General features: G+C 63.3%; 54 protein-coding genes and 1 pseudogene (1 of these 55 running past the window's edge). 30 read left to right on the top strand and 25 right to left on the bottom strand.

The features are described 5' to 3' along the window. Together JQ628_RS19515 and JQ628_RS19510 are read right to left on the bottom strand one after the other, a co-directional pair. Positions 1 to 996 carry the 5' portion of a flavin-containing monooxygenase gene (locus JQ628_RS19515; protein WP_212224606.1) on the bottom strand. 825 nt of this gene lie to the left of the window's left edge, so the window shows 996 of its 1,821 coding nt (coding positions 1-996); its start codon is at positions 994 to 996; its stop codon lies beyond the left edge, outside the window. 138 nt (positions 997 to 1,134) lie between these two features. Continuing rightward, on the bottom strand, positions 1,135 to 2,139 hold the full coding sequence (locus tag JQ628_RS19510; RefSeq protein ID WP_212224605.1) for an ABC transporter substrate-binding protein: 1,005 nt from the start codon (positions 2,137 to 2,139) through the stop codon (positions 1,135 to 1,137). Positions 2,140 to 2,222: 83 nt separating this feature from the next. Here JQ628_RS19510 and JQ628_RS19505 point away from each other — a divergent pair, with 83 nt between their 5' ends. The 6 genes from JQ628_RS19505 to JQ628_RS19480 all read left to right on the top strand — a co-directional run bounded on the left by JQ628_RS19505 (position 2,223) and on the right by JQ628_RS19480 (position 7,441). Continuing rightward, positions 2,223 to 2,870 (top strand): TetR/AcrR family transcriptional regulator, encoded by a 648-nt coding sequence (locus JQ628_RS19505; RefSeq protein ID WP_212224604.1) that lies wholly within the window; start codon positions 2,223 to 2,225, stop codon positions 2,868 to 2,870. Positions 2,871 to 2,955: 85 nt separating this feature from the next. Further along, positions 2,956 to 3,726 carry an ABC transporter permease gene (locus tag JQ628_RS19500; protein ID WP_212224603.1) on the top strand — a complete coding sequence of 257 codons (771 nt, stop codon included), beginning with the start codon at positions 2,956 to 2,958 and terminating at the stop codon, positions 3,724 to 3,726. 17 nt (positions 3,727 to 3,743) lie between these two features. Continuing rightward, positions 3,744 to 4,781, top strand: a complete 1,038-nt coding sequence (locus JQ628_RS19495; RefSeq protein WP_212224601.1) for an NAD-dependent epimerase/dehydratase family protein — start codon at positions 3,744 to 3,746, stop codon at positions 4,779 to 4,781. Then, positions 4,768 to 5,598: a GNAT family N-acetyltransferase gene (locus tag JQ628_RS19490; protein ID WP_212224599.1), complete on the top strand. Its 831-nt coding sequence runs from the start codon at positions 4,768 to 4,770 to the stop codon at positions 5,596 to 5,598. The genes JQ628_RS19495 and JQ628_RS19490 overlap by 14 nt, the downstream gene beginning before the upstream one ends. 11 nt (positions 5,599 to 5,609) lie before the next feature. Next, positions 5,610 to 6,665 (top strand): dihydrodipicolinate synthase family protein, encoded by a 1,056-nt coding sequence (locus tag JQ628_RS19485; protein ID WP_212224597.1) that lies wholly within the window; start codon positions 5,610 to 5,612, stop codon positions 6,663 to 6,665. Beyond that, positions 6,653 to 7,441 carry an ABC transporter ATP-binding protein gene (locus tag JQ628_RS19480; RefSeq protein WP_212224596.1) on the top strand — a complete coding sequence of 263 codons (789 nt, stop codon included), beginning with the start codon at positions 6,653 to 6,655 and terminating at the stop codon, positions 7,439 to 7,441. Before JQ628_RS19485 ends, JQ628_RS19480 begins: the two co-directional genes overlap by 13 nt. 119 nt (positions 7,442 to 7,560) lie before the next feature. On the opposite strand, the gene JQ628_RS19475 is transcribed toward JQ628_RS19480, so the two are convergent. Then, positions 7,561 to 8,529 (bottom strand): ABC transporter substrate-binding protein, encoded by a 969-nt coding sequence (locus tag JQ628_RS19475; protein WP_212224827.1) that lies wholly within the window; start codon positions 8,527 to 8,529, stop codon positions 7,561 to 7,563. Positions 8,530 to 8,804: 275 nt separating this feature from the next. Here JQ628_RS19475 and JQ628_RS19470 point away from each other — a divergent pair, with 275 nt between their 5' ends. From JQ628_RS19470 to JQ628_RS19430, 9 genes are all read left to right on the top strand, one after another. After that, positions 8,805 to 9,257: a (2Fe-2S)-binding protein gene (locus JQ628_RS19470; RefSeq protein WP_212224595.1), complete on the top strand. Its 453-nt coding sequence runs from the start codon at positions 8,805 to 8,807 to the stop codon at positions 9,255 to 9,257. 11 nt (positions 9,258 to 9,268) lie between these two features. Then, positions 9,269 to 11,455, top strand: a complete 2,187-nt coding sequence (locus JQ628_RS19465; RefSeq protein ID WP_212224594.1) for a xanthine dehydrogenase family protein molybdopterin-binding subunit — start codon at positions 9,269 to 9,271, stop codon at positions 11,453 to 11,455. Positions 11,456 to 11,509: 54 nt separating this feature from the next. Next, entirely contained in the window at positions 11,510 to 11,806 is a 297-nt protein-coding gene (locus JQ628_RS19460; protein WP_212224593.1) for a c-type cytochrome, read from the top strand. Between the two features lie 9 nt (positions 11,807 to 11,815). Then, on the top strand, positions 11,816 to 13,096 hold the full coding sequence (locus JQ628_RS19455; RefSeq protein WP_249128139.1) for an NAD(P)/FAD-dependent oxidoreductase: 1,281 nt from the start codon (positions 11,816 to 11,818) through the stop codon (positions 13,094 to 13,096). 25 nt (positions 13,097 to 13,121) lie between these two features. Continuing rightward, positions 13,122 to 13,547, top strand: coding sequence for a sulfur oxidation c-type cytochrome SoxX (gene soxX, locus JQ628_RS19450; protein WP_249128137.1), 426 nt, complete (start codon positions 13,122 to 13,124; stop codon positions 13,545 to 13,547). Between the two features lie 9 nt (positions 13,548 to 13,556). Further along, entirely contained in the window at positions 13,557 to 14,018 is a 462-nt protein-coding gene (locus JQ628_RS19445; RefSeq protein WP_212224591.1) for a SoxY-related AACIE arm protein, read from the top strand. Continuing rightward, entirely contained in the window at positions 14,018 to 14,338 is a 321-nt protein-coding gene (gene soxZ / locus JQ628_RS19440) for a thiosulfate oxidation carrier complex protein SoxZ (RefSeq protein ID WP_212224589.1), read from the top strand. Before JQ628_RS19445 ends, soxZ begins: the two co-directional genes overlap by 1 nt. Then, positions 14,335 to 15,105, top strand: coding sequence for a sulfur oxidation c-type cytochrome SoxA (gene soxA / locus JQ628_RS19435; protein ID WP_212224587.1), 771 nt, complete (start codon positions 14,335 to 14,337; stop codon positions 15,103 to 15,105). The genes soxZ and soxA overlap by 4 nt, the downstream gene beginning before the upstream one ends. Before the next feature lie 117 nt (positions 15,106 to 15,222). After that, positions 15,223 to 16,017 carry a class II aldolase/adducin family protein gene (locus JQ628_RS19430; RefSeq protein WP_212224585.1) on the top strand — a complete coding sequence of 265 codons (795 nt, stop codon included), beginning with the start codon at positions 15,223 to 15,225 and terminating at the stop codon, positions 16,015 to 16,017. A 287-nt stretch (positions 16,018 to 16,304) separates the two neighbouring features. Here the strand turns inward: JQ628_RS19430 and JQ628_RS19425 are convergent, their stop codons facing one another. Then, the gene (locus JQ628_RS19425; protein ID WP_212224584.1) at positions 16,305 to 17,345 is read right to left on the bottom strand and encodes a S1C family serine protease; all 1,041 of its coding nucleotides are present in this window, start codon (positions 17,343 to 17,345) and stop codon (positions 16,305 to 16,307) included. A gap of 189 nt (positions 17,346 to 17,534) precedes the next feature. On the opposite strand from JQ628_RS19425, the gene JQ628_RS19420 reads away from it, so the two are divergent. The 3 genes from JQ628_RS19420 (at position 17,535) to JQ628_RS19410 (ending at position 21,134) form a co-directional block, all read left to right on the top strand. Then, positions 17,535 to 19,253, top strand: coding sequence for an FAD-dependent oxidoreductase (locus JQ628_RS19420; RefSeq protein ID WP_212224583.1), 1,719 nt, complete (start codon positions 17,535 to 17,537; stop codon positions 19,251 to 19,253). A 157-nt stretch (positions 19,254 to 19,410) separates the two neighbouring features. Continuing rightward, positions 19,411 to 19,704 carry a hypothetical protein gene (locus JQ628_RS19415; protein WP_212224582.1) on the top strand — a complete coding sequence of 98 codons (294 nt, stop codon included), beginning with the start codon at positions 19,411 to 19,413 and terminating at the stop codon, positions 19,702 to 19,704. Positions 19,705 to 20,003: 299 nt separating this feature from the next. Continuing rightward, positions 20,004 to 21,134: a pentapeptide repeat-containing protein gene (locus JQ628_RS19410; protein ID WP_212224581.1), complete on the top strand. Its 1,131-nt coding sequence runs from the start codon at positions 20,004 to 20,006 to the stop codon at positions 21,132 to 21,134. 86 nt (positions 21,135 to 21,220) lie between these two features. Here JQ628_RS19410 and JQ628_RS19405 read toward each other — a convergent pair whose 3' ends face one another. The 12 genes from JQ628_RS19405 to JQ628_RS19350 form a co-directional block, all read right to left on the bottom strand. Then, on the bottom strand, positions 21,221 to 21,658 hold the full coding sequence (locus JQ628_RS19405) for a hypothetical protein (protein WP_212224580.1): 438 nt from the start codon (positions 21,656 to 21,658) through the stop codon (positions 21,221 to 21,223). 7 nt (positions 21,659 to 21,665) lie between these two features. Continuing rightward, the gene (locus JQ628_RS19400; RefSeq protein ID WP_212224578.1) at positions 21,666 to 23,264 is read right to left on the bottom strand and encodes a GMC family oxidoreductase; all 1,599 of its coding nucleotides are present in this window, start codon (positions 23,262 to 23,264) and stop codon (positions 21,666 to 21,668) included. Between the two features lie 132 nt (positions 23,265 to 23,396). Further along, positions 23,397 to 24,629 (bottom strand): cytochrome P450, encoded by a 1,233-nt coding sequence (locus tag JQ628_RS19395; RefSeq protein WP_249128136.1) that lies wholly within the window; start codon positions 24,627 to 24,629, stop codon positions 23,397 to 23,399. Between the two features lie 157 nt (positions 24,630 to 24,786). Next, entirely contained in the window at positions 24,787 to 25,641 is an 855-nt protein-coding gene (locus JQ628_RS19390; protein ID WP_212224576.1) for an HpcH/HpaI aldolase/citrate lyase family protein, read from the bottom strand. A gap of 4 nt (positions 25,642 to 25,645) precedes the next feature. Beyond that, the gene (locus JQ628_RS19385) at positions 25,646 to 26,101 is read right to left on the bottom strand and encodes a MaoC family dehydratase (protein ID WP_212224574.1); all 456 of its coding nucleotides are present in this window, start codon (positions 26,099 to 26,101) and stop codon (positions 25,646 to 25,648) included. Continuing rightward, entirely contained in the window at positions 26,102 to 26,878 is a 777-nt protein-coding gene (locus tag JQ628_RS19380; protein ID WP_212224572.1) for an enoyl-CoA hydratase/isomerase family protein, read from the bottom strand. Continuing rightward, positions 26,875 to 28,095: a CaiB/BaiF CoA transferase family protein gene (locus tag JQ628_RS19375; RefSeq protein WP_212224570.1), complete on the bottom strand. Its 1,221-nt coding sequence runs from the start codon at positions 28,093 to 28,095 to the stop codon at positions 26,875 to 26,877. Before JQ628_RS19375 ends, JQ628_RS19380 begins: the two co-directional genes overlap by 4 nt. A gap of 21 nt (positions 28,096 to 28,116) precedes the next feature. Continuing rightward, entirely contained in the window at positions 28,117 to 28,833 is a 717-nt protein-coding gene (locus JQ628_RS19370; RefSeq protein WP_212224568.1) for an ABC transporter ATP-binding protein, read from the bottom strand. After that, positions 28,830 to 29,585, bottom strand: coding sequence for an ABC transporter ATP-binding protein (locus JQ628_RS19365; protein ID WP_212224566.1), 756 nt, complete (start codon positions 29,583 to 29,585; stop codon positions 28,830 to 28,832). The genes JQ628_RS19370 and JQ628_RS19365 overlap by 4 nt, the downstream gene beginning before the upstream one ends. A gap of 2 nt (positions 29,586 to 29,587) precedes the next feature. Then, positions 29,588 to 30,607: a branched-chain amino acid ABC transporter permease gene (locus JQ628_RS19360; RefSeq protein WP_212224564.1), complete on the bottom strand. Its 1,020-nt coding sequence runs from the start codon at positions 30,605 to 30,607 to the stop codon at positions 29,588 to 29,590. Next, positions 30,604 to 31,506: a branched-chain amino acid ABC transporter permease gene (locus JQ628_RS19355; RefSeq protein ID WP_212224563.1), complete on the bottom strand. Its 903-nt coding sequence runs from the start codon at positions 31,504 to 31,506 to the stop codon at positions 30,604 to 30,606. Before JQ628_RS19355 ends, JQ628_RS19360 begins: the two co-directional genes overlap by 4 nt. 95 nt (positions 31,507 to 31,601) lie before the next feature. Continuing rightward, positions 31,602 to 32,861, bottom strand: a complete 1,260-nt coding sequence (locus JQ628_RS19350; RefSeq protein WP_212224562.1) for an ABC transporter substrate-binding protein — start codon at positions 32,859 to 32,861, stop codon at positions 31,602 to 31,604. 168 nt (positions 32,862 to 33,029) lie between these two features. Here JQ628_RS19350 and JQ628_RS19345 point away from each other — a divergent pair, with 168 nt between their 5' ends. From JQ628_RS19345 to JQ628_RS19320, 6 genes are all read left to right on the top strand, one after another. Then, positions 33,030 to 34,526: an AMP-binding protein gene (locus tag JQ628_RS19345; protein ID WP_212224561.1), complete on the top strand. Its 1,497-nt coding sequence runs from the start codon at positions 33,030 to 33,032 to the stop codon at positions 34,524 to 34,526. Next, positions 34,523 to 35,164 (top strand): TetR/AcrR family transcriptional regulator, encoded by a 642-nt coding sequence (locus tag JQ628_RS19340; protein WP_212224560.1) that lies wholly within the window; start codon positions 34,523 to 34,525, stop codon positions 35,162 to 35,164. Before JQ628_RS19345 ends, JQ628_RS19340 begins: the two co-directional genes overlap by 4 nt. Beyond that, positions 35,161 to 35,928, top strand: a complete 768-nt coding sequence (locus JQ628_RS19335) for an SDR family NAD(P)-dependent oxidoreductase (RefSeq protein ID WP_212224559.1) — start codon at positions 35,161 to 35,163, stop codon at positions 35,926 to 35,928. Before JQ628_RS19340 ends, JQ628_RS19335 begins: the two co-directional genes overlap by 4 nt. A gap of 11 nt (positions 35,929 to 35,939) precedes the next feature. Beyond that, on the top strand, positions 35,940 to 37,850 hold the full coding sequence (locus JQ628_RS19330; protein ID WP_212224558.1) for a flavin-containing monooxygenase: 1,911 nt from the start codon (positions 35,940 to 35,942) through the stop codon (positions 37,848 to 37,850). Positions 37,851 to 38,357: 507 nt separating this feature from the next. After that, a complete protein-coding gene (locus JQ628_RS19325; protein ID WP_212224556.1) occupies positions 38,358 to 38,987 on the top strand; it encodes a 2-hydroxychromene-2-carboxylate isomerase in 630 nt (209 codons plus the stop codon). 9 nt (positions 38,988 to 38,996) lie between these two features. Next, positions 38,997 to 39,344 (top strand): hypothetical protein, encoded by a 348-nt coding sequence (locus JQ628_RS19320; protein ID WP_249128134.1) that lies wholly within the window; start codon positions 38,997 to 38,999, stop codon positions 39,342 to 39,344. 6 nt (positions 39,345 to 39,350) lie between these two features. Here JQ628_RS19320 and JQ628_RS19315 read toward each other — a convergent pair whose 3' ends face one another. Further along, entirely contained in the window at positions 39,351 to 40,490 is a 1,140-nt protein-coding gene (locus JQ628_RS19315) for a mechanosensitive ion channel family protein (protein WP_212224554.1), read from the bottom strand. A 228-nt stretch (positions 40,491 to 40,718) separates the two neighbouring features. Here JQ628_RS19315 and JQ628_RS19310 point away from each other — a divergent pair, with 228 nt between their 5' ends. Both JQ628_RS19310 and JQ628_RS19305 read left to right on the top strand, forming a co-directional pair. After that, complete coding sequence (locus JQ628_RS19310) at positions 40,719 to 40,922, top strand: hypothetical protein (protein ID WP_212224553.1); 204 nt, start codon at positions 40,719 to 40,721, stop codon at positions 40,920 to 40,922. Then, positions 40,923 to 41,177 carry a hypothetical protein gene (locus tag JQ628_RS19305; RefSeq protein ID WP_212224550.1) on the top strand — a complete coding sequence of 85 codons (255 nt, stop codon included), beginning with the start codon at positions 40,923 to 40,925 and terminating at the stop codon, positions 41,175 to 41,177. It abuts the gene before it with no gap. Between the two features lie 3 nt (positions 41,178 to 41,180). Here the strand turns inward: JQ628_RS19305 and JQ628_RS19300 are convergent, their stop codons facing one another. Then, complete coding sequence (locus JQ628_RS19300) at positions 41,181 to 42,191, bottom strand: glutathione S-transferase N-terminal domain-containing protein (protein ID WP_212224549.1); 1,011 nt, start codon at positions 42,189 to 42,191, stop codon at positions 41,181 to 41,183. Positions 42,192 to 42,325: 134 nt separating this feature from the next. Between JQ628_RS19300 and JQ628_RS19295 the strand changes: the two genes are divergently transcribed. Further along, on the top strand, positions 42,326 to 43,942 hold the full coding sequence (locus tag JQ628_RS19295; RefSeq protein WP_349628091.1) for a flavin-containing monooxygenase: 1,617 nt from the start codon (positions 42,326 to 42,328) through the stop codon (positions 43,940 to 43,942). 104 nt (positions 43,943 to 44,046) lie between these two features. Here the strand turns inward: JQ628_RS19295 and JQ628_RS34740 are convergent. From JQ628_RS34740 to JQ628_RS19270, 6 genes and pseudogenes are all read right to left on the bottom strand, one after another. Next, a pseudogene (locus JQ628_RS34740) lies at positions 44,047 to 44,235 on the bottom strand (hypothetical protein); the annotation flags it as partial. A gap of 83 nt (positions 44,236 to 44,318) precedes the next feature. Then, entirely contained in the window at positions 44,319 to 47,618 is a 3,300-nt protein-coding gene (locus JQ628_RS19290) for a carboxyl transferase domain-containing protein (protein ID WP_212224548.1), read from the bottom strand. 194 nt (positions 47,619 to 47,812) lie between these two features. Then, the gene (locus JQ628_RS19285; RefSeq protein WP_212224547.1) at positions 47,813 to 49,255 is read right to left on the bottom strand and encodes an amidohydrolase family protein; all 1,443 of its coding nucleotides are present in this window, start codon (positions 49,253 to 49,255) and stop codon (positions 47,813 to 47,815) included. 21 nt (positions 49,256 to 49,276) lie between these two features. Continuing rightward, positions 49,277 to 50,302, bottom strand: a complete 1,026-nt coding sequence (locus JQ628_RS19280) for an ABC transporter substrate-binding protein (RefSeq protein WP_212224546.1) — start codon at positions 50,300 to 50,302, stop codon at positions 49,277 to 49,279. A gap of 24 nt (positions 50,303 to 50,326) precedes the next feature. After that, positions 50,327 to 51,103: an ABC transporter permease gene (locus JQ628_RS19275; protein ID WP_212224545.1), complete on the bottom strand. Its 777-nt coding sequence runs from the start codon at positions 51,101 to 51,103 to the stop codon at positions 50,327 to 50,329. 1 nt (position 51,104) lies between these two features. Continuing rightward, positions 51,105 to 51,935 carry an ABC transporter ATP-binding protein gene (locus JQ628_RS19270; RefSeq protein WP_249128131.1) on the bottom strand — a complete coding sequence of 277 codons (831 nt, stop codon included), beginning with the start codon at positions 51,933 to 51,935 and terminating at the stop codon, positions 51,105 to 51,107. Between the two features lie 226 nt (positions 51,936 to 52,161). On the opposite strand from JQ628_RS19270, the gene JQ628_RS19265 reads away from it, so the two are divergent. Then, positions 52,162 to 52,920, top strand: a complete 759-nt coding sequence (locus tag JQ628_RS19265) for a GntR family transcriptional regulator (protein ID WP_212224544.1) — start codon at positions 52,162 to 52,164, stop codon at positions 52,918 to 52,920. A gap of 101 nt (positions 52,921 to 53,021) precedes the next feature. Here the strand turns inward: JQ628_RS19265 and JQ628_RS19260 are convergent, their stop codons facing one another. After that, a complete protein-coding gene (locus JQ628_RS19260) occupies positions 53,022 to 53,438 on the bottom strand; it encodes a nuclear transport factor 2 family protein (RefSeq protein ID WP_212224543.1) in 417 nt (138 codons plus the stop codon). 133 nt (positions 53,439 to 53,571) lie between these two features. Between JQ628_RS19260 and JQ628_RS19255 the strand changes: the two genes are divergently transcribed. Further along, a complete protein-coding gene (locus JQ628_RS19255) occupies positions 53,572 to 54,804 on the top strand; it encodes an amidohydrolase family protein (RefSeq protein ID WP_212224541.1) in 1,233 nt (410 codons plus the stop codon). A 102-nt stretch (positions 54,805 to 54,906) separates the two neighbouring features. Beyond that, positions 54,907 to 56,124: a mandelate racemase/muconate lactonizing enzyme family protein gene (locus tag JQ628_RS19250; RefSeq protein WP_212224539.1), complete on the top strand. Its 1,218-nt coding sequence runs from the start codon at positions 54,907 to 54,909 to the stop codon at positions 56,122 to 56,124. The last annotated feature ends 218 nt before the right edge of the window (positions 56,125 to 56,342 follow it).

Here is a 56,342-nt window from a genome sequence, read left to right as displayed (position 1 = left end):
CGCAAGATCAGTCCAGCCGTCCTGCACGAGATCCACCTCGGCAGTGCCGCCGGCCTGGTTCGCGGTGAAATTCTCCAACCAGCGCAGTTGCCAGCCGGGCGCTGCAATCCCCGCAAACCAGTCCGGATCAATCGGCGCGTTGGCGCGGACATCGACGGAAGACGGCGTACGCTGGAAGACGTACAGCTCCTTGCAGACGCGGGCGAGATGCGGCACGCACTGCACAGAGGTCGCGCCGGTGCCGATGATTCCGACGCGCTTGTCGGACAGCTTTTCCATCGGCGCGCCCTTTGGATCGCCGCCGGTGTAGCCATAATCCCATCGGCTGGTGTGGAACGAATGTCCCTTGAATGACTCGATGCCGGGAATGCCGGGCAGTTTTGGGACGTGCAGCGGGCCGGTGCCCATGCCGACGAACTGCGCGGTGAAGGCATCACCGCGATTGGTACGGATCAGCCAGCGCGATTTCGTTTCGTCCCACTCGAGACTCTCGACCTGCGTGTGGAACAGCGCGTTGTCGTAGAGGCGATATTGTTTGCCGATGCGCTGGCAGTGCGCGAGGATCTCCGGTGCATGCGCGTATTTCTCCGACGGCATGTGCCCGGTTTCCTCGAGCAGCGGCATGTAGACCATCGAGGCTGTGTCGCATTGCGCGCCGGGATAGCGGTTCCAGTACCAGGTGCCGCCGAAATCGCCGCCCTTCTCGATGATGCGGACGTCATTGATCCCCGCCTCCGTCAGCCGCGCGGCCGTGGCAAGGCCCGCAAAGCCGCCGCCGATGAAAGCAAAGGTGACGTGATCTGTCTTCGGCGCGCGCGGCGTGACTGGCGTGTAGGGATCGTCGAGGTAGTGCGCGAGCTGACCCTTCACCTCGATGTATTGATCGTTTCCGTCCGGACGCAGCCGCTTGTTGCGCTCTTCGAGATATTTTTGGCGCAGCCGCTCCTTATCGATCGGTTGCTTCTGCAAGCGAGAAGTTTGCTCGCTCATCGTCATTCGGGGCGCCCTCACTGTTTTGTCCGGGCGGCACCTCTAGCACCGCTTGAGCCGAGCGTGCAGCCGTATTCGGCATTGCGACGCGGGCGGTGCAACATGTCAATGCTAATAAGGGGCGTCAACCCGCGGGCGGCTGCGCTATTTCTTCACCTTGCTTGCATCCATCTTGACGGCGGGATCGAGCATCTTGGTGGAGAAGGCCGTGGAGACGTCGAACGGCTTTTCCATGCCGAGATAGGTCTGCACCAGCTCGTAATCCTTCTTCATGCGCTCGCCGTCGATCCAGCCGAGTCCCTTCGTGGTCGTGAACTCGTCGGTCATCAGGAACTTGATGCGCTCCCACTGCCGCTCTTGGTTCTCCTTGTCGAGGCCGGAGACCTGATCGAGCAGCGCCTTCAGGCAGGGTGCGACGTCAGCCACGCAGGCGGCAAAGGCCTTCTGGCTGACGCGCACGAAATCCTCCACCAGTTTTGGATTCTTCTGCATGAACGCGCCGTTCACGATCAGCGAATTGCCGTAGGGATTGAGGCCGATGTCTTTCCAGTTGACGTAGCCGAGATCGGCGCCGAACTCGATCACCTTGAGGTCATGCTCGTTGTAGAAGTCGCTGATGATATCGACGGTGTGGCTCTTCAAGGCCGCGATCTTGGCGGTCGGGCCGACATTGACGAAATTGACCGAGTCCGGCGCGATGCCTGCCGCCTTGGCAAAGGCCGGCCACATCACGCGTGAAGCGTCGCCCGGCGGATTGCCGATCTTGTGGTTCGGGAAATCCTTGGCGCCGTTCACGCCATAGCTCTTCAGCCAGTAAAACGTCTGACCGGTGTTGGCATAGATGCTCATCAAGGCCACCACGTCGGCGCCCTTGCTTTTGGCCACCAGCATGGTCGCAAGGTCGGCGATGCCGAACGGCGAGCCGCCGGAACCGACCTTCAGCGACGAAACGCCGGAGCCCTTGCCGGTCTCGATGGTGAGGTCGATGCCGGCCTTTTCGTACCAGCCCTGCGCCTTGGCGTAATAGAACGGCGAATGATCCGCGGTCGGCGTCCAGTTGAGCGTGAGGTTGACCGCCTCTCCCGCCTGCGAGGAGACGGCGGGCAGGCTCAAGCCGATGGCCAGCATGGCGATCCGCAAACCCTTCATGGCAACTCTCCCTTGCTGCAAGGACGACGCGACGTTACCAATGCAACTCGGGACAGGACGAGTTGTCAACTATCTGGTTGGAAATGCCCAAAAGACGCGCAAACGGCTCGCCCATAAGGCGCCGCGATCCCGAGGCGACGCAGAGGAAGCTGCTGACGGCGGCCCGGCGCGAGTTCGCGGCCCGCGGCCTCGCCGGCGCGCGCGTCGACGACATCGCCGAGCGCGCCGGCGTCAACAAGCAACTCGTCTACCACTATTTCGGCGACAAGGACGCCCTTTATCTCGCCGTATTGGAATGGGTGTACGAGGAAATCCGCGCCCAGGAACGCAAGCTCAACCTCTCTGGCCTGCCGCCCGATACCGCGATCCGCAAACTGATCGAGAGCTCCTTCGATCATCTCGCGGCCCATCCGGACTTCATTCTGCTGCTCAACGACGAAAACCGCGGCGGCGCCCGCCATGTGCGCGGCTCCCGCAAGCTGGAAGCGATGCATTCGCCGCTGGTCAGCCTGGTCTCGAAAATCCTGGGCGAAGGCGTGAGGGCCGGGACGTTTCGCCGCGGCGTCAATCCCGTCCACCTCTATATTTCGATCGCCGGCCTCAGCTACTTCTTCTTCTCCAACACGCCGACGCTGTCGGCGATCTTTGGCAAGGATTTTTCGAGCCGGACCGCCAAAGCTGCCCGCCGGAAGCATGTCGTCGATCTCGTCATGCAGTCGCTGCGTCCCTAATCAACCAGATGGTTGAAAGCGGCATTGGATCGCGCTAGGTTTTTGCCGCGCTGCCACAGGGGCGGCGCCTTCCGGGAGTTCGAACTTGCCTGCCGACGGAACACGCTCAGCCCGATCGTTTGCGATCATCCTGATCGTGCATGTCGCCGTGATCGCCCTCTGGCAAGTGCTGGTCGATGCTTTCAAAGTGCCGAAATTCGTTCTGCCCTCGCCGCTGGCGGCGCTCTCGACGCTCGGCTCGGCCAAATATGCCTGGCTTTCGAACACCGCCGTCACCGCGATCGAAATCCTCGGCGGGTTTTGCCTCGGGGCCTTCGTCGGCGTCGCATTCGCTGTCATCTTCACCTGGTCGCGGATCGTCGCCCTGATGCTGCTGCCGCTGTTCGTGACGTTGAACATGATCCCGAAAGTCGCGCTCGGCCCTCTCGTCATCGTCTGGTTCAGCTACGGCATCTGGCCGAACATCCTGATCGCGTTCAGCATCTGCTTCTTCCCGATCCTGCTCACCACCGCGCGCGGGCTCAGCGAGGTCGAGCCTGACCTGCTCGATCTCGTCAAATCCCTGCGCGGCTCGCGCTGGACGTTGTTCCGCAAAATACAGTTGCCGGGATCGCTGCCTTACGTTTTCTCCGGCATGAAGGTCGGCGCCATCCTGGCCGTGGCCGGCGCAATCGTCGGCGAATTCATCGCCTCCGAGCGCGGCCTCGGCTATCTGATGATTCAGGTGCAGTCCTCGCTCGACACGCCGGCGATGGTGATGGCGGTGGTGCTGCTGACCCTGCTTGGGGTGGCGCTCTACGGCCTCGTGCTCGGCCTCGAACGGCTGTTCGTGGTCCGCGATATCAGGCTGCAATAAGAAAAGGGAACGCAAACATGCTGCTCACCCGCGAGACCCTCCCGGAGACGATCCCGGATATCGCCGCGCTCGACGAACTCCTGTGCCGGCCGAGCCAGGCGCTGATCGACGATCTCGCCAAGCTCGAAGGCGACATCATGATCCTCGGCGTTGCCGGCAAGATGGGGCCGACGCTTGCGGGACTTGCGAAGGCCGCGGCTCCTGGCCGGCGCGTGATCGGCGTGGCACGCTTCAGCGAAGCCGGCGTCAAGGACTGGCTGCAAGCCCGCGGCGTCGAGACGATCAGTTGCGACCTGCTCAATGAAGCCGCGATCGGCGCGCTGCCGAAAATCCCCAACATCGTGTTCATGGCCGGCCGCAAGTTCGGCGCCGAAGGCGATCTGGCGCTGACCTGGGCGATGAATTCGCACGTGCCGGCATTGATCGCGCAGGTCTTTCCGCGCTCGCGGATCGTCGCGTTCTCGACCGGCTGCGTCTATCCATTCGTTCCAGTCGATAGCGGCGGCTCGCGCGAGGAGATGCAGCCCGATCCGCCCGGCGAATATGCGCAGTCCTGTGTCGGGCGGGAACGGATGTTCGAGTATTTCTCGAAAAAATTCTCCACGCCCGGCCGGCTGTTCCGGCTGAACTACGCCATCGACATGCGCTACGGCGTGCTGCACGACATCGCCAGCAACGTGTTTTCGGGCAAGCCGATCGACGTCAGCATCAGCCATGTCAACTTCATCTGGCAGGGCGATGCGGCCTCGCAGGCGCTGCGGTGCCTTGCGCATTGCGAAACGCCGACGTCGCCGATCAATGTCAGCGGCCACGAAATCCTCGCCGTACGCGATCTCGCCGCAAAATTCGGCAAGCTCTTTGGCCGCGAGCCCATCCTGGTCGGCAAGGAGCAGCCGACCGCCTGGCTGACCAACACCTCGCTGGCGGTAAAACTGTTCGGCTTGCCGATCGTGGACACCGAGCAATTGATCAAGTGGACGGCTGACTGGTTGCAGCGGGATATGCCGAGCCTCGGCAAGCCGACCAAATACGAGGTCCGCGATGGCCGCTACTGAGGATGTCGCCATCGTTCGCCTTGGCGTCGAGGACGCTGCCGCAGGGCTCGTCCTGTCGACCGAAGCGCGCTGGAACCAGAACGAGGATGACTGGCGCTTTTTTCTGTCCAAAGGCATCGTCATCGGCGTCCGCGACGATACCCGCCGGCTGATCGCGACCGCGGCGCTGCTGCCCTACTCGGCCGGCAATGCCTGGATCAGCATGGTGCTGGTGACCGAGAGCTGGCGGCGGCGGGGCATCGCGACGAGATTGGTCGATTCCTGCCTGAGCACGGCGAAGCAGATGGGCCTGACGAGCTGGCTCGATGCGACGCCGGCGGGCGCGACCGTTTACGGTCCTCTGGGTTTTGCGCCGACGCTGGAGTTGCGCCGGCTGCGGCTGGAAAATTCCGGATCGTCGGCTGAGGCGGCGTCGTCGCTTGAGACCTGCGACCCTGTCGCATTCGCGGCACACGACGCGCGCGCGATGGGATTTTCACGCGACGCCTTGCTTTCGGAATTTGCCGGTCGGCCCGGCTCGCGCATGGTGAAGAAGGGAAACGCCATGGCGCTGGTGCGCAATGGCCGCACCGCGCGACACATCGCGCCGCTCTTTGCCGATAGCCCCGACGAAGCGCTGGCATTGGTGCAGGCCATCGTTCGCTCCGAGCGCGGTCCGCTGCTGCTCGATGCCGTGCACAGCCAGAGCCAATTCCTTGAAGGCCTCACCGGCTGCGGCTGGAACATCGAGCGGCCATTCCAGCGCATGCGTTTTGGCAATGCCGTCACCCAGGCCACCGAGCCGCCGTTCGCCGTCGCCGGCCCCGAATACGGTTAGGAAGCGCGTTCATGCACCACAGCGAGATCAAATCCGAGGTACGAAAGCTGATCGCCGAGGGCACGGTGATCCCCGCCCATCCGCTCGCGCTCGATGCCAGCCGCGCGCTCGACGTTAGACATCAGCGCGCGCTGACGCGCTACTACATCGATGCGGACGCAGGCGGGCTGGCGGTCGGCGTGCACACCACACAATTTGCGATCCGCGACGTCGGCATGTACCGCCCGGTGCTGGAGCTTGCCGCCGAAACTGCCGCTGACTGGACCAAGCGGCCGCTGGCGATGGTCGCCGGGCTTGCCGGCCCGACACAGCAGGCGATTGCGGAAGCCAGGATCGCGCGCGGCATCGGGTATCACGCCGGCCTGCTCAGCCTTGCCGCCATGAAGTCGGCGTCCGAAGACGAGATCATCGCGCATTGCCGCACCGTGGCGAGCGAATTCCCGTTGGTCGGCTTCTATCTCCAGCCGGCGGTCGGCGGCGTTATCCTGAGCGCCAATTTCTGGCGGCGCTTTGCCGAGATCGACAACGTCGTCGCCATCAAGATCGCGCCGTTCAACCGCTATCGCACGCTCGACGTGCTGCGCGGCGTGGCGGCGGCCGGCGCGCTCGACCGCATCACGCTCTATACCGGCAATGACGACCATATCTTGCTCGACCTGACGCTGCCGTTCGACCTCAGGGACAAAGGCATAACGACGCGCACGCACATCAAAGGCGGCCTGCTCGGCCATTGGTCGGTGTGGACGGCAGCGGCGATCAAGCAGTTCGAAATCTGCAAGGCGGCGCGCAACAAAGACACCGTATCGGCCGAACTGCTGGCGCTCGACGCGCGCGTCACCGATTGCAACAGCGCCTTCTTCGATGTCGCCAATAATTTTCACGGCTGCATTGCCGGCTGTCATGAAATCCTGCGGCGTCAGGGCCTGATGCAGGGCATCTGGTGCCTCGATCCGGCCGAAGGCTTGAGCCTCGGCCAGATGCAGGAGATCGATCGGGTCTGCCGCGAGCATGCCGATCTCAGCGATGACACGTTCGTCGCCGCAAACCTTCAGAAATGGCTGGCATGACGGCGAACGAGCCCTTCATCAGCCTGCGCAATGTCCGCAAGGTGTACCGCTCGGCCGGCCAGGAATTTCTGGCCGTCTCCGACGTCACCATGGACGTGCAGGAAGGCGAACTGATTTCGCTCGTCGGCCCCTCCGGCTGCGGCAAGACGACGGTGCTGAAAATCCTCGCCGGCCTGCATGGCGCCGACGGCGGCACGGTGAAGATCGGCAATGCGAAAACGCCGTTCGATCCGGCGCGCGACATCGGCATGGTGTTTCAGCAGGCATTGCTGCTGAAATGGCGCACCATCCTCGACAACGTGTTGCTGCCGGCCGAGATCGTCGGGCTGCCGATGGGCCCGGCCCGCGCACGTGCCCGCGAATTGCTCAAGCTCGTCGGCCTTGCCGGTTATGAGGACAAATATCCCCAGCAACTGTCCGGCGGCATGCAGCAGCGCACGGCGATTGCGCGCGCCTTCATCCACGATCCCAAACTGATCCTGATGGATGAGCCGTTCGGCGCCCTCGACGCGCTGACGCGCGAGCAGATGAACCTGGAAATGCTGCGGATCTGGCGCGAGAGCGGCAAGACCATCATCTTCGTGACGCACAGCATTCAGGAGGCGGTGTTCCTCGCCTCGCATTGCGCGGTGCTGACCGCCGGTCCTGCCAAAATGGCCGAGTATTTTCCGATCGAGTTGCCGTTCCCGCGCGACCTGCCGATCAAGACCACCGACGAGTTCGGCGCCTATGCGCGGCGGATTTACGGAAGCCTGGGACTGACCGCTACCGGATAGCTCTCTCCGCCGTCATTGCGAGCGAAGCGAAGCAATCCAGCTTCCTTCGCCGCGACGAGAAAAACTGGATTGCTTCGTCGCTGCGCTCCTCGCAATGACGGAGAAAAGTCTTTGATACCTCACTTCTGAACCTTGCTGGCGTCCATCTTCACCGAGGGATCAAGCATCTTTGCCGTGAATGAACTCTCGACCGAGAACGGCTTTTCGATACCCAGATAAGTCTGCACCAGCTCATAGTCGCTCTTCATCCGTCCCTGGTCGATCCAGCCCAGCCCCTTGGTGGTCGTGAATTCATCGGCCATCAGATATTTGATGCGGCCCCATTGCAGCAATTGCTCCTCGCGGTCGAGGCCCGTGGCATTGTCCAGCAGCGCTTTCAGGCACGGCTCGAAATCGGCGACGCAGGCCGCGTACGCCTTTTGCGTGATGCGAACGAAGTCTTCGACGAGTTTTGGATTCTTTTCGAGAAACGCGCCATTGACGATCAGCGAGTTGCCATAGGGATTGAGGCCGATGTCCTTCCAGTTCAGCGCGCCGAGGTCGCCGCCGAATTCCTTCAGCTTGACGTCATGAGAGTTGTAGAAGTCGCTGATGATCTCGACCGTCCGCGCCTTCAGCGCGGCCGATTTCGCCGTCGGCCCGACATTGACGAATGACACCGAGTCAGGCCCAAGGCCCGTCGCCTTGGCGAAAGCCGGCCACATCACCCGCGATGCATCGCCGGGCGGATTGCCGATCTTGCGGCCGGCAAAATCCTTTGGACCGCTGACGCCATAGCTTTTCAGCCAGTAAAAAGTCTGTCCCGTGTTGGCATAGATGCTCATGACGGCCACGGCGTCGGCGCCCTTGCCGCGCGCGACCAGCATGGTCGCAAGGTCCGAAATGCCGAACGGCGCGCCGCCCGAGCCGACCTTGAGCGAGGACATGCCGGAACCCTTGCCGACCTCGATCGCCAGATCGATGCCCGCCTTCTCGTACCAGCCCTGGGTTTTCGCATAATAGACATAATAGAAAGGAGAGTGATCGGCGCCCGGCGTCCAGTTCAGGACGAGACTGACGCTCTGGCCGGCGCTTGCAGGCGATACCATCGCGACGGCCAGTGCTGCGGCTGCCAAAAGACTTTTCAAGGCTCTCGTTCCTCTTTGCTGGCGGCCACTGTCTACGCCGGCGCAGCCACGCACAACCGTTCTCAGGTTGCCGCCGAACGGTCGGTTTCGCGCCACGCTTGCCGGGGGCTGTAACCCCGGACGACCGCCGATCATCCCTCATGCAATACGCATTTTCTTGATTTGAACGATTCCAGATTCCGGTCCAAGTTCCGCGCCGGGCCCTCTCGATGGACTGGGCCAGCAAGGGGATCGCGATGGCAAACCTCAATATCAATGGCAAAACAATCAATGTCGACGTCGAGGACGATACGCCGCTGCTTTGGGCTATCAGGGAGAACGTCGGACTAACGGGAACGAAATACGGTTGCGGCATCGCACAATGCGGCGCCTGCACGGTTCATGTCGACGGCGTGGCGATGCGCTCCTGCGGCGTCGTGGTCGGCGAAGTCGCCGGCAAGCAGATCACCACCATCGAAGGCCTCGCCGCTGCCGATGGCAAACTGCACAAGGTGCAGCAGGCCTGGGTCGCCAATGACGTACCGCAATGCGGCTACTGCCAGACCGGCATGATCATGGCGGTTGCGGCCTTGCTGAAGGACAATCCGAAGCCGACCGATCAGGATATCGATGCGGCCATCACCAATATTTGCCGGTGCGGCACCTTCCAGCAGGTGCGCGAGGCGATCCACGCCGCCGCGAACGCTTGAGGGAGGCAGCCATGAATCAGCACGTCAAACTCGACCGCCGCGCCTTCGTTATCGGCACCGCCGCCGCAGGCGCCGGCCTTGCCATTGGGCTCGATCTTCCCTTTGGCGGCCCGACCGTGGTGCGCGCCGCCGACGGTTCGCCCGAAGTCAACGCATGGATCGTGATCCGGCCTGACGACACCACCGTGATCCGGATCGCGCGCTCGGAAATGGGCCAGGGCACCCTCACCGGCCTTGCCCAACTTGTCGCCGAGGAACTGGAATGCGACTGGTCGAAGGTCACGACCGAATATCCCACCCCGGGACAGAATGTCGCACGCAAGCGCGTCTGGGGCGATTTTTCGACCGGCGGCAGCCGCGGCATCCGCACCTCACAGGACTATGTCCGCAAGGCCGGCGCCACCGCGCGCATGATGCTGGTGCAGGCGGCCGCGAACGAATGGAAGGTGCCGGCTTCCGAATGCACCGCTTCCGATAGCGTCATCACCCATAAGGCGTCGGGCAAGACCACCACCTACGGCAAGGTGGTCGAAGCCGCCGCCAAACTGACTCCGCCGGCCGATGCCGAGATCAAGCTGAAGGATCCGAAGGACTGGAAGATCGCCGGCAAGGGCGTCAAGCGGCTCGATACCGTCGACAAGACCACCGGCAAGATGACCTACGGCATCGACGTCAAGATGCCGGGCATGCTCAACGCCGCGCTGAAGGAATGCCCGGTATTCGGCGGCAAGCTGAAAAGCTACGACGAAGCCAAGGTCACGGGCATGAAGGGCGTGAAGAAGGTGGTGCGTGTCAACGACAGCACCGTCGCCGTCGTCGCCGACACCTGGTGGCACGCCAAGACCGCACTCGACGCGCTTCCGATCGTCTGGGACGAAGGCGAGAATGCCAAGGTCTCGAGCGAGTCGATCGCGAAATGGCTGGCCGAAGGCCTCGACAATTCGCAGCCGGCTTTCATCGGCAACCAGAATGGCGACGCCAAGGCGGCCATCGCCAGCGCCGCCAAGAAGGTCGAGGCGGTCTACAACTACCCCTACCAGAACCACGCCGCGATGGAGCCGCTGAACGCGACGGCGCTCTACACGCCGGACAAGTGCGAGGTCTGGACCGGAACGCAAAACGGCGAAGCCGCTTTCGCGGCGACGCTGGAAGCCTCCGGCCTGCCCGCCGAAAAATGCGAAGTACACAAGCTGATCCTCGGCGGCGGTTTTGGCCGGCGCGGCATGACCGACTATGTCCGGCAGGCGGTTTCGATCGCCAAGCAGATGCCGGGCACGCCCGTCAAGCTGCTGTGGTCGCGCGAAGACGACATGCAGCACGGCACCTATCATCCGGTCACCCAGTGCAAGCTGACCGGCGCGTTCGATGCCGACAATAATCTGACGGCGCTGCATTTCCGCCTGTCCGGACAATCCATCCTGCATACGGTCAGGCCGGCGGCGCTGGAGAATGGTAAGGACCCGGCCGCGTTCCAGGGGCTCAACCCCAGCGGCGATTTTGCGTTCGGCTACACCGTGCCGAACCTTTTGGTCGAGCATTCCATGCGCAACCCGCACGTCCCGCCCGGCTTCTGGCGCGGCGTCAACATCAATCCGAACGCGATCTACATGGAATGCTTCATGGACGAGCTTGCGCATTCGGTCGGCCAGGACCCGCTGGAGTTCCGCCGCAAGCTGATGTCGAAACATCCAAAGCACCTTGCCGTGCTCAATGCCGTCGCCGACAAGATCGGCTGGGGCAAACCGGCGCCGCAAGGCGTCCATCGCGGTCTCGCGCAGATCATGGGCTACGGCAGCTATGTCGCCGGCGCCGCCGAAATCTCGGTGACCGACGGCAGCAAGATCAAGGTGCACCGGATCGTTGCCTCCACCGATCCCGGCTATGTCGTCAATCCGGCGCAGGTCGAGCGGCAGATCGCGGGCTCCTTCGTCTACGGCCTGTCCGGCCTGTTCTACGGCGGGTGCACGGTGAAGGATGGCCGGATCGAGCAGGCCAATTTCGACACCTACAACTCGATGCGCATTGCCGAGATGCCGAAGGTGGAGTCGGTCATCGTCCCCAGCGGCGGCTTCTGGGGCGGCGTTGGCGAGCCGACCATCGGCGTCGCGGCGCCGGCGGTGCTCAACGCCTATTTTGCGGCGACCGGCAAACGCATCCGCTCGGTGCCGCTGCGCGACCAGAACATCACCTTTGCCTGACATGACGAGCGGCGGCCGAAAGGCCGCCGCTCCATCATTCTCGGATATTCAGTCATGACAGCCTTGCGCTTCGCACTTGGCGTTGCAGCCATCCTTGCATCGACCGTGCCGGGCTTTGCTGCCTCGCCCGCTCCGCCCGGCGCGGCGTCGTGCTCAGGCTGTCACTCCATCGGGGCAAGTGCGACTTCGCCGATCTCGCGGCTCTACGGCCGCGATGCCGGCGAGATCATGACGGCGATGATGGGGTTTCGCGACGGCTCGATTCCCTCGACGGTCATGAACCGCATCGCGAAAGGTTTTTCCGACGACGAGCTGCGCGCGATTGCGGCGTGGCTCGCGGCGCAGAAGTAGGGTCGCGGCATGGGCATACGCCATCGCATGAACCGCCGGGAATTTCTTGGCGCCGGCGCGGCCGCAGCAGCCGGGCTGGCATTTCCCCTGCCCGCCTTCGCGCAGGCCGCCGCACGCGTCGTCGTGGTCGGCGGCGGGTTTGGCGGCGCCAGTTGTGCGCGTGCGCTGAAACAGATCGATCCGAAACTACAGGTCACGCTGGTCGAGCCGAACCGCACCTTCGTCGCCTGCCCGTTCAGTAACAACGTGATTGCCGGATTGCGTTCGATCGAGGAGCAGCAGTTCGGCTATGACAAGATCGCCGCGTCAGGCGTGACCGTGGTGGCGCAGGCGGCAACGGCAATCGACGGCGCGGCGCGGACGGTAGGCCTCGCCGACGGCACGAGGCTGAGTTACGATCGGCTGGTGCTGGCCCCCGGCATCGATCTGCGCTTCGACGCGCTTCAAGGCTATGACGAAGCCGCAGCCGCGAAGATGCCGCACGCCTGGAAGGCGGGCGAGCAGACGGTGCTGCTGCACAAGCAGCTCGAGGCGATGGACGACGGCGGGCTGGTGGTGATCGCGGCGCCCGCCAATCCCTATCGCTGTCCACCCGGGCCTTATGAACGCGCCTGCCTGATCGCGCATTACCTCAAGACCAAAAAACCGCGCTCAAAGCTGCTGATCCTCGACGCCAAGGACACGTTCTCCAAGCAACGGCTGTTCCAGAATGCCTGGAAAGAGCTGTATCCGGGAATGATCGAGTGGATCTCGCTGTCGCAGGGCGGCAAGGTGAACGCGGTGGATGCTGCGACCAACACGCTGATCACCGATTTCGGCAACCATACCGCCAAGGTGGCGAATGTGATTCCGCCGCAGCGCGCCGGCCGCATCGCTGGCCTCGCGGGCGCGGCCGACAATACCGGCTGGTGCGCGATCGATCCCGTCACGTTCGAATCGAAGTCGGCGCCCAACATCCATGTGATCGGCGATGCCTGCATCGCCGGCGGCATGCCCAAATCCGCTTTTTCCGCAAATTCGCAGGCCAAGAATTGCGCGAGCGCGGTCGCCACACTGCTCGCAGGCGGAACGCCCGGCACGCCGAAATTGATCAATACCTGCTACAGCCTCGCCGCGCCCGGCTACGGCATTTCGGTTGCCGGCGTGTACGCACCGAAGAACGGGCTATTGGCCGATGTCGAGGGCGCCGGAGGCGTCAGCCCGGCCGACGTGCCGCGCGAATTCCGTGCCCGCGAGGCCGAATATGCCGACGCCTGGTTCAAGACGATCACGGCGGAAGTCTTTGGCTAGGCGCGGGCATCACGTGTCGGGCCCAATGCTTGCCGGGGCGCTGCTCGCCCTGCCCGCTGCTGCTACTGCGCAAGGGCTTCGCGATGATGCGATCGTCGGCGACGCTATCCCGCAATCGCTCACGAATGGACGAGGCGACGCGGCGCGCGGGCGCGCGCTCGTCGTGGAACGATCCAGCACTTGCATCCTCTGCCACAGCGGTCCATTTCCCGAACAGAAGTTTCAGGGTGACCTCGCACCCGACCTTTCCGGTTCCGGCAAGCGCTGGACGGAAGGACAGCTCCGCCTCCGGCTGGTGGATGCTTCGCGGCTGAACGCCGAGACGATCATGCCGTCCTATTACCGGCTCGATGGCCTCTCCCGCGTGGGGCGGGCATGGCGGGACAAACCGATCCTGTCGGCTGAACAAATCGAGGATATTCTGGCTTATCTTGTGACGCTGCGCGAATAGGAACCGATGATGCTGGACCCAACCACGCGACGCGACTTTCTTGCCCTTGCCGGCAGCGCCGCCATGCTCGCGGTGACGTTGCGGCCGGCGAAAGCGACCCCTGCGACGATGGCATCCGCGATCCGCACCGTGGTCGGAACGGCCCCGGTCAAGAACGGCAAGGTCAAGCTGGAGGTGCCGCCGCTGGTCGAGAACGGCAACACCGTGCCGATGACGGTGAGCGTTGCCAGCCCGATGGCGCCCGAGGACCATGTGCTCAGCATCCACGTCTTCAACGAAAAGAACCCACAGCCGAATATCGGCAACTTTTATCTGGGACCGCTCGCCGGCCGCGCGCAGGTTTCCACCCGCATCCGCCTCGCCGACAGCCAGAAGATTATCGCGATCGCAAAGCTTTCGGACGGCACCTTCTGGTCCGCCAGCGTCGAAGTCATCGTGACGCTTGCCGCCTGCACCGAGGAGCCCGTCTGATGGCATCGGCACTGATCAACGTTCCGGCCAAGGCCAAACGCGGCGAGATCATCGAGATCAAGACGCTGATGTCGCACATCATGGAAACCGGCTATCGCCATACCGCGACAGGCGAAGTCATTCCGCGCGACATCATTACGAGCTTCACTTGCCGCTTCAACGGCAAGGAGATCTTTCGCGCCGACCTGTTCCCGGCGATATCGGCCAATCCCTTCTTCACGTTCTTCACGACCGCGACCGAAAGCGGCAAGTTCGAATTCGAATGGATCGGCGACAAGGGATTTTCGGAAACCGCTTCGGCCTCCATCGCCGTCGAATGAGGTCCAGTGCAATAGCGGCGATATTGCTGATCGCGGCGGGCGCCGCGGCCTCGGAGATTCCGCCAGGCGATCGCCGGTCCGGTTTCACCTTCATGGCGCCAGACACAAAGGCGATGCAGAACGACGACACCGCCAATCCTGCCATGCTCTGGGTGCTCGACGGCGAAGCGCTCTGGAAGAAAAAGACCGGCAACGCCGGCAAAGCCTGCGCCGATTGCCATGGCGATGCCTCCGCCAGCATGAAGGGTGTCGCGGCCCGCTATCCCGCCTATGACAAGGCGCTCGGCCGTCCCGTCGATCTGGAGCAGCGCATCAACTCTTGCCGGGCCGACCGGCAACAGGCGGCGCCGCTGGCGTACGAAAGCCGCGACCTGCTGGCGCTGACTGCCTTCATCGCGCGCCAGTCGCGCGGCGAAGCGATCACGGCCGGGGACGATCCGCAGCTAAAACCCTTCGTCGAAAAAGGCCGTGCGCTGTATTCACAGCGGCAGGGCCAGCTCAATCTGGCCTGCGCCAATTGCCATGATGACAATTGGGACAAGCACCTGGCGGGTTCGGCGATCACGCAGGGGCATCCGACCGGCTATCCGATCTACCGGCTGGAATGGCAATCGCTCGGCTCGTTACAGCGGCGCTTGCGGGCCTGCATCACCGGCATCCGGGCGCAGGCCTATGACTATGGCGCGCCGGAACTGGTGGAGCTCGAGCTGTACCTGATGTCGCGCGCGCGCGGCATGCCGATGGAATCGCCGGCGGTGCGGCCGTAGTCTGCATTCGGCCATGGCCGGATTGCATGCCTCTCCACCGGTGCGGCCTTGCGGCACAACCGGCTCCGCCCGTATCCTCCCGGCAAATTCCGACAACAAATGATCCGGAGAAGCGCCATGAACCCGCCCGTCAATTCGCCCGCGATCAAGGTCGTCAAATCGGTGCGCGAACAGGTGAGCGCGGAGGAATGGCATGCGCGCGCCGATCTCGCCGCCTGCTACCGGCTGACGGCGATGTACGGCATGACCGAGATGGTCGCCAACCACATCTCCTGCCGGGTGCCCGGGCATCATGATCAGTTCCTGATCAACCCCTACGGCATGCTCTATGAGGAGATCGACGCTTCCTGCCTGATCAAGGTGGACGTTGCCGGCAACACGCTGTTCAACGCGTCGGACTATGACGTCAACGTCGCCGGCTTCGTCATTCACAGCGCCATCCACATGGCCAAGCATGACGTCGATTGCGTCGCCCATACGCACACGCCGGCCGGCATGGCGGTCTCGGCGATGAAGTGCGGGCTGCTGCCGCTGGCGCAGACCTCGATGCGCTTCCTGCACGTCGCCTATCATGACTTCGAAGGCATCGCCGACAATGTCGACGAGCGCGAGCGGCTGGTGCGCGACCTCGGCGATCAGGAGGCCATGATCCTGCGCAACCATGGCCTGCTGGTGGTCGGCCGCTCGGTGCCGGCGGCGTTCAACGTGCTGTTCCGGCTGGAGCGCGCCTGCCAGGTGCAGGTGATGGCGCTGTCGTGCAACACCGAGCTGGTCTATCCGCCGCAAGCCATTCTGGAAGATACCTATGAGCGGATGCTGCCAAAGCCCGGCCGCACCGCGCGCAACGGCGATCTTGCCTGGCCGGCGCTGCTGCGGAAGCTCGATCGGGTCGATCCGTCGTACAAGAATTGAGCGGGTTGGAGCTGCCGGCACGGGGCCAAACCAAAAATGCGAAAACAACCCCATGCACAGTAGAATTGAGGTGTTTTAATACCTCTGTCGCCGCGAGCGCTGCCCAGCCTTCGTTGGTGCCCCGCATACACTGCCGTCATTGCGAGGAGCCAACGGGTCGCGCGAATGCGCGCCGATGACAGGCTCCGCGACGAAGCAATCCAGCTTTCTTGTCGCCGCGAAGGAAGCTGGATTGCTTCGCTTCGCTCGCAATGACGGCTAAGGGTCACGTTGCGGCAGCGACGTCGCTAGGACGCCGCCACAGCCTGCCTTGCCGCAGGCTTTCGCTCGATCGGATGGATGTCGATCGCGCGCAGGCGGCCGAGGCGCAGCACTTCCATCTCGAGCGTGCGGTCGATGCGGTCGCGATCGAGTGCGCGGATCAGGTCGTCGACGCCGTTGATCTCGACGCCGTCGAGCCGGATCACGACGTCTCCCGGCAACAGCCCTGCCCGCGCGGCGGGACCATCCGGCTCGATCTGCGCCAATAACGCGCCCATCGTGTGGTCGATGCCGGCGACCACGGCATGGCGGCGCGGGATCGGCGCGGTTTGCCCGGCGACGCCGATATAGGCGCGGCGGACATAGCCGTGGCGGATGATCTCCGACAGCACGAACTGCGCTGTGTTGCTGGCGACCGCAAAGCAGATGCCCTGTGCGCCATTGATGATGGCGGTATTGATACCGATCACCTCTGAATTCGACGACACCAGCGGCCCGCCGGAATTGCCGGGATTGAGCGCGGCATCGGTCTGGATCACGTCCTCGATGGTGCGGCCGCTGACCGAACGGATCGAGCGGCCGAGCGCGGAGACCACGCCTGCGGTGACCGTCGATTCGAAGCCGAGCGGGTTGCCGATCGCGACCACGAGCTGGCCGCGGCGCAGCGTCTTCGAATTGCCGAGCGAGGCGTAAGGCAGGTCGCGCGCGCCATCGGCGCGCAGCAGCGCGAGATCCGTATCGGGATCGGTGCCGAGCACGTGGGCGTCGGTGACAAAGCCTTCGGTGTCGCGCAGCCTGATCTCTTTCGAAGACCCGACGACGTGGCTGTTGGTCAGCACGAGGCCGTCGGGCGAGATCACGATGCCCGAGCCGAGCCCGCCGCGATCGCGCACGGTCTTCACCTTGGGACCGGTTTCGACGCGCACGACGGCGGGCCCGACGCGCTCGGTCACGCCGATCACGGCGTTGGAATAGGCGTCGAGCAAGGCCTGGTCATTGACGGGGGCAGATTCATCCGCACGCGGCAATGGAGCGTTGCCGGCGCTATCTGAGGTAAAATCCAGCATGGCGAGATTCCTTTGGTCTCGACAGATGGTGGCTGGATTGCGGCACCGCAAGATGCCTTCGGGGCACGCGCATGGCACCCATCGCCATCATTGACACCGCCGCGTCACGTCCCAACAATCGGCCAAACATAAAAACGCCGTCGGACCGCCCGGCCCGCAGGACGGATCAGAACTCCCAGGGAAGAAGACGTGGCAAGCGTTGATAGCGACACCTACGAATGCGACGTGCTGGTCGCAGGCTCCGGCTGCTCGGGCATGTCGGCTGCGGTCACCGCCGGGCATCATGGCCTGAAAGTTCTGATCGTCGAGAAGGAGCCGAAATTCGGCGGCACCACCGCCCGCTCCGGCGGCTGGCTTTGGATTCCCGGCACCTCGCTGGCGCGGGCCTGGGGCATTGTCGAGGGCCCGGAGCAAGCGCGGACCTATCTGCGGCACGAGGCCGGCAACAGCTTTGACGCCGCGCGCGTTGACGCGTTTCTGACCAAGGGGCCGGAAGCCGTCGACTTCTTCATCAGCAAGACCGCGCTCGCCTTCGACATGCCGCTGACCTTTCCGGATTACCACGCGGAGGCGCCGGGCGGCACGCAAGGTGGCCGCTCGATGGTGACGCGGCCGTTCGACGGGCTCGAGCTCGGCCCGCTGATCAAGGACATCGGCCTGCCGCTGCCGGAGCTCACCGTGTTCGGCATGATGCTCGGCTCCGGCAAGGAGATCATCCATTTCATGCGCGCGACGAAATCGTTGACGTCGGCCGTCTATGTCGCCAAGCGCCTCGCGAAGCATTTCATGGATGTAAGGCAACACGGCCGCGGCATGACGCTGACCAACGGCAATGCGCTGGCCGGACGGCTCGCCAAGTCGGCGCTCGATCTGAAGATCCCGCTGTGGCTGTCATCGCCGGTGCGCGAACTGATCGTCGAAGACGGCGCGGTGCGCGGGGCCGTTGTCGAGCGCGATGGCCAGCGCACCCGCGTCACGGCGAAGCGCGGCGTCGTGCTCGCCTGCGGTGGCTTTCCGCACGACGTGGCGCGGCGCAAGGCAATGTTTCCGCACGCGCCGACCGGCAAGGAGCATTATTCGCCGGGACCGCCGGGCAATACCGGCGACGGCCTGCGGCTCGCGGAGACGGCGGGCGGTCAAATCTCGGACAACTTGCCCAATAGCGCCGCCTGGGTGCCGGTCTCCATCACCACGCGCAAGGATGGCAGCAGGGGCGTGATGCCACACTTCATCGACCGCGCCAAACCCGGCGTGATCGCCGTGATGCGCGACGGCAGGCGGTTTGCCAATGAAGGCAACTCGTACCACGACTTCGTGCAGGACATGGTGAAGGCGGCAAAGCCCGGCGAAGAGATCAGCGCGTTCCTGATCTGCGATCATCGCACGCTGCGAAAATACGGTCTCGGCTGCGTGCCGCCCTTCCCGATGCCGCTCGGTCATCATCTGAAGACCGGCTATCTCAAGCGCGGCGCGACGCTGGCTGAGTTGGCGTCGGCCGCGGGTATCGACGCCAAGGGACTCGAAGCAACTGTTACCGCCTTCAACAAGAACGCCGCCAGCGGGCATGACCCCGATTTCGGCAAGGGTTCACGCGCTTACAACCGCTACCAGGGCGACGCGCAGCACGGGCCAAATCCCTGCATTGCGCCGATCGAGCAAGGGCCGTTCTATGCGATCAAGATGGTGATCGGCGATCTCGGCACCTATGCCGGCATCAAGACCGACGAGCACGCCCGCGCACTCGATGGCGACGGCCGCGTGATCGAGGGGCTCTATGCCGCGGGGAACGACATGGCGAGCATCATGGGCGGCAACTATCCCGGCGCGGGGATCACGCTCGGGCCGGCGCTGACGTTCGGGTATATCGCGGGGATGCATCTGGCGAAGGCGGAGCGCGCAGTTCGCTGACTGCTGGCCAGCTTGCAATCCGGGGATCGTTATCCAACACTAGGCGCACATGGATTGATGCCATCAGGCGCGTCCGCTTACTCGGTAGTTAGGCCAGCACTTGCGATACAACATCGTCAGACGTAGTATTTTGGCATAATAGGGCATGGAGAGATCGATGATGAAGAGCATCGCAGTCGCCATCGCGTTCTTCTTTGCAATGCCTTCATCACCCTCGGTTGCACAACCGCGCTATGATTACGGACCCGGCGGCAATCCGTATCCGCGCACTTATCCCGGACCACCACGCGGCGCTCCGTACTGGTCGGGCTATGTCAATGCCCCGGTTGGAGAGGCGGTCGGTCCCTGCCACTGGATTACCCAGCGCTTCTGGGACGGGCAGGGCTGGCGGGCGCGCCGCGTGCGAATCTGCGGCGTCGATCAAGCTTGGCCTTCCAGCCCTTCTTTTTGATATCTTCCCGCGCCTGATCGTCGGTCCTGCCGATAACTATCGGCACCCCAGGCCCAACAGGTTCTCTGACGGATCTGTCTTTGACGACGATCTCCGCGAGGACGTAGCCTCTAAACTCAGGCACCCGAGTGCAATCATCGCCCGGGGAAAATGGACGCGTCCAGGGGACCCGTGATGACTGCTTTGGGTCCCAAAGCCAACTCTCATTCTGGTTGCGCCGACAACATTTTAATCGCACATTAAGTGCCGTTTTAGTGAATGCAGGTTCGGAAACATAAATTTTTCACGGGAGTCGAGCCATGGCTGACCAGAAGCAGGTCGAAATCCTGTCCTCCGGAGTGGACAAGTGGAATATCTGGCGAGAGCAGAATCCAGCAATTGTCGAACCAGATCTGAATCAAGAAGCGCCGTATCTCAATCTTTGCGAGTCGCTGCTGATGTCCAGTCGGTCCAAAATCGATTTGAAGGGATCGGCTCGTGCAAAGCTGTCGGGTGCAAATCTATTTCGTGCACAGATGCAATGGACGGCATTCTATCGTGCTGATTTTACGAACGCCACGTTTGCCGGAGGCGACCTGTCAGACGCGACTATCGTCAAGTCCGATCTTAGCGGAGCGAATTTGAATGGCGTCAATCTTACTAACGCGAATCTGCAAGGATCCAGGTTCGCAAGTGCTGACCTAAGTGGAGCGATCCTACGTGGATGCGATCTGACTGAAGCCGATCTTTCTAACGCAGACCTTCGGTCTGCGGATCTGCGCGGCGCAAAGCTTGTCAGAACCAATCTCTCGAACGCTGATCTTACGCGTTGCAGGATTTACGGGGCGGCCACCTGGGGCCTGAACGTGAAAGGCGCCAAACAACGCTCCATAGTGATAACCGACGATGGCGGTCCCGAGATCACCGTAGATGACATCGAAATTGGCCAGTTTCTCTACCTGATGATAGATAACATCCAACTGAGACGGGTCATTGACGGGATTACATCGAAGCTCGTCCTAATATTGGGTAGATTCACACCCAAAAGAAAATCTGTGCTCGACAGCCTGCGGGACCGTATCGCGGATCTCGGATACATTGCTGTGGTCTTCGATTTCGAAAAGCCAGAAAATCGAAGTACGGATGAGACGGTCGCTCTTCTGGGAAGAATGGCAAAATTCATCATTGCCGATCTGTCCGACGCAAAGAGTGTTCTTCAAGAACTGCGTGGCCTAGTTCCGGACCTTCCGAATATTCCTGTTCAGCCGATAATTGTTTCATCGCAGTTTGAGCCCGGGATGTTCGATTTCTACAAGCACTATCCTTGGATGCTGCCTGTCAGTAGGTATGCCAAGCCACGGGATATCATCAACGGATTGGAATCGAAGGTCATTGCGCCTGTCGAAGCTTTCCTTGCTCAACGGGGAACAGCGCACAATGCTCGCCGATAGCGGCTTTTGGCCCGCAGCGGACCACGGCAATGTCCACTTCTGCTCGGTTGGGGCTAATCGGACATTGCTATTTTTTTGACACACGCCTACGCCCGCCGCAAATTGACCGGCCGCTCCTTCACCGGATCGAGCAGCGACCAGTCGCCGTCCGGCAGCACATGGCCCCTGGGGAATGGTGCGCGCAGCTCGATACCGAGCGAGCGCAACACGCGGTCGTCGCGGTAGTAGCATTGCAGCACGACGCGGACGAGCGTCGCGGCGGCGGCGCCGCCGGTCGCGCGAAACTCTTTCGCAACCGCATCGCGCCTGGCCGCGTCGAGCGCGGCGAGCGGCTTGCCAGCCAGTTGCGCCAGATGATCGAGCGCCTTTTGGACCAGTGCCGTGTCGCGGCCGAGCGTCGTCAACATATCCGCCTGGATCGCCGGATCGTCGGCGCCCGGCACTTTATATTCCTCACTCGCCGGAATGATCATGGCGGCGATGGTGCGAAGATCGTCGCGCTGGGTTTGGGTCAGTTCGGACATCATTTCCTCAGTCAAAGAGATTGGCGAGACGCTGCTTCATCTGGTCGGCGATGTAGAGCGCGACGGCCTGGATGGTGGAGGTCGGGTTGACGCCGCCTGATGTGACGAACACGCTGCCGTCGACGATGAACAGGTTCTTCACATCGTGCGAGCGGCCCCATTCGTTGACCACGGAGCGATCGGGATCGGTGCCCATCCTTGCGGTGCCGAGCAGGTGCCAGCCGCCCCACGGGATCGGGTCGTTGGTGCAGATGTCGGTAGCGCCGGCAGCTTCGAGAATTTCGCGGCCGCGCGCGAGGCCATGGTCCATCATCTTCCGGCTGTTCTCGGAGATGGTGTAGTCGATCCTCGGCGCGGGAATGCCGTGGCCGTCCTTCAGCACGGGATCGAGCGTGACGCGGTTGTGCTCCTCGGGCAGGTCCTCGCAGATCGCCGATACCGCGAGACGATGGCCGTTGAGCCTGCGGAAAACGCGATGGTGGTCCGCGCCCCACGGCAGAATGCCCTTCTGCTCGCTCGCGACGGCTTCGAACACAGGACCGGCGCCGCGGCCGAACTGGATGCCGTAGCCGCGGACGAAGCCGCGCGACAGATCGGTGTCATAGAACTCCTTGCTCCAGAGGCAGGTCGGCGGGGCGCGGTTGGAGTCCGTCACCTCCTTCACGAAGCCGTAGATTTGCGCGTAAGGATGGAACATCAGGTTCTTGCCGACGAGGCCAGATGAATTGGCAAGGCCATTCGGGAAGCGGCCGGAGACCGAGTTCAGCAGCAGCCGCGGCGTGCCGACGCCGTTACAGGCGATGATGACGACCTCGGCCGGCTGAAACTGCTCGACACCGTCCTTGTCGTAATAGACGACGCCCGACGCCATGCCGTCGGCGTTGGTCATTATCTCGCGCACGCGGCAATGCGTCTTGAGCTCGACGCCGGCGCGGATCGCGTGCGGCCAATAGGTGATGTCGGTCGAGGCTTTCGCTCCTTGCGCGCAGGCCGGCGTGCAATGGCCGAGATTGATGCAGCGCGCCCTGCCCTCGTAGTCCATCGTCGCGACCGTGGTGTCCGACGGCCACCAGTGCCAGCCGAGCTTGTTCATGGCCTTGCCGATCAGCGGCCCGGAAAGTCCGAGCGGTTGCGGCGGCATCGGCGGATGCGTCAGCGGCGAACGCGGATCGCCTGACAGACCCGATACGCCCATCATCCGGTCGTTCTCTTCGAAGAACGGCGTCAGCGCATCGTAGTCGATCGGCCAGTCGTCGGCGACGCCGTCCAGCGTCTTCACCTTGAAATCGGAAGGGTGCAGCCGCGGCCAGTGCGCGGTGTACATGACCGTCGAGCCGCCGACGCCGTTGAAGTTCACGACCTTGATCGGCGAATTGTCGTCGTTGATCGGATAGTCCTCGGGCCGGCCGCGCACATTCGGGCTGGTCGACCAGTCGCCGTAGAATTTTGCCTCCCAGTCGCGCCCGGTGCTGGGATATTCGGCCGGATTCATCCAGCCGCCCTGGTCGAGGCAAAGGATGTGCATTTTTGTATCGGCAAGGCTCCATGCCACGGCGGCGCCGGATGCGCCGGCGCCGATGATCAGGACGTCAACGGGATCGTTCATTCTTCTTCCTTAGTTCCTTGTCCCTTCCGTCATTGCGAGGAGCGCAGCGACGAAGCAATCCAGCTTTCTTGTCTCGGCAAAGGAAGGAAGCTGGATTGCTTCGCTTCGCTCGCAATGACGGTGTGTGTTGGTTCAGTTCACGATCCTCACCGGCAGCGATCGGATGCCGCGAATGAAATTTGAATAGAGCCGTTGCGGCGGACCCATGATTTCAAAGCGAAGGTCGCGGTTCAATATTTCCTCCCAGAGAATTCTGATCTGCTGCTCGGCGAGACGGTCGCCCACACAGCGGTGGATGCCGGCGCCGAACGAAAGATGCTGGCGCGGCTTGGCGCGATCGACGATGAACTCGTCGGCCCGTTCGATCTTGTCCTCGTCGCGGTTGCCGGAGATGTACCACATCACGACCTTGTCGCCTTTGGCGATCTTGCGGCCGCCAAGCTCGACGTCGCGCCGCGCGGTGCGGCGCATGTGCAGCACCGGCGTCTGGTAGCGGATGATCTCGGAGACGAGGCTCGGGATCAGCTCGCGGCGAGCCCGCACCTTCTCGAATTCGTCCGGATTTTCCACCAGCGCCATCAGACCGCCGGTCATCGAATTGCGCGTGGTGTCGTTGCCGCCGACGATCAGAAGCCCGATGGTGCCGATGAATTCGCGTCTGTCGAGATTTCTGGTCGCCTCGGAATGCGCCAGCATCGAGACGAGGTCGAAGGCCGGCGGGGCATCGGCGCGGGCATCCCACAGCTTGCGGAAGTATTCGCCCATCCTGATCAACTCGGCGGTTCGTTCTTCCTCGGAATGAACGACCGCATCAGATGAGGCCACATTGGCAATCGCGACATCCGACCACCAGGTGAGTTTTGCGCGATCCTCCCAGGGAAAATCGAACAGCGTCGCCAGCATCATGTTGGTGAGATCGGTCGAGACGCGCTCGACCCAGTCGAACGTCTCGTTGCGCGGCAGCGCGTCCAGCACATCGCAGGTGCGCCTGCGGATCAGCGATTCGAAATTGGCGAGATTCGAGGGCGCCACGATCGGCGCCACCGTCCGCCGATGCGCCGTATGGCCGGGCGGATCCATGCGGATAAAGTTCGGTCGCTCCTGCCCCTTGGGCTGGTCGGCGACCTGGATACCGCCCAGTTCAGATGCCGAGGAATAAGTCTCATGGTCGAGTTCGATCGCAAAGATGTCGTCATAGCGGGTGACCGACCAATAAGGGCCGAACGGAGAGGCCTCGCAGTAGTGCACGGGGTCGTCGCGGCGCAATTGCGAGAATATCGGCCGCCAAGTGTCGTCCTGATACAGTCGTGGGTCGCTGACGTCGATCGACGCAAGGCTGCGCTCTATCGCCTGTGGCAGGGCCATCGTCTCGCTCCCTCGCCGTCGCCGCTTGGCGGGCGATCGGCTCTGCGCGACGATAAAGTGAGAGACGGCCGCAAGTAAAGCAGGCGGAAATCGTTTCCGCCCTGCGGAAAATGGGGGTTTGCGTTTACCCGCCGTCGAATTGGCCGTGATGTCCAGGTCAACGCCCCCGCGAGGCCAATATCTTCTCCGCGGCGCGCAGATGCGGCTTGTCCAGCATCTTGCCGTCCATCTTGACGACGCCCGAAGGGTTGCCGGCGAAGGCCGCGACAACGCGCTCCGACCAGGCGATCTCCTCCTCGGTCGGCATGAAGGCGGCGTTGACGATATCGACATGTTTGGGATGGATCACGGCCTTTCCCATAAAACCGTCCTGGCGCGCGGCGATCGACTCCGCCTTCAAGGCCTCGAGGTCATTGATGTCGGCGGCGATGGTGTCGATCGGAACCACGCCTGCGGCCGCCGCCGCAATCAGGCAGAGGTCGCGTGCCAGCACGAACGGCGAGCTGAAGCGCCCATCGGTGCGGTTGCGCGAGGCGCCGAGCGATGCCTGGAGATCCTCTGCACCCCACATCATGCCCCACAGCCGCGGGCTCATGTTCTCGAAATCCACCAGTTTCAATACCGCCCGCGCGGTCTCGGTTGCGACCGTGACAATGCGTGTTGCGCCATGCTCGATGCCGACAGCCGCTTCGAACGCGTCGAGATAGAGCGCGAGCTTGTTGACATCGGTGGCGCCCGCGCATTTCGGCAGCACGATGCCGTCGGGCTTTCCCGGTATCACGGCGGCGAGGTCGCCGAGGGTCATGCCGGTATCGAACGCGTTGACGCGGATGTACATCTTCTGCGCCGGATTGCGCTCATCCAGCATCTTTCTGACGATGCCGCGCGCGGCGACCTTGCCTTCGGGCGCGATGGAGTCCTCGAGGTCGAGGATCAGCGCATCGGCCGCGGTCTTCTTCGCACTTTCAAATTTCCGGACGCTGTCGCCGGGAACGAACAACATGGAGCGCATCGCGTCACGCCTTTGGTTTGCCGAGCATCAGGCCGGTGCGGCGGCATGTCGCCACCACCTCGCCGCGCTGGTTGGTCATGGTGTGCTCAAACTCGACCAGCCCCTGCCCCGGCCGTGACTTGCTCTCGCGCTTGGAGATGATTTTGGTGTGGGCCTTCAGCGTATCGCCATGAAACACCGGCTTGGGGAATTTGACCTCGGTCATGCCCAAATTGCCGACGGTGGTGCCGAGCGTGGTGTCGTAGACGCTCATGCCGATCATGATGCCGAGCGTGTAGATGCTGTTGAACAGCCGCTGGCCGAATTCGGTCTTCTCGGCAAAAGCCGCATCGATATGCAGCGGCTGCGGATTCATGGTCAGCAGGCTGAACATCGTGTTGTCCATCTCGGTCACGGTGCGGGAGAATTCGTGGTGAAACTCCTGCCCGACCTCGAACTGCTCGAAATATAGTCCCGCCATCTAGCGTCCCCTGTAGTTCGGCGTGCGCTTCTCGACGAAGGCGTTCAGCCCTTCCTGACAATCTTCGGTGGTCGCGACAAGCGCAAAACTTTCGGCCGCATTCTCCACCGACCGGCGGTAATCGGCATCGACCGCGCGCATGAAGGCATCGCGACCGATCTTCATGACGATGGGCGATTTTTCCGCCAGCCGCCGCGCGATCTCGCGGGCGCGGTCGAGCGCGGTGCCCTTCGGCACGACCTCGCTGAGCAGCCCCATGCGGAAGGCGGTGGCGGCATCGAAGGGATCGCCGAGGAACAGCGGGCCGAAGGCCTGATGCTTCCCCACCAGCCGCGGCAATTGCACAAAGTGGATTGCCGGGATCAGGCCGACATCGATCTCGGGATAGCCGAAGGTCGAGGCATCGCCCGCGATGATCATGTCGCAGGAAATCGCGATGGTCATGCCGCCGGCCCGCACGGCGCCATCGATCGCGGCGATGGTCGGCTTGCCCATGCGGTACTGGGTGTCGTTGAGCGCAAAGTATAGCCGCTCCAGGAATTTCTTGATTTCGATGCCCGGCTTGCCCCTGACGATGTCGAGATCGAGGCCGGCGCAGAATGCCTTCTGCGTGCTGCCGACGACGACAGCGCGCACGGCGTCATCATCCCTCGCCTTTGCCAGCGCCGCCAGCAACGCATCGATCAGCGGCATGCTGAGCGCGTTGACCGGTGCGCGGTCGAGCATGATCTCGGCGATGTTGCCCGAGATGGAATAACGGACGGGTTCGCTGCTCATGAACCGCCTCCCTTCTCGATTTCCGTGGACTGACGCACGGCGCCGGACTTAACGAACTCGTCGATGGCGCTGCGCTCGTATCCCGCTTCCGCGAGGATCGCAAAACTGTCCTGCCCGATGTCGGGCGCCGGACACAGATGATCTTCGGACAGGCTGGCAATGCCGGGCGTGCGCGGGCTATAGACTTTTCCGACGCCGGGCGTGTCCTGACACACCGCTGCTTTCGTCGCCTCGACATGGACGCTGCGCAGCCATTCGCCGGGGTTGTGGATGCGCTCGGCGATGATGTCGGCGGCGTGCAGCCGGGTCAGCCAGGCCTCGCTCGGCTGCGTCACGAAGAGCTCGCGCAATTGCGGGATCAGCACATCGGCATGGTCGGCGCGCGCGGCAAAATCGGCAAAGCGCGGGTCGGCCGCGAGGTCCTCGCGCCCGATCGCGGTGCACAGGCGCCTGTATTGCGCTTCGTTGACCAGCGTCACCATCATCCAGCCGTCGCTGGTCTGGTAGGTGCTTGCCGGCACATTCAGGGCGCGCGGCGCGCCGCCCTCCAGAATGTGCTCGGCGACCTTGTGGCCGAGCAGCGCCGCGGTCGATTGCGCGAGATCGACGTCGATCCAGCGGCCAGTGCCGGTAGCAGCGCGGGCGAACAGCGTGGTGGCGATAGCCTGGAAAGCATAGACGCCGGTGACGACGTCGGAAATGGTGGTGCCGACGCGATGCGGCAGACCATCATTGCCTGTATTGATCGACACCAGCCCGGAATAGGCCTGCGCCACGGAGTCCGAGCCCGGGCGCTTCGAATACGGGCCGCTCTGACCAAAGCCGCTGACCGAGAGATAGATCAGGCCGGGATTCTCCCGCGACAATTCCTCGTAACCGAGCCCGAGCCGTGCCGCGACGCCGGGACGAAACCCCTCGATCAGCACGTCGCTTTCCCTGGCGAGTTTTTTTGCGATCGCGATGCCGTCCTTGTGCTTCATGTCGAGGCACAGGCTGCGCTTGCCGCGGTTGTAGACCGCCGACAGCGTGGTGTGGCTGCCATAGGTGGTGCCGAGAAAGCGCGACCAGTCGCCCTCGGGCGGCTCGACCTTGATCACGTCGGCACCGTAGACGCCGAGCAGCATGGCGCAATAGGGCGAGGCGATGCCCTGCCCGAAATCGAGCACGCGCAGGCCGCGATACGGCGCCTCATGCGTGGGCGACAGTTTACGCGCCATCGTTCCTCCCTGGCCCGCGAGCTACAGCGCGAGGTAGCGCTGGCGAATATTGTCGTTGGCCCGCAACTCTTCGATGGAGGATGTGTAGACGATCTGGCCCTTGTCGATAACCGTCGCGTGGCTGGCAAGGCCAAGGCAAAAATGCATGTTCTGCTCGGCGATCAGCACGGTCGCGCCGGTGCCGCGGAGCTGCCGCAGCAATTCGCCGATCCGCTGCACGATGATCGGCGCCAGCCCCTCGCTCGGCTCATCCAGCAGCAGCAGCGCCGGATTGCCCATCAGCGTGCGGGCAATCGCCAGCATCTGCTGCTCGCCGCCCGACAGCCGGCCGGCGATCCGGTGGCGCAGCGGCTCCAGCAGCGGAAACACGTCATAGACGCGGCGGATCGACCAGTCGTCCTCGCCGCCCGGCCCCTTCTTCTGGCCGATGACGAGGTTGTCCTCGACGGTGTGTTCCGGAAAGATCTGGCGGTCTTCCGGCACGAAGCCGAGCCCGGCTTTGGCGATGCGATGCGGCTTCATGCCCGACACCACTCGGCCGCGCAACATCACGCGCCCCCGCCGCGCGGGCGCCAGGCCCATGATCGCCTTCATGGTGGTGGATTTTCCCGCGCCGTTGCGGCCGAGCAGCGCCATGGTCTCGCCCTGCCGCACCGACAGGCCGACACCGAACAGGATCTGGCTGGTGCCGTAATAGACGTCGAGGTCCTCGACCTGCACGACTGCTAGCGCGCTCATACCGCGGCCTCATGATGCTCGGTGCCGAGATAGGCGTCGATGACAGCTTCGTTGCGCCGGATCTCGTCAGGCGTGCCCGACGCGAGGATGCGGCCGTAGCACAGCACGACGATCTTCGGCGCGATCTTGAACACGATGTCCATGTCGTGCTCGATGAACACGACGGTAATCTTCTGCTTCTCCCAGAGCTCGCGCACCTTGTCGATCATGCGCCAGCGCTCTTCGGTACCCATGCCGGCGGTCGGCTCGTCCAGCAGCAGCACTTTTGGGTCGAGCACCAAAGCGAGTGCGATATCGAGCAGTTTCTGGTCGCCATGCGACAGCGTTGCGGCGACGCGGTTGCGCTTGCTGGCAAGGCCGAGCAGCTCCATTGCGTGCTCGGCGCGATCGCGGGTTTCCGGCAGCGGAAAGCGCCGGTGCAGCACGCTGGCGCGGCGCTGGTCGGCACAGACCGCCGCCAGCATCGTCTCCTGCACCGTCAGCGAAGGAAAGATGCTTGCGACCTGAAAGGCGCGGCCGATGCCGTGACGCACGATTTCCGGCGGCGAACGCCCGGCGAGTTCTACACCATCCAACAATATCTGGCCGGCGTCAGGCCGCAGCGCGCCGGTGATGAGGTTGAAGAAGGTGCTCTTGCCCGCACCGTTCGGGCCGATGACGGCGGTGAGCGAGCCATCGGCAAAATCGAGCGTGACGTCGTCGGTCGCCTTGACGCCGCCAAAGGATTTTGAAAGCCCGCAGATCTCCAGCATGGCTAGCCGCGCTCCCTGTCGCGGCGCTGCGCGTACCATTCGTAGGCAAAATCCATCAGGCCTTTGCGCAGGCCAATGGCGAAGAACAGGATCACGATGCCGAGCACGATGCCGTGATATTCGGTGAACCGCGTCACCGTGTCGTTGAGGATCAGCAGCAGCACGGTGCCGACCATCGGACCGAGGAACGTGGTGACGCCGCCAAGCATGTTGATGAAGATGCCTTCGCCGGAAATGGTCCAGTAGGCGAATTCCGGGTAGGCGCCGGAAACGAACAGCGCCATGATCATGCCGCCGACGGAAGCGAACAGCGCAGCGAGAACGAAGATTGTGAGTTTGGCGCGGTAGACGTCGATGCCGACAAAGCTGGCGCGGGCGGCATTGTCGCGGATCATGCGCAAGGTGTAGCCGAACGGCGATTGCGCGATCTGGCGCATCAAGAGAAGCCCGATCACCAGCAGCGCGCAGCTGAAGATGTAGAGATGCAGATGATTGGACAGGTCAATACCGAGGAACGCTGGGCGCGGAATGCCGCCGCGCAGCCCCTGATCGCCGCCGGTCAGGGAGACCCATGAAAGAATGGTGGAATGGATCAGCATCTGGAACGCCAGCGTGACGAAGGCGAAGTAAATCTCCTTCAGCCGCACGCAGATCGCGCCGATGACGGTTGCGACCACTAGGGTGATCAGGAGCGTCGCGACGAAGGCAACCGGGATCGAGACGCCGGTCTTCTGCATCACCAGGCCATAGCCATAGGCGCCGAGGCCGAAGAACATGCCGTGGCCGAATGAAGTCAGGCCGGTGTAGCCGACCAGCAGATTGAGCGAGGTCGCGAACAGGCCGTAGGCGGAGCAGCGGATCACGAAATCGAGCAGGAACTTGCTGCTCGTCAGCATCGGCAGCGACGCCAGCACGGTGAAGGCGATCAGCGCGATCAGTACGTCTCGATAACGCTGCGATTTCGCCCCGGTGCGGGAAACGTTGAGGGTCGAGGCGCCCTGCTCGGCCTGCGCTTCGCTCATGCGACTTCCTTGCCGAACAGTCCCGATGGACGCGACACCAGCACGATCACCATGAACAGGTACATCAGCCCTTCCGTGAACAGCGGAAAGCCGAGCGAGCCGAAGGACCGGATCAGCCCGATCAGCAGCGCCCCGATCAGCGCACCGAGAATCGATCCCATGCCGCCGATCACGGTGACGATGAAGGATTCGATCAGCACCGAAAATCCCATGCCCGGCGTCAGCGAGCGCACGGGCGCGGCCAGCGCACCGGCGAGGCCCGCGAGCATGCCGCCGAGCGCGAACACGCCGCCATAGATCAGGCCGGTATTGATGCCGAGCGCGGACACCATGCCCGGATTATGCGCGGCCGCGCGGATCACCTTGCCGATGCGGGTGCGCGCGAGGCCAAGCCCGAGGATCAGCGCGGCCGCCAGCGCCACGCCGATCAGCAGCAGATAATAAGGCGGCACCACGCCGCCGGCGATGAACAGCGGCATCACCTGGAAGGCGGCCGGCATGCCCATCGACTTGAATTCGGGCCCCCAGATCATGCGTACGACGTCGTCGAAGATCAGCACGAAGGCGTAGCAGACCAGAAGCTGCATCAACACGTCGGCGCCATAGACGCGGCTCATGAACACGCGTTCGAAGATCAGGCCGATGACCGCGGTGCCGGCGGCGCCGCAAAACATCGCCAGTGCAAAGCTGCCGGTGAGCTGATAGGCCGTCATCGCGAAATAGGCGCCGAACATGTAGAAGGCGCCGTGGCTGAAATTGACGACCTTCAGCACGCCGAAGATCAGCGTCAGGCCGACCGCGACGAGGAACAGCAGCATGCCGATGATGAGGCCGCTGGTCGTCTGCGTCACGAGACAGGCGGAGCTGGCGAGACAGCCGGTGAGCGCGTCGAGATCCAAGGGAACATTCCGTTACGGCGGGCGCGACGACCGGCCCGCAACAAGCCATCAAGTGGAAAGCGGAGGCTGCGCTTGCGGCCTCCGCTTCGCAAGGGTTATGCGTAGCCCTTGCTCTTCTTCCACTCGGCTTCGAGTTCCAGAATGGTCTTCCAGTCGCCCGCCTGGACCTGCGGCACATAGGGCTCCTGCGGGATCGTGGTGCCCCAGCCGATAGCGTAGCCGATCAATGTGTGGTCCTCGCCGCGCATGGTCACGGTGCCGTCGGCGCCGAACGGCGACTTGATCTTGAGTCCCTTCATCGCCTCCGCGATCTTCTTGCCGTCGGCGGAGTTGGCTTTCTTGGAGGCTTCCGCGATCAGCATGATCGCCGTGGCGTTCTCCCACGACCAGTTGGTCGGATACTCGCCGTACTTCGCCTTGTAGGCATCGCCCCAGGCCGCGTTCTCCGGCGTCGCCGGATAGGTCTTGATGTAGCGGTTGCCGGAGTGGATGCCCTTGGGCAGGTTCTTCACCACCGTCAGCGCGGTGTAGTCGGCCATGTTGACCGCAAACACCTCCATCTGGCCGAACAGCGCGTAGATGTTGGCCTGGTCGATGTAGGAGGTGAGATCGCCGCCCCACAGGCAGGAATACAGCGCCTGCGGCTTTGCCTGTAGGATCTTGGTCACGACCTCGGTGTAGTCGGGCTGGAACAGCTTTGGCCAGGACTCGCTGATGATCTCGACGTCGGGCGCAAACCGCTTCAGGTAGGTCACGTATTCGGCGGTGGTGTCGCGGCCATAGGCGTAGTCGGGTGAACAGGTCGCCCATTTCTTCAGGCCCTTGGCCTTGGCGATCGCCGCCGCGTAGCTGCCGCCGACGATGGAATCGTGCACGCCCTGGCGCGCGGTGCGGAATGCGTTGGGGATATGCTGCTTCGGATCGGCCGTCAGCGACGACGTCTCCGAATTGGTGTGGATGCAGAACACGCCGAGATCGCGCGCCACTTCATGCACGGCGAACGCGCCCGAAGACGCCTCGGCATCGATCAGCAGCTCGCAGCCGTCGGTGTTGACCAGTTCGCGCGCGACGCGGGCCGCTTCCTGCGGCTGTCCCTTGGAATCGCGGATCACCATTTCGATCTGGCGGCCGGCCAGACCGCCCGCCGCGTTGACCTTCTCGACTTCCAGCATCACGGCATTGCGCGAGGAGGTGCCGAGCTGCGCGACGCGACCGGACAGGATGGTGGGCATGCCGACCTTGATGGTTTTGGCCTGCGCGCGTGCGACCCAGGGCGCTGCGAGCGTGGCGGCGCCTGCGCCCATCAGCGCGAGAGTCGAGCGGCGGCTTATGCCCGGTGTACGGGTTCTCTTCATCTTCACCTCCCTGTCGGATTCGCGTTCTCAAAATCCCTGCGGAGATCTGATGTCTCCATGCATGGGAGGATTTCAGAGCAAAGGGGGTGACGTCAAGCCAAAGATGAATTACGAGTCATAGTTCATAAATGAGGAAACGGCACCCGATACCGGCGTCTTGAGCGGCGAATGATCAATCTTTCGAGCTTCATCGCATTCCATGCGAAGCGGACCCCGGACCGCATTGCGCTGAAATATCGCGGCGCCGATGTCTCCTATGCCAAGTTCGACCGTCGCATCCGCCTGGCCGGCGGATGGCTCGCGAGCCGCGGCATCGGCCCCGGCGACGTCGTTGCCGTGCTGATGAAGAACAGCACGGCGTTCCTCGAACTGGTGTTTGCGGCCAGCCATATCGGCGCGGTGTTCCTGCCGATCAATTTCCGGCTGTCGTCCGATGAGGTCGCCTACATCGTCGGCAATTCCGGCGCAAAGCTCCTGATCGCCGATGAAGAACTTGCCTCGACTGCGGCCGGCAGCGCGCCGGTAACGCTGCTCGATGAGGCCGCGCAAATGAGTGTCACGCATCTGGCGGCTGACGTTGCGCCCGCACCGATGCATGTCCGCCAGCCGCGCGACCTGATGCGGCTGATGTACACCTCGGGCACGACCGATCGCCCGAAGGGCGTGATGCTGACTTACGAGAACATCTACTGGAAATCCGCCGACCAGACGCTGGTGCTGGGACTGAATGCCGATACAAAACTGCTGGTGGTCGGCCCGCTCTATCATGTCGGCGCGCTCGATCTGCCAGGCATCGCCGTGTTGTGGCATGGCGGCCTGCTTTCGATCCACCGCAACTTTGAGCCTGAGCACGCGCTGGCGGCGATCGAAGCCGAACAACTCAATGCCGCCTGGTTCGCGCCCGTCATGACGACGGCGATCCTCACCTGCCCTAGCCGCGACCGTTACGATGTCTCCAGCCTGCAATGGGCCATCGGCGGCGGCGAGAAGACGCCGGAAGTGCGCATCCGCGCCTTCTCCGAGTTTTTCAAGAACGCGCGTTACATCGATGCCTACGGCCTGACCGAGAGCTGCGGCGGCGACACCTTCATGGAGGCGGGCCGCGAGATCGAAAAGATCGGCTCGACCGGGCGGGCCATCGCCCATGTCGAGATCGAAATCCGCGACGATGCCGGCAATCGCCTGGCCCCGGGTGAGAACGGCGAAATCTGCCTGCGCGGTCCAAAGATTACACATGGCTATTGGAAGGATCCGGCAAAGACCGCCTCCGCCTTCTTCGGCGACTGGTTCCGCACCGGCGACGTCGGCTATCTCGATAAGGACGGCTTTCTCTATCTGACCGACCGCAAGAAGGACATGATCATCTCCGGTGGCGAGAACATCGCCTCCTCCGAGGTCGAACGGGTGATCTACGAACTGCCGCAGGTGCGCGAGGTCGCCGTGATCGGCATGCCGGACGAGCGCTGGGGCGAAATGCCGGTCGCCATTGTCGTGCTCGCCGAGGGCGCAGCGCTCGCGATGCCTGACCTCACCGAGCATTGCCGCGGAAAACTCGGCGGCTTCAAGGTGCCGAGACAACTGATCATCCGCGACAGCCTGCCGCGAAATCCTTCCGGCAAGGTGCTGAAGCGCGTGCTCCGCGCCGAACTCGAGGCCACCACATGAGGCAAGCAACTTCCGCCAAGGTGGCAAAGCTCAACCGCGTCGAGCGCAACGCCTGGACCAAGCAGAAGATCTTTGACGCCGCAACGAAAGTGGTCGGCAAGTACGGCTATGCCGAGGCCTCCGTCGCGCGCATCACCGAACAGGCCGGCGTCGCGCAGGGCACGTTCTACAATCATTTCGAGAACCGCCAGGAACTGCTTGACCAGCTCCTGCCGAAAATCGGCATCGACATGGTGCGCTTCATCCGCGAGCGGACCGGCAACGGCCATGCCGCGCGGCAGGAGGTCGAGCGGTTTGCGGCCTTCTTCGATTTCATCCGCGAGGTGCCGGAATTTCTGCGCATCCTCAACGAGGCCGAATTCTTCGCGCCGGCCGGTTACCAGAAACATCTCGACAACGTTGCATCGGCCTATGTCCGCATCTTGCAGCGCGCGCGGGACGCAGGCGCCATCGTCGACTACAGCGACGAGGAATTCGAGGCGATCGTGCACATGCTGATGGGCGGGCGCGGCTATCTCAGCCTGCGCTACTCCTATGCGGAAGATGGCGGCGTGGTCGACGTACCCGACCACGTCAAGACCGCCTATCAAAAACTGATCACGCGCGGACTGATCAAGCCGGAGGGCAAGAGCAAATGAGGAGCGAAGGCATCGTCCTCGTCACTGGCGGCAGCCGCGGCATTGGTGCAGCGACCGCAACGCTGCTGGCCGAACAGGGCAAGCAGGTCGTGGTCGTGGATATCCAGCCCGAACCGATTGCCGGCGCGATCCTGTGGCCCGCGCCGTTCGACGTCGCCAGCGAAGGCGGCGTGGTCGCCGGCATTGCCGATATCGAGAAGGCGCATGGACCGATCACCGGCCTCGTCAACGCCGCCGGCATCTTTGGCAGGATGCACAGGTTGGAAAAAGTGCGGATGGAGCAATGGGACCGCGAGGTCAATATCGACCTGCGCGGCACCTTCATGGTAGCGCGCAGCGTCGGCGTACGGATGGCAGAGCGCCGTCATGGCGCCATTGTCAACGTCGCCTCCGTCGCCGGCATGACGTCGGGCCCGATCCACGCCTATACGGCGGCGAAAGCCGGCGTCATCCAGGTCACGCAGACGCTGGCCGCCGAATGGGGCCGCGCTGGCGTGCGCGTCAACGCAGTGTCGCCCGGCTTCACACGCACGGCGATGCTGGAAGCCGGCATCGCCTCGGGTGCGATGAACAAGGCGCTGATGGAGCGCTATGCCGCCATGAACCGGATGGTAGAGCCGGTCGAGGTCGCGCAGGCCATCGCCTGGCTGCTCTCGCCACTGAGCAGCGCCGTCACGGGCATCAACCTGCCGGTCGACGCCGGATTTCTCGCAGGCTCGACCTGGGGCGCCTATGGCGGCCTGCCGGAACCGCCGGCCAGCTAAAGGACAGCGTCATGAACATCGAACTGCCACGCAAGAAACTCGACCTGGCATCGGCGATCGCCGAGGGCGACATCCGCGTGCTGCTGATGGTGCTGGTGCATATGACCGGCGATATGCGCTGGCTGGAGCCGCCCTACAAAGCCAGGCGCGACGTTCGCCTGATCCCCGATCCCGATGCCGGCGTGCCAAAGGAAATCCAGGACGAAATCCGCGCCGCCGTGCTGAAGCTTTACGAGCACGGCGAACCGGAGCCGGTTATCTCGGATCCCGGCGACGAACTTTTGCTGGAGATGATGCGCGCGACGCTGGGCGAGAACGTCACGCCGGAATATGCGCCGCTGATGCGCGAGGAGATGGGCTTTGTCGGGCGTCACGCCGACTGGCGCAAAAGGCCGTCGGACGAAACGCTGGCGAAGCAACACACGCTGATCGTCGGCGCGGGGGTGTGCGCCATCGCGCTCGCCGTCGCGCTGGGACGGCTCGGCATCCCCTACACCATCGTCGAGAAGAACGCCGAGATCGGCGGCACCTGGTACGTCAACCGCTATCCCGGCTGCGGCGTCGATACGCCGAACCATTCCTATTCCTTCTCGTTCGGCAAGCGAAACCCGTGGACGCGCTACTTTGCGCAGCGGCAGGAACTGCATGACTACCTGCTGAAAGTCGTCAGGGAGCACGACATCCGAAAGAACGTCCGGCTCAACACGGAGCTGACATCGTCGCGTTGGGACGAAAGCCGGCAGCGCTGGATTTCCACGCTGAGGACACCGAACGGCGAAGAGACGTTTGAATCAACCGTCCTGGTCAGCGCCATCGGCCAGCTCAACGACCCCGCCCCTGCCCGCTTCAAGGACGACGAGACCTTCAACGGCCAGAAGATTCATTCGACGCTGTGGAGCAACGATATCAAGCTCGACGGCAAGCGCGTTGCCGTGATCGGCACGGGCGCCACTGCGATGCAGCTCGTGCCGTCGATCGCCGATCGCGTGGCTTCCGTGACGGTCTATCAGCGCACGGCGCAATGGGCGCGGCCGGTGAAGGGATATTCCGATCCGATCACCGAGGGTGCGCGATGGCTGCTCGCGCACCTGCCGTTTTACGTGCAGTGGTATCGCTTCAACATGTTCTGGCGCTATGGCGACGGGCTGTTGCCGTTCCTGCGCAAGGATCCGGCCTGGCCGCATCCCGAGCGCGCCGTCAACAAGGGCAATGACCGGCACCGCGAGGAACTAACGGCCTTCATCCTGTCGGAGCTCAGGGACCGGCCGGACCTGATCGAGAAATGCGTGCCGACCTATCCGCCCTACGGCAAGCGCATCCTGCTCGACAACAACTGGTTCAAGACGCTGACCAAGCCGAATGTCGAGCTGGTCACCGAGCCGATCGACCGTTTTGCGCCGGACGGCATCGTCACCGCCGACGGCAAGCCGCGCGCGCACGACATCATCGTGATCTCGACGGGCTTCAAGGTGACGGAGATGGCGGCGCGGCTCAACATCAGCGGATGCGGCGGCAAGAATTTGCGCGAGGCCTGGGCCGACGACAATCCCACCGCCTATCTCGGCCTCACCGTCCCGAACTTTCCGAATCTGTTCGTGATGCTGGGACCGAACTCGGGCCCGGCGCATGGCGGCAGCGTGATCTTTCAGTCGGAATGCCAGAGCCGTTATATCTCCGCCTGCCTCGTCGAGATGATCGAGCGCGGCATTGCCGCGATCGACGTGAAGCAGGAGGCGCATGACGAATATGTGCGCAAGGTGGATGCCGAGCACGAGCAGATGATCTGGACCCATCTGGGCATGACGACCTATTACCGCAACCGGAAAGGCCGCGTGTTCTCGGCCATGCCGTGGCGGTTCGTCGATTACTGGCAGATGACGCACGATCCGGATTTCAGCCAGTACCGCCAGACCAAGGTCTGAGCGTCTTTCCGGTCACACCGGACGATGGAACCGGAGCGCAGCGCTCCGGCTTAACTTGACACCTGCCAATATCTGCCGCAGCATTTCGGTACTGCACCTGTCGGGACCGCGGAAGCGGCGGCTTTCAGTTCCGCAGGGATTGACGTCCGATCATATGATCGTACGGCACGCAGCGGAGCGGACATATGTCCGTTGGGCCCACTCTTGGAGAGGAGCATGACTCCACCGGGTAAGACCTGCGGCCTTGCCGAGCGGCAAGGTCCCGGCGCGGATTAGGTGAGAACAGCTGTTAGCCGAGTTGCGCCGCCGACAATTTGAAAGATACCGCAGGATCGGAAACGCAAAGGCCACGCGCTTCGGGATCCTGAAACCGAGCTGATGTGTATCAGAAATCCTTCGCTAAAACGAAGACATCCGGGCCCCGCGATGCTTGAATGCACCGGGGCCCATTCATTTGAGTCAGCCTCATTTGTGAGCCAGCTTTTTGCAGCGTCCAGGAATTCCGCGATGACAAAGCCGCGCGTGCGCGTCTACACCGATTACAAGAGCCCCTACGCCTTCGTCGCCAACAAGCGCCTGTTCGAGCTGGAGGAGAAATACGGCGTCGAGCTGGAATGGCTGCCCTACACGCTGCGTATTCCCGAGTTCATGGGCACGGTGGAAGAGCGCACGCCGCACTTCTGGCGCAAGGTGCGCTATTCCTACATGGACGCACGGCGCCACGCCAACGCGCAGGGCCTCGTGATGAAGGGCCCGCGCCGCATCTATGATGCCTTCTATTCCAGCGCCGGCATGCTGTTCGCGCAGCGCCACGGAATCTTCCGGCCCTATCACGACACGGTGTTCCGCCGGTTCTGGAGTCACGATCTCGAAATCGACGAACTGTCCGACATCTCAGGCGTGATCGCCGCGGCCGGCGGCTCGGCCGCGGATTTCGAAGCCTATGTGCACGGCCCGGCGCGGGGCGAGCACGACCGCATCATCGATGAGGCCGAAGCGCTCGGCGTGTTCGGCGTGCCCACCATGGTGTTCAACGGTGAATTGTTCTGGGGCGGCGACCGCATCGACATGCTGACCGAGCGCATCGGGAACCCGGAGGGTGCCGCGGCAGCGCTGGGCAGCCGCCACCGCGGATAAGATTTTGTCGTGTCGCTCCGTTCGGAAACTATTTACCGCTCTGCGATTATCCTGAGCGGTGATTTTGCCGAAGGCGGGCGAACCATGTTCCGGGAAGATGTTCCGATCGCTTATGACGTTCCGGCCGACCTGAAGAAATGGCCGTCGCTGAATAGCCAACGGGTGGCCGGCAAGACACCGTACGTCGTCTATAACGGCACGCTCGCGGACTGCATCCGCCAGTTGCTGGCAAAGCCGGTCAAGCAGATTTCGTTGTACGACATCGTCACCGAACCACAGCCGGCATTCGATGGCCCCATCCTTTCTCCCGGCGACGCGGCCGAGATCGCAATGCGCAAGGATTTCCCGAGGGGTTAGCTCGGCTCAATTGTGCGCCCTCGCCGCCGCCAGGCCAACCACGGCGTTGTCGCCCCCTCCGTTCCGGAAGTCGGCGCTGACGGGCGCGACGAACGAGCGTTCCCGTGGCATCGCTTCCGGCATCTCCTCGCGAATGAAGGCGAGCAGCTTTTCCCTGACCTCGCACCGCAGGTCCCAGGATTGCGGCGCGTTCCTTGCGCTGACCAGCGCCCGCAGCTCGATCGTTTGCGGATGGGTCTCGACGACCTGTAGGTTGACGACGGCGCCGTCCCACAGCTTTGAGCCCTGCGCCACCTCTTCGAGCTTGCGCCGGATGCGGCCGACATCGGCGCCGTAGTCGACATGCAGCATGATGGTGCCGATCAGCGAGGCGGTGTCACGCGTCCAGTTCTGGAACGGACGCTCGATGAAATAAGCCAGCGGCACCACCATCCGGCGCCAGTCCCAGAGGCGGATCACCACATAGGTCGAGGCGATGTCCTCGACCCAGCCCCATTCATTCTCGACGATGACGGCGTCCTCGATGCGGATCGGCTGGGTGATCGCGATCTGCACGCCGGCGATCAGGTTGCTGAGCAGCGGCCTTGCCGCAAGACCGACGATCAGGCCGGCGGCGCCGGCGGAGGCAAACAGGCTGACGCCATATTGCTTGACGGACTCGAAGGTCATCAAGGCGGTGGAAACCGCGATGATGACGATCAGCGTGTCGATGACGCGCTTGAATACGCGAACCTGCGTGACGTGCTTGCGGGCGAGGAAGTTTTCGTCGGTGTCGAGACGAAACCGCTGTAGATAGCGCGCCGCACCCATGTCGACGGCGCGAATGGATATCCAGCCAATCAGCGCGATGACCGCTACGCCGGAGCAATGGCTGAGTTCGCTGCGCAGCGTATCGTTCAGCGGAGCAAACGGCAGGACGATGGCCACCGCCGCAAGGCAGAGCGCCAGCCTGACCGGCCCGGAGGTTCTGTCGAGGAAGAGCAGCGCCACCGGGCGGTCTTTTCCAATCAGCCGTCTGGCGATGGACTTCGCGAGACGATGCACCGTCAGCGCGACGATCACGGCCGCAACAACCAGACTGAGCCCGATCACCCAATAGGGAATCCAGCCGAGGATATGCTCGAGCTCGGCAACGAAAACGTCCATCCGGGTTCCCCTTAAGTCGGCGACGGCATCGCGGCTAACGCAAGCGGCGGACATTTGGTCCCGCCGTCAGTGCAATGCAGCATCCTTCTGAAGCATCGGAAAATTTCGTCGGGAGAGAAGGACGTTCGGAGTTCATTTACCTTCCCCGGCGGAGTGGAACCCGGCCTCTGAAGGATGAAGGAAAACTTAACGAGCTTCCCAATAGCGTGCCCCCAAGAGGAGCCCGCCATGTCTGAACTGATCAGAGTGCAGTGCCCGAAATGCGGGGGCACCATGAAAGAGAAGGCCAAGAAGATCCGGGGCGGCTATTCCATGCCGTGCACCCATTGCGCCACGTCGATCGTGTTCGAGAGCGAATCCAACAACAGCGCGATCCGGCAGGCGCTGAGCCAGGCCCGCCGTTTGCGCCGGCAGGCAATGGCCGCTCACTGAATGTCCGACACTGTCCAGATCCGTTGCACGCGATGCAAGTCGGCGTTTCGCGAACGAGCCAAACGGCTACAGCCCGGCTATTCCCGGCAATGCCCGAACTGCGAAGTGATCATCTTCTTCGAGGAAAGCGCCATCGACAAGAACGTGCAGAAGGCGCTGCTGGACGCACGCAGGCTGCGCCGCGTGCTGCGGGAGCAGGAAGAAGTCAAGGTGACGGCCCCGCAGCCAGCGGTCTACGATCGCACGTCGACCTAGACCTTACGACACCGCGAGATAATCCCAGCAGCCGGTCCGTTCCAGCACCGGTCGCAAAGCGCGGCGATGCTCCGCATCCAGCGCCGCGAATTTTTCGCGAAGCTGCTGCAAACACTTGACCTGATATTTGAACGGCGCCAGCGCATATGGCAGACCCCAGACATTGATCTCCAGGCGCTCCAGGCCGCTTGCGAAGGCCTCGGCATTGGCGGCAAGGAACGGCAGATAGAGTTCGCCCGCGATCCTGAGCAAGGCTTCCGCCATGCCGCCGAGCGCCTGCTCGCGGGGATACCACGCGCCGTCGACGCCGGAAGCATCATCGAGCCGCCGCACCCAGTGATCGGTGAACGGCGCCCGCTCGCGCATGATCCGCATCGGCGTCGGATCGGTCGCCATCTCGCTGAGCTGGCCGAACCAGGCGAAGTCGGCCAGCGACGGCCGGCTGCCGAACAGATATCTGGTCATGCGGACATGCGGCTCGAACGCCGCCAAAATTCTCCGGTAGCTCTCTTCCAGCAGCGGCTTGTTTTCGGCCGTAGCGCCGAGAATGACCATGCGCGAAATCTGGCGCGTGCGGAATTCCTCGATTTCCTGCGCGCTGCCGGTCTCGGCCTCCGACGTCGACCATTCCTCGCCGGCCCAGCGCGAGACATAGGCCTGGTCCTCCGGATCCCACCACCGGAACAGGAACAGCGGCTTGACCGCCCATTCGTCGGCAAGGTCTTCCAGGAGGTCGCAGACGAAGGCGACCGCCTTGTCATCGGGAATGACCGAGCGGTGCGGATGCCGCGCTTCGAGATCGTAGGCCAGCGCCGTGGTTTCGCCGCGGTAGGTGCCGTCAGGGTATTGCAGCACCGGGATCAGCATCGGGCGCAGATGCGCGGTCGCCGCGCGCAGCGCCTTGGTCATGATCACCCAGTCGAACGGAATTTTTCGATAGCGCATCAGGGCGCGCAACTTGATCGCGTAAGGCGAGGCGGTCGAGCCGATCAGCCGGTAACGTCCCTCACTCATGCCATTCCATCCATCACCATCAGGGTTATCATCGCAGCCAGACCGAAAACTGCAACGGCTATGCTTCCGCCGCATTTGTCGCCCGCCGCGGGACCGGTTAGCCTTGCTCAACGCATAAACATAAGGAAACGCCCGTGTCCGCCGCGCCTCAGCTCGACCTTGACTACGACGCCATCGTCATCGGCGCGGGCCTGTCGGGCATGTACCAGCTCTATCGCCTGCGCGAATTGGACTTGAGCGTGCGCGTGTTCGAGGCCGGCACCAATGTCGGCGGCACCTGGTACTGGAATCGCTATCCCGGCGCGCGCTTCGATTCCGAAAGCTATTCCTACGGCTACTCCTTCTCGAAGGAACTGCTGGAGGAATGGGAATGGTCCGAGCATTTTGCCGGCCAACCCGAAACGCTGCGCTATTGCAATTACGTCGCCGACAAGTTCGACCTGCGCCGCGATATCCGGTTCAGGAGCCGCGTCACTGCGGCGATCTATCAGGAGGATACGCGAAGCTGGCGTATCACGCTCGAAGATGGCAGCCATCATACCTGCCGCTTTTTGATCACCGCGATCGGGCCGCTTTCGACTCCCACCTTGCCTCGAATTGAAGGGCGCGACTCGTTCCAGGGAAAGTCGTTCCACACCGCGCGCTGGCCGCACGATCCCGTCGATTTCACCGGCAAGCGCGTCGCGGTCATCGGCACCGGCGCCACCGGCGTGCAGACCATCCAGACAATTGCCTCGGAAGTCGGCCATCTCACCGTGTTCCAGCGCACGCCCAACTGGTGTGCACCGCTCCACAACGGCAAGATCGACGCCGAGACCCAGAGGAAGATCAAGGCCGGCTATCCCGAGATGTTTCGGCGATGCCAGGAAACGTTTGCCTGCTTCATCCACACGCCTGACCCGCGCGGCGCGTTCGAGGTGTCCGACGAGGAGCGCGAGGCGTTCTACGAAAAGCTCTATGGCGAGCGCGGTTTCGGCATCTGGCAGGGCAATTTTCGCGACATCCTGATCGACCGCAAGGCCAATGCGACCATCAGCGATTTCGTTGCGCGAAAGATTCGCCAGCGCGTGAAGGACCCGAAGGTCGCGGAAAAGCTGATCCCGAGGAATCACGGCTTTGGCACGCGGCGGCTGCCGCTCGAGACGTTCTATTACGAGGTCTACAACCGCGACAATGTCGAGCTGGTCGACATCACGGAAACGCCGATCGAGCGCATCACGCCTGCCGGCATCAAGACCAGCGAGCGGGAATTCGAGTTCGATATCATCATCTATGCGACCGGCTTCGACGCCATCACCGGCTCCTTTGACAAGATCGATTTCCGCGGCGCTGGCGGTGCGCTACTGAAGGACAAATGGAAGAGCGGGCCCTCGACCTATCTCGGCCTGATGATCGACGAATTTCCCAACATGATGATGCTGATGGGCCCGCATACCGCGCTCGGCAATATTCCGCGCAGCATCGAATACAGCGTCGACTGGGTGACCGGATTGATCCGCTTCGCGCGCGACAATGGATTGACGCGGCTGGAAGCAACCCGTGAGGGCGTCGACGACTGGACCGATCACGTCAAGTCTTTGGGCGTCGGCTTGCTCTCCAACGAGGTAGACTCCTGGATGACTGGCATCAACCGGAACGTCGAGGGCAAGCAGACCCGCATCATCGCGCGCTACAGCGGCAGCGCGCCGGCCTATCGCGCGCGCTGCGACGAGGTGGCGGCGAAGGGGTATGATGAGTTGAGATTGGCGTAGCGGCGGAACGCGTCTGCGTAGGGTGGGTTAGCGAAGCGTAACCTACCGATTTCTTGGCGAAGAAGATGGTGGGTTACGCCTTCGGCTAACCCACCCTACGAAGGCTACCAGGCGTCGATGCACGGCCGCTTGCGGTGGGTGCGCGGCTCTGGCTTCGGCACCGAGCGCAGGCCCGACATGATCCAGTGGCGCGTTTCGGCGGGATCGATCACCTCGTCGATCTCCAGCACGGAGGCAATCGAGACTGCCTTGCCGTTGGCATAGAGCTCGGCAACCTTGGCCTTGTAGCACGTAGGGTGGGTTAGCCGAAGGCGTAACCCACCGATGCCGCGCGAAGACGGTGGGTTACGCTTCGCTAACCCACCCTACGCCTTCATCACCACGCGTCGATGCACGGGCGCTTGCGGTGGGTGCGCGGCTCTGGCTTCGGCACCGAGCGCAGGCCCGACATGATCCAGTGGCGCGTTTCGGCCGGATCGATCACCTCGTCGATCTCCAGCACCGAGGCGATCGAGACGGCCTTGCCGTTGGCATAGAGCTCGGCAACCTTGGCCTTGTAGTAATTCTCGCGCTCGACCGGATCCTCGATCGCTTCCATTTCTTTCCGGAAGCCAAGCCGGACATAACCTTCCAGCCCCATGCCGCCGAACTCGCCGGTCGGCCATGCCACGGTGAAGAAGGAAGCGTGAAAGCCGCCGCCGATCATCGACTGCGCCCCTAAGCCATAACCCTTGCGCAGCACGATGCCGAACAGCGGCACGGTGAGGCTCGCGCCGGTCACGAACATGCGCGCGACGTGGCGCACGATCGCGGTCTTTTCCGCTTCCGGCCCGACCATGAAGCCGGGCGTGTCGCACAGGGACACGATCGGGATATCGAAGGCATCGCATAGCTGCATGAAGCGCGCGGCCTTGTCGCCGGCCGGCGCATCGATCGCGCCGCCGAGATGTTTTGGGTTGTTCGCGATCAGCCCGAACGGCTTTCCCTCGATGCGGATGAAGGCCGTGATCATGCCGACGCCAAAATCCCGGCGGATTTCCAGCACGGAGCCCTCGTCGGCGAGCAGATCGATGACGGTGCGGATGTCGTAGACCCGTAAGCGATTCTCCGGAATCGCGCGCCGTAGCAGGCGCTGGTCCGGCGCTTTCCAGTCGGCCACCGCGCCCTGGAAATAGGACAGGTATTGTTGCGCCGCGCCGGTCGCCTCCTCCTCGTCCTCGACGAGAATGTCGATGACGCCGTTCGGCGACTGGAACGACACCGGGCCGACTTCGGCCGGATGATAGACGCCGAGCCCGCCGCCCTCGATCATCGCGGGGCCGCCCATGCCGATCGAGGCATTTTTGGTCGCAATGATCACATCGCAGCAGCCGAGCATCGCGGCATTGCCGGCAAAGCAATAGCCGGACACGACACCGACCACCGGCACGAGCCCCGACAGTCTTGCGAATTGCACAAAGGACGGCCCGTCGAGCCCGGTCATGCCGAGCCGGTCGGTATCGCCCGGGCGGCCGCCGCCGCCTTCGGCATAAAACACCAGCGGCAACCGCCACTGCTCCGTCAGGGTGAGCATGCGGTCGATCTTCTTGTGGTTCATGTGACCCTGCGTGCCCGCCAGCACGGTGTAGTCATAGGCGATCACCATGCAGCGCGCGCCTTCGGATCCGAATTTGTCTGCGTTCACGGTGGCAACGCCGGATATGAGGCCGTCGGCCGGCGTGTTCTGGATGAGATCGTCGACGGTGCGCCGCCGCCGCTGCGCGGCAATCGCGAGCGAGCCGTATTCGATAAAGGAGCCGGGATCGACCAATTGCGCGATGTTCTCGCGCGCGGTGCGCTGGTTGGTCTTGCGCCGCCGCTCGACCGCCGAGGGGCGGTTCTCGTCGCGCGTGAACGCGTGCCGCGCGTTCAGCTCGGCAAGATCGGCGCGGATATGATCGAGATCGACCTCGGTTTCCTCGGCGACGTCGTGCCCATCAAGCTCCAGCGGCTCGAGGAACAGGATGGCCTCGCCCTGCATCAAGGTGGTGCCCACACCGCTGGCGATGCCGGTCACCCTGCCGCCGTGCGGCGCATTGACCAGATGCTCCATCTTCATGGATTCGAGCACGGCAATCTGCTGGCCCGGCCGCACCAACTCGCCTTCGCCGACATCGATAGTGACGATGGTGCCCTGAAGCGGCGCCGTCACCGCAACGGACCCTTCAGGGCCGGCGGTGGATTCGACCGGCTCCTGAACCGGTGCATTGTCGTCGCCTTCCGGCACCGGCGACAGCGAGACTTCCCGGGTGGCGGCCACGAGATCGGCGATATGCGTGTCGATGAAGGCGGTACTGATGCGGTTGGCGGCAAAGCCGGGATGCGCCAGCACCGCCGACAGGAACGGAATGTTGGTGTCGAGGCCACCGATGCGGAACTCGCGCAGCGCCCGCGACGCCTTGCGCACAACGTCCGTCCATTCCGCGCCGGGCGAATGCACGATCACCTTGGCCAGCAGCGAGTCGAAGGCGGCGCTGGTCTTGTAGCCGGAATAGCCGAACGTATCGACGCGCACGCCCGGCCCGGACGGCAGGTCGAACATCTTCAGCGTCCCGCCGGTCGGCTGGGTCGCCCCATGCTCGTCCATCACTTCCATATTGACGCGAAGCTGCATGGCATAGCCGCGCGGTTTCGGCACATAGGGCTGGGCGAGGCCGAGCGAGCCGAGCGTCGCACCGGCGGCGACGGCGAGCTGAGCCCTCACCAGATCGAGCCCGAGCACCTGCTCCGTCACGGTGTGCTCGACCTGAAGCCGCGGATTGGCCTCGATGAAGGCGAACGGATCGGCATTGCCCTTGGCATCGTCATCGACGAGGAATTCGAAGGTGCCGAGATTGTCATAGCGCGCGGCGGCGGCGAGCTGCTTGGCGGCCTCGATGATGCGCGAGCGCAGGGCTTCCTTCAGCGACGGGCTGGGTGCGACCTCGATGAGCTTCTGGTTGCGGCGCTGGATGGTGCATTCGCGCTCCCAGAGATGGCTGATCGCGCCATGGCGGTCGCCGATGATCTGCACCTCAATGTGGCGCGCTTTCCGGATCAGCCGTTCGACATAGACCTCCCCGCTGCCGAAGGCCGCCATCGCCTCGGACTGGCAGCGGGCAAAGGCTTCTTCCAGCCCGGCGGCGTCCTCGACGATGCGCATGCCGCGCCCGCCGCCGCCGGCGATCGCCTTGATCATGATGGCGCCGTGGGTCGCGAGGAACGCGGCGGCCTGCTCCAGCGTGGTCGGTCCTTCCGTGCCGTCAATGATGGGCACGCCGCAATCCTTCGCCAGCGCCTTTGCCCTCGCCTTGTCGCCGAACAGTTCCAGCGCTTCCGGTGCCGGGCCGATGAAGGTGATCCCCGCCTCGGCGCAGCGCCGGGCGAGAGCGGGGTTTTCGCTGAGAAAGCCGTAGCCGGGATGCAGCGCATCGCATCCCGCTGCCCGTGCGACGGCGATAACCGCCTCGATATCGAGATAGGCCCGCGCGCCCCGCCCGGGGATTTCGTCGCTCTCGTCGGCCGTGCGCACATGCAGCGAGGCCGCATCGTCGGCGGGATAGATCGCGACCGTCCTGAGACCAACTTCCGCGGCGGCGCGGGCGATGCGAATGGCGATCTCGCCGCGATTGGCGATCAGCAGTTTTTGGAAAGGCATTTTGGTTCCGTCCGGGCTCTGCGATCTTTCATGCTGGGGGTTGAGCGCGATGCACAAGGATTCTCCCAATGCCTTGAATGCCAGCGACACCACCGGGATGGCAAGCCCGGGCGTGCGTGCTGCGGCGCGATCTCCATATACTGGCAGGCGTCGCGGCCAGGCTCGGTGGCTGGATGCCGGGCCGGCCGAATCATCTAACGGCAGTCGAGCTGCATTTCGAACCAGTTTTGCAGCGACGCGGAAAGTTGCGGCCACGCCCGCTGCAAGCCGGTCATTTGCCGCGCGCCAGCGCGGTACATGCCGCGCAGTTCCTGCTCGATCGCCGGCAGGTCGACGCCCGTGCAGCGTCCCTCGCTCACCACCGTGCGTCCATCGACGACAACATCACGCACCATCGAGGCATTGCCGCGCGCGAACAGGAGATCGATCGGATCGACCGGCATGATCTGATCGCGGTCGAGGCGATCGAGGTCGATGGTGACGAAGTCCGCGGGCGCGCCCGCAGCAAGTTCGCCCGTTCCCGGCGCGCCGGTGGCCTTGCGGCCATTGCGGGTCGCAAGGCCGAAAAATTCCTGATTAGTCCAGGTCCGTTTGAAGCCGAGCCCGCCGTGCACGCCCTGCACCAGCCGCATCTCGCGCAGCGCATCGTCATCCTCGTCCAGCGCAAGGCCATCGACTCCGACCGCGATGCCGCAGCCGCATCTGCGCGCGGCGGCGATCGGCGCAAGGCCGGAGCGCAGATGCATATTGGAGCTGAAATTGGTGACGATGCGCGCCCCGGATTCCGCGATCATCTCCAGTTCATCCGGCCTCGCATGAATGCAGTGCGCCAGCGTCAGCCGCTCCGACAGGAAGCCGATGTCGTTGAGGTAGCGGACAATGCCTTGCGGATAGTTCTGGTCGGCCCAGGCGCGCTGGTAGATGGTCTCCAGCAGATGCATGTGAACGCGGCGGCCGGTTCGCGCGGAGTTTTCGGCGACCGCTTCCAACAGCGGCTTCGAGCACCACTGCACGCCGGCGGGGCCGAGTTGGACGTCGACCTTGGGGCCGGCAATGGCAGCGGCAATCGCATCGGTCAGATCGATATATTCCTTCGGCGACATCGGGCTACGCACGAACATCGCCTCGACGTCCCTGCGATCCTCGGCCGCGAGAGCTGACAGGATCGGCTCGCCGTCACCGTACACGATCGGATTCTGGTCGCGCACCGCGATTGCAAAGGCGATGCGGATACCTACATCGGAAGCGGCCTTCGCGATGGCCCTGGCTTCCTCGACCAGCGGCATTCTCCCGCTCGGACGTGTGTAGTGAACCATCATCGCCGCGCAGCCCGCCCGCGCCGAGCGCGCCAGCGCGGAGGCCGCCGTCAGGTAGGGATCGACGGGTGTTCCCAACGCGGATCGCATGATCCAGCTTTCGAGCGGCAAACCTACCGCGCCGAAGGATGACGCCGTCGGCCGTGCATGATCATGGGCATTGATCAAGGCTGGAACAACGAGAGCGCGCCGGCCGGTCGGCGGCGCGGCGCTCTCTGCAATTTCGGTAATGGCGCCGCCTTCATGCCGAAGCACGGCGTTTTCGACGAGGCCGCGGTCAGGCCCACAGAACAGGCTGCTTGCCAAAACTTCCGTAGCCATGACCGCGCATTACCTCAGGCCTCAGTTAGCCGTATATACCAGATCACGCTCCTTGCGCGGCGGCAAGAATTCGCGCGAAAACACTTCGGCCGGCGTCGGCGCGCGGGCAAGCTGATAGCCTTCCACCACGATGCCGATGGCGCGGGTCATGCGGTCGTCCTTGATGTCGCCGACGCCGATCTCCTTCATCTCCGGCGAAACGATCAGCTTCTCGTAGGAGAATTGCAGACGGCGCTTTTCGACCTCGGCGTTGATCAGGTTGTCGTAGTTGACCGTCGCCTTCATGCCGGCATTCTGGTCCTTGGCGACCGCGATGGCGGCCTTGTTGACGGCACGAACGAGCCCGGCAACAGCCTTCGGGTTCGAGGCCAGCAATTTGCGCGAAACCATCACGCCGTTGGAGTAGAGATCGAGCCCGTAATCGCCGAACGAGAACCATTTGAAATCCTTGTCGGGATCCTGGCGGTTCAGAACAAGGTTGAAATAGCTGGTGATGTTGAACACCAGCGCGCCGTCGATGTCGCCCTTGATCAGCATCGGCTCCTGCAGGTTGGGCGCCATGTTGGAGATCTTGATCTTCTCGCCTTCCAGCCCGTTCTTGCGCACGAACACCGGGAGCAGGCGTGTGGTCGGCGTGCCCTGCGCCCCGCCGAGCGTATGGCCCTCAAAATCCTTGATAGAGTTGATGCCGCTGGTCTTCTTGGTGACGATCGCGAACGGCGGCTGGTTCCACAGCATGTAGACCATGACCGGCGCTTCCTGCGGCTTCAGGGAAGCGTTCTGGATGATGGCGTTGACGTCGCCGAAGCCGGCATCATAGGCGCCGGACATCACGCGCGTCACGGTAGCGCCGGAGCCCTCGCCCTGGTCGATGACGACGTTCAGGCCCTCTTCCTTGAAGTAGCCGTGGTCCTTGGCGTAGAAGAACGCGGCGTCGCTGCCTTGGGTCTTCCAGCCCAGCGTGAACTTGATTGTCGTTTCCTGCGCGCCTGCCGCGCCCGCGAACAGAACGGCTCCGAACAGCGCGGCGCTAACTCTGGCTAACATGGTGACCTCCTCGTTTGACAGGTTTCAGGTGGCGATCAGATCGTTCTTGCGGGTGGCCCAGCCGGTGACCTGGCCCTCGATCAGTGAAAAGATGGCGTAGAGCGCGACGCCGAGGCCGGCGAGCACGAACAGGCCGGCGAACACCAGCGGCACGTTGAAATTCGAGGACGCAGTCATCATCACATTGCCGATGCCGCGGTTGGACGCGACGGTCTCCGACAGCACCGCGCCGACAAAGGCGTAGCTGACCGCGACCTTCAGCGAGGCAAAGAAGAACGGCATCGTGCGCGGCAGTCCGACATTCCAGAGGATGTCGAACTTGCTGGCGCCGAGCGCTTTCAGCACGTCCTCGAGCTCAGGCTCGGTAGTCGCAAGGCCGGTCGCGATATTGACCACGATCGGGAAGAAGCAGATCGACAGCGCGGTCAGCACCGCCGGCACTGTACCGGAGCCGAACCAGAGCACGAAAATCGGTACCACGGCGACCTTCGGGATCGAGGAAAAGCCGACGAGCAGCGGATAGCAGGTGTCATAGGCCGTCTTCGACACGCCGATGACAGCGCCGAGCGCAACGCCCAGCCCGACGCCGAGGACGAAGCCGAGCATGGTCGTCGCCAGCGTCTGCAGGATATGCGGCCAGAGGATCGGCAGCTTTTCGATCAGCGTCGTGAAGATCTGGGACGGACGCGGCAATATCAGGTCCGACATCCCCGTCATCAGGCAAAACAGTTCCCAGGCGACGAAGAACAGCACGATCAACGCCGCCGACCACGCCTTCTGCCTTAGATCGAGAAGGGACATATCAGGCCGCTCCCGCTTGCGAGGCGCTTCGCGCATCGACGATGAACGCGCGCAGTTTCTGATTGAGCGCCACGAAGTCCGGCTCAAACGTCATCGCGACGGTGCGAGGGCGGGCGAAGGTGACGCGGCTGTCGTCCACGATGCGGCCCGGCCGCGCGCTCATCACGCAGATCCGGCTGGCGAGGAAGCCGGCCTCGCGCAGATCGTGCGTCACCAGCAGCACGGTCGCCTTATGGGTCATCCAGAGCTGCTGGAGGATCGACCACAATTCCTCGCGGGTGAACTGGTCGAGCGCGCCGAAGGGCTCATCCAGCAGCAAGAGGCGCGGCTCGTGGATCAGGGCGCGACAGAGATTGGCGCGCTGAAGCATGCCGCCGGAGAGCTGCCACGGGAATTTGCCACCAAAGCCCTTCAGACCCACCTGCTCGAGCAGCGCGTTGGCCTTGTCGCGAAACTCGGTGCGGCGCAGCTTTCTGAACTGCGAGCGATAGGGCTCGACGATCTTCAGCGGCAGCATGATGTTCCGCTCGATCGTCATCCACGGCAGCATGGTCGGATTCTGGAACGCCATGCCGACGCGCAGGGCGCGGGCAGCGACCTCGCGGCCGCCGACGATGACGACGCCGGTGGTCGGCTGCACCAGACCGCTGACCAGCCGCAAAATGGTCGATTTGCCGCAGCCGGACGGACCGACCAGCGCGACGAATTCGCCATCCGCGATCCGTAGCGTCGTCTTCGACAGCGCCGGCACGGCTTTCGCGCCGCGACCGAACGTCACCGAGGTGTCCGACAATTCGATCGCGACCGGCGCGGGATTCTCGGAGACAGGCATTCCCTTGAATTCTGAAACTGGCTGCATGCGCATCATGAGAGAAAGTGCATGCAAGGCCGATGCCAGCCAGACTTGCCTTCAAAATCAACAGTTTCGCGGATTGGCGGTGCAGGCAGCGGATTCCTTTTGTGCAATTGCCCGGCAAAAGTGCATGCAATTCGGGCGCTGAATTGTTGCATCAATGTGATAGAGCTTGTGCAGGCAAGCACATTGCAGGGATTCGCCAATGGCGCCCCGGTCCACCGGAAAGAAAGCCGAATCGTCGGACAAGGTCAGCGTGATCTGCCGCGCCCTGCGCCGCGCGATCATCGAGCAGGCGCTCGAGCCCGGCGCAAAGCTTCCTGAGGATTCATTGGGTGAGCGCTTTGGCGTGAGCCGCACCATTGCGCGCCATGCGCTCGGACAATTGGCGGCGGAGGGCCTCGTCGAGCTGCGCCGCAACCGGATCGCGGTGGTGGCCACGCCGAGCTGGCAGGAAGCGCGCGACGCCTTCGATATCCGCATCGAGCTGGAACGGCTGGTGGTGCGTCAGCTCGCGGGCAAGCTGACCAAACCCCAGATCGCCGAGCTGAATGCCCATGTCGATGCGGAGGATCGCGCGCGCGACGGTACTGACGCAGTATCGATCCGGCTCGCCACCGAATTCCACATCCTGCTCGCCAATATGACCAACAGTCCGATCCTCGTGCGCTATGTCAGCGAGGTCGCCTATCGCTGCTGCCTGACGCTGTCGCTGTACAGCCGGCCGCATTCGTCGGAATGCGCCATCAACGAGCACCGCTCGATCATCGCAGCTTTGGTGAAGGGCGACGTGGACAAGGTGATGGGGCTGATGCACAGCCACCTGGATTCCGTGGCCAATCGCGCGCTGGTGGCCCCCGCCCCGCAGCGCGGCCGGGATTTGCTGGATATTCTGGCGCCGTATGCCGAGGAAAGCGAAACGGGACGCGTGGTGAAGATGCCGAAGGTGGTGCGGGCGAGGTAGTCCTCACCGTCATTGCGAGGAGCGAAGCGACGAAGCAATCCAGTTTTCTTGTTGCGGCAAAGCTGGATTGCTTCGCTTCGCTCGCAATGACGAGGAGAGAACTACGCCTCAATGCCCCTCTGCACGAGAATGCGCTCCGCGCTGTCGTTCCAGACGTCCATCTTCACGATCTGGCCGTTCTGCACCACGAAGCGATCGACATAGCGGTTGCCTTCGAACTGCGTGCCGTCGATCCATTCGCCGTAGAGCGTGCCGATGCTGTAGACCACCGTCTCGCCATTGCCGGGGCAGACGTCGAAACGGTCCATCTTCTTCTTCACCCAGCGATAGCGCCGGGCATTGAAACCGGTCGGTCCGCGCGGATGGTCGAACTCGCGTCCGCCGGTGAAGGTGATGATGGTGCCCGGCTTCATATAGGCGGCCGCCGCGTCGGGATCGGGGATCATCGAGGCTGTGAGATAGGCTTCGACGATCTCGGCGTCGGACATCGGGCGGGTTTCGGGTTTTGCGGCGGGCATGGCGGACACTCCTGCTCCGGCAACTCTACAATTCATGCTCCAAATTGCATGCACATATTTTGAACAGTTTGGCCATTCAACTGCACACAATCTGGAGCTGCCCCCTGGACCGGCTTCCGCTAGGTTTCCCGTCATGCAGACCGCCTTCGATCTCGTCTTCCGCAACGCCCGCACCCGGGCGGCCCCTGCGCCGGTCGATATCGGGATCACCGGCGGCAGGATCGCAGCTATCGCGCCAAAACTCGCCTGCGAGGGCGCCGAGGTCGACGCCGCCGGCCATCTGGTGCTGCCGGGTTTCGTCGATACCCACATCCATCTCGACAAGGCCTGCCTGCTCGGCCGCTGCGGCCATGACCACGGCAGCGTCAGCGAGGCGATCCGTGCCGTTGCCGAAATGAAGCGCGACTTCACCGTCGAGGACATCTACGCCCGCGGCAGGCGCGTGATCGAACGCGCAATCACGTTCGGCACCACGCGCATGCGTACCCATGTCGAGATCGATCCACGCATCGGCCTGCGCGGCTTCGAGGCGATCAAGGCGCTGAAGCGCGATTATGCCTGGGCGCTGGATCTTTCGATCTGCGCCTTTCCGCAGGAAGGCCTGACCAACGATCCCGGCACCGAGGAGCTATTGGTCGCCGCGCTGCGCGACGGCGCCGATTTGATCGGCGGCTGTCCCTACATGGACACCGACCCGAGCGCACAGATCGAAAAGCTGTTCGATCTGGCGCAGGAGTTCGACGTCGATGTCGACCTGCATCTCGATTTCGATCTCGATCCGTCCTGGTGGCATCTCGATGAAGTCTGCCGGCAGGCCGAGCGGCGCAACTATCAGGGCCGTGTCGCGATCGGCCACGCCACAAAGCTGTCGGCGCTTCCGCCGGAGCGATGGAAGGCGACCGCGGACCGGCTGGCCAAAGCGGGGGTTGCCGTCACGGTCCTCCCCGCAACCGATCTCTACCTGATGGGGCGCGATGCCACGCACAATGCGCCGCGCGGCCTCACCGTCGCGCACAGGCTGGTCGAAAGCGGCGTGCTGTGCTCGGTTGCCACCAACAATGTGCAAAATCCGTTCACCCCGTTCGGCGACGCCTCGCTGCTGCGCATGGCCAATCTCTATGCCAATGCGGCGCATGCGGCGATCAGCGAGTTCGACGCCTGTCTCGACCTCGTGACCGATCTGCCGGCGCGGCTGATGAACCTGCGCGACTACGGCATCGAAATCGGCAAATCAGCCGATCTCGTGATCCTCGATACCGACAGCGGCCCGAACGCGATTGCCGAATTGCCTGACGTCCTCGCCGGCTACAAGAACGGCCGCCAGGTGTTTGAGCGCCGCCGCCCCACCCTGTTTCCGCCGAACTAGCCGGACGTTTTTCGCGCGGAGGCATGCGCTGAGGCGCAGTTGACCTGTCCATCGATCCCTTGTTGTTATCGGGTCAACCAGAACAAGCGCAGGCAGGAAACAATGAGCAAGAAGAGCGTCGTCAGAAGCGTCGAAACCCTTTCCTGCGACGCCGGCTGGCGCAACTATCACTTTGTCAAGATCGTCACCGAAGACGGCATCACTGGCTGGAGCGAATATGACGAGGGATTCGGCGCGCCGGGGTTAACCGCCGCGATCGAGCGCCTGTCGGCCCGGGTGGTCGGCAAGAACGCCTTTGCGCATGAGCGGATTTACGCGGAGCTGTTTGCCGCGACGCGCCCCGCCGCCGGCGGCGTGGTGGCGCTCGCGTTAGGGGCGATCGAGAATGCGCTGCTCGATGTGAAGGCAAAGGCGCTGGGCGTACCCTGCTACGAACTGCTCGGCGGAAAAATCCGCGACCGCGTGCGGGTCTACTGGTCACATTGCGCGACTTGGCGCATCAACCACCCCGACTGGTACAAGCCCGCGATCACCGATCTCGATGGCGTCAAGGCGATCGGCCGCGAGGTGCGCGAGAAAAAGTTTACCGCGCTCAAGACCAACATTTTTCTCTACACCGACGGCAAGCCGCAGGGCTGGCGTCCCGGCTTCGGCTCGCCGTTCGAGCCGGAGATCAATGTCGATCGCACGGTGCTGTGCAATCTCTGCATGCATCTCGAAGCTATCAGAGACGGCGCCGGTCCCGATGTCGATCTCCTGCTCGACCTCAATTTCAACGCCAAGACTGAAGGCTACCTGAAGATATTGCGCGCCATCGCAGAGATGGACATGTTCTGGGTCGAGATCGACACCTTCAATCCCGAGGCGCTCGGTTATATCCGCCGCCAGAGCCCGCATCCGATCTCGTCCTGCGAGACGCTACTGGGCCTGCGCGAGTTCCAGCCCTACTTCCGCGAACAGGCCATGGATGTCGCGATCATCGACACGCCGTGGAATGGCGTGTGGCAATCCATGAAGATCGCGGCCGCCGCCGAGCATTACGAGGTCAACGTCGCACCGCATAATTTCTACGGCCATCTCTGCTCCATGATGAACGCGCACTTTTGCGCGGCAGTGTCGAATTTGCGGATCATGGAGACCGACATCGACCGGCTGGCCTGGGACCACGAGCTATTCACGCACGTGCCCGAATATGTCGACGGCCATCTGGTGATCCCTGACCGTCCGGGCTGGGGCACCGAGCCGAACGAGGAAGGCCTGCGCGCGCATCCGCCGAAGAGCAAGGGCGGGCTGCTGAGTTACGGGTCGGCGAAGCGCTAACACGCAAGACCACTCCCTTCTTCCCTTGTGGGAGAAGGTGGCGCGAAGCGCCGGATGAGGGGTTGCCAGCCCCAACACTGCCGTTGCAGAAACAACCCCTCACCCGCCTTCGCTGCGCGAAGGCACCCTCTCCCACAAGGGGGCAGGGCTATCGCATATGACTGAGAATAGCCAAGAGGAAGGCGTTGTCCCAGCCGGCGCGCTTGATTTTGCGGCGC

Origin of the sequence: Bradyrhizobium lablabi (genome assembly GCF_018129385.1) — a bacterium.
Taxonomy (GTDB): Bacteria; Pseudomonadota; Alphaproteobacteria; order Rhizobiales; family Xanthobacteraceae; genus Bradyrhizobium; species Bradyrhizobium lablabi_C.
The sequence above is the reverse complement of the archived record's forward strand: the minus strand, read 5'-3'. Positions and strand labels throughout refer to the sequence as shown.

Coding starts and splice junctions, on each gene's coding strand:
- JQ628_RS19280 (WP_212224546.1), bottom strand. CDS start 50,302: ATGTTAGCCAGAGTTAGCGCCGCGCTGTTCGGAGCCGTTCTGTTCGCG.
- JQ628_RS19300 (WP_212224549.1), bottom strand. CDS start 42,191: ATGAGTGAGGGACGTTACCGGCTGATCGGCTCGACCGCCTCGCCTTAC.
- soxX (WP_249128137.1), top strand. CDS start 13,122: ATGCTTGCCGGGGCGCTGCTCGCCCTGCCCGCTGCTGCTACTGCGCAA.
- JQ628_RS19360 (WP_212224564.1), bottom strand. CDS start 30,607: ATGAGCGAAGCGCAGGCCGAGCAGGGCGCCTCGACCCTCAACGTTTCC.
- JQ628_RS19285 (WP_212224547.1), bottom strand. CDS start 49,255: ATGGCTACGGAAGTTTTGGCAAGCAGCCTGTTCTGTGGGCCTGACCGC.
- JQ628_RS19265 (WP_212224544.1), top strand. CDS start 52,162: ATGGCGCCCCGGTCCACCGGAAAGAAAGCCGAATCGTCGGACAAGGTC.
- JQ628_RS19455 (WP_249128139.1), top strand. CDS start 11,816: ATGGGCATACGCCATCGCATGAACCGCCGGGAATTTCTTGGCGCCGGC.
- soxA (WP_212224587.1), top strand. CDS start 14,335: ATGAGGTCCAGTGCAATAGCGGCGATATTGCTGATCGCGGCGGGCGCC.
- JQ628_RS19310 (WP_212224553.1), top strand. CDS start 40,719: ATGTCTGAACTGATCAGAGTGCAGTGCCCGAAATGCGGGGGCACCATG.
- JQ628_RS19400 (WP_212224578.1), bottom strand. CDS start 23,264: ATGAACGATCCCGTTGACGTCCTGATCATCGGCGCCGGCGCATCCGGC.
- JQ628_RS19510 (WP_212224605.1), bottom strand. CDS start 2,139: ATGAAGGGTTTGCGGATCGCCATGCTGGCCATCGGCTTGAGCCTGCCC.
- JQ628_RS19350 (WP_212224562.1), bottom strand. CDS start 32,861: ATGAAGAGAACCCGTACACCGGGCATAAGCCGCCGCTCGACTCTCGCG.
- JQ628_RS19305 (WP_212224550.1), top strand. CDS start 40,923: ATGTCCGACACTGTCCAGATCCGTTGCACGCGATGCAAGTCGGCGTTT.
- JQ628_RS19395 (WP_249128136.1), bottom strand. CDS start 24,629: ATGGCCCTGCCACAGGCGATAGAGCGCAGCCTTGCGTCGATCGACGTC.
- JQ628_RS19430 (WP_212224585.1), top strand. CDS start 15,223: ATGAACCCGCCCGTCAATTCGCCCGCGATCAAGGTCGTCAAATCGGTG.
- JQ628_RS19340 (WP_212224560.1), top strand. CDS start 34,523: ATGAGGCAAGCAACTTCCGCCAAGGTGGCAAAGCTCAACCGCGTCGAG.
- JQ628_RS19390 (WP_212224576.1), bottom strand. CDS start 25,641: ATGCGCTCCATGTTGTTCGTTCCCGGCGACAGCGTCCGGAAATTTGAA.
- JQ628_RS19385 (WP_212224574.1), bottom strand. CDS start 26,101: ATGGCGGGACTATATTTCGAGCAGTTCGAGGTCGGGCAGGAGTTTCAC.
- JQ628_RS19380 (WP_212224572.1), bottom strand. CDS start 26,878: ATGAGCAGCGAACCCGTCCGTTATTCCATCTCGGGCAACATCGCCGAG.
- JQ628_RS19415 (WP_212224582.1), top strand. CDS start 19,411: ATGATGAAGAGCATCGCAGTCGCCATCGCGTTCTTCTTTGCAATGCCT.
- JQ628_RS19335 (WP_212224559.1), top strand. CDS start 35,161: ATGAGGAGCGAAGGCATCGTCCTCGTCACTGGCGGCAGCCGCGGCATT.
- JQ628_RS19460 (WP_212224593.1), top strand. CDS start 11,510: ATGACAGCCTTGCGCTTCGCACTTGGCGTTGCAGCCATCCTTGCATCG.
- JQ628_RS19365 (WP_212224566.1), bottom strand. CDS start 29,585: ATGCTGGAGATCTGCGGGCTTTCAAAATCCTTTGGCGGCGTCAAGGCG.
- JQ628_RS19325 (WP_212224556.1), top strand. CDS start 38,358: ATGACAAAGCCGCGCGTGCGCGTCTACACCGATTACAAGAGCCCCTAC.
- JQ628_RS19405 (WP_212224580.1), bottom strand. CDS start 21,658: ATGTCCGAACTGACCCAAACCCAGCGCGACGATCTTCGCACCATCGCC.
- JQ628_RS19375 (WP_212224570.1), bottom strand. CDS start 28,095: ATGGCGCGTAAACTGTCGCCCACGCATGAGGCGCCGTATCGCGGCCTG.
- JQ628_RS19255 (WP_212224541.1), top strand. CDS start 53,572: ATGCAGACCGCCTTCGATCTCGTCTTCCGCAACGCCCGCACCCGGGCG.
- JQ628_RS19250 (WP_212224539.1), top strand. CDS start 54,907: ATGAGCAAGAAGAGCGTCGTCAGAAGCGTCGAAACCCTTTCCTGCGAC.
- JQ628_RS19495 (WP_212224601.1), top strand. CDS start 3,744: ATGCTGCTCACCCGCGAGACCCTCCCGGAGACGATCCCGGATATCGCC.
- JQ628_RS19425 (WP_212224584.1), bottom strand. CDS start 17,345: ATGCTGGATTTTACCTCAGATAGCGCCGGCAACGCTCCATTGCCGCGT.
- JQ628_RS19290 (WP_212224548.1), bottom strand. CDS start 47,618: ATGCCTTTCCAAAAACTGCTGATCGCCAATCGCGGCGAGATCGCCATT.
- soxZ (WP_212224589.1), top strand. CDS start 14,018: ATGGCATCGGCACTGATCAACGTTCCGGCCAAGGCCAAACGCGGCGAG.
- JQ628_RS19485 (WP_212224597.1), top strand. CDS start 5,610: ATGCACCACAGCGAGATCAAATCCGAGGTACGAAAGCTGATCGCCGAG.
- JQ628_RS19490 (WP_212224599.1), top strand. CDS start 4,768: ATGGCCGCTACTGAGGATGTCGCCATCGTTCGCCTTGGCGTCGAGGAC.
- JQ628_RS19370 (WP_212224568.1), bottom strand. CDS start 28,833: ATGAGCGCGCTAGCAGTCGTGCAGGTCGAGGACCTCGACGTCTATTAC.
- JQ628_RS19260 (WP_212224543.1), bottom strand. CDS start 53,438: ATGCCCGCCGCAAAACCCGAAACCCGCCCGATGTCCGACGCCGAGATC.
- JQ628_RS19445 (WP_212224591.1), top strand. CDS start 13,557: ATGCTGGACCCAACCACGCGACGCGACTTTCTTGCCCTTGCCGGCAGC.
- JQ628_RS19505 (WP_212224604.1), top strand. CDS start 2,223: ATGCCCAAAAGACGCGCAAACGGCTCGCCCATAAGGCGCCGCGATCCC.
- JQ628_RS19465 (WP_212224594.1), top strand. CDS start 9,269: ATGAATCAGCACGTCAAACTCGACCGCCGCGCCTTCGTTATCGGCACC.
- JQ628_RS19410 (WP_212224581.1), top strand. CDS start 20,004: ATGGCTGACCAGAAGCAGGTCGAAATCCTGTCCTCCGGAGTGGACAAG.
- JQ628_RS19330 (WP_212224558.1), top strand. CDS start 35,940: ATGAACATCGAACTGCCACGCAAGAAACTCGACCTGGCATCGGCGATC.
- JQ628_RS19270 (WP_249128131.1), bottom strand. CDS start 51,935: ATGCCTGTCTCCGAGAATCCCGCGCCGGTCGCGATCGAATTGTCGGAC.
- JQ628_RS19480 (WP_212224596.1), top strand. CDS start 6,653: ATGGCTGGCATGACGGCGAACGAGCCCTTCATCAGCCTGCGCAATGTC.
- JQ628_RS19315 (WP_212224554.1), bottom strand. CDS start 40,490: ATGGACGTTTTCGTTGCCGAGCTCGAGCATATCCTCGGCTGGATTCCC.
- JQ628_RS19345 (WP_212224561.1), top strand. CDS start 33,030: ATGATCAATCTTTCGAGCTTCATCGCATTCCATGCGAAGCGGACCCCG.
- JQ628_RS19275 (WP_212224545.1), bottom strand. CDS start 51,103: ATGTCCCTTCTCGATCTAAGGCAGAAGGCGTGGTCGGCGGCGTTGATC.
- JQ628_RS19475 (WP_212224827.1), bottom strand. CDS start 8,529: ATGGTATCGCCTGCAAGCGCCGGCCAGAGCGTCAGTCTCGTCCTGAAC.
- JQ628_RS19470 (WP_212224595.1), top strand. CDS start 8,805: ATGGCAAACCTCAATATCAATGGCAAAACAATCAATGTCGACGTCGAG.